The 57,671-nt window shown below is 35.0% G+C and carries 56 protein-coding genes and 1 other RNA gene (2 of these 57 only partly in view); 33 read left to right on the top strand and 24 right to left on the bottom strand.

Going from position 1 to position 57,671, the window contains the following annotated elements:
- Together H7U22_RS08285 and H7U22_RS08280 are read right to left on the bottom strand one after the other, a co-directional pair.
- Window positions 1-1,319, bottom strand: the 5' portion of a protein-coding gene (locus H7U22_RS08285) for an FAD-binding oxidoreductase (protein WP_187070878.1). The gene continues 91 nt to the left of window position 1, outside the view; 1,319 of the gene's 1,410 nt are visible here — the first part of the coding sequence; it begins with the start codon at window positions 1,317-1,319; its stop codon lies off the left edge, out of view.
- Between the two features lie 2 nt (window positions 1,320-1,321).
- On the bottom strand, window positions 1,322-1,690 hold the full coding sequence (locus H7U22_RS08280; RefSeq protein WP_187070877.1) for a dihydroneopterin aldolase: 369 nt from the start codon (window positions 1,688-1,690) through the stop codon (window positions 1,322-1,324).
- Window positions 1,691-1,802: 112 nt separating this feature from the next.
- On the opposite strand from H7U22_RS08280, the gene H7U22_RS08275 reads away from it, so the two are divergent.
- From H7U22_RS08275 to H7U22_RS08260, 4 genes are all read left to right on the top strand, one after another.
- Window positions 1,803-2,993, top strand: coding sequence for an acyl-CoA dehydrogenase family protein (locus H7U22_RS08275; protein WP_187070876.1), 1,191 nt, complete (start codon window positions 1,803-1,805; stop codon window positions 2,991-2,993).
- Between the two features lie 195 nt (window positions 2,994-3,188).
- Complete coding sequence (locus tag H7U22_RS08270) at window positions 3,189-3,584, top strand: GxxExxY protein (RefSeq protein ID WP_187070875.1); 396 nt, start codon at window positions 3,189-3,191, stop codon at window positions 3,582-3,584.
- A gap of 143 nt (window positions 3,585-3,727) precedes the next feature.
- A complete protein-coding gene (locus tag H7U22_RS08265) occupies window positions 3,728-4,105 on the top strand; it encodes an SRPBCC domain-containing protein (RefSeq protein ID WP_187070874.1) in 378 nt (125 codons plus the stop codon).
- 47 nt (window positions 4,106-4,152) lie between these two features.
- Window positions 4,153-4,365: a hypothetical protein gene (locus H7U22_RS08260; protein ID WP_187070873.1), complete on the top strand. Its 213-nt coding sequence runs from the start codon at window positions 4,153-4,155 to the stop codon at window positions 4,363-4,365.
- Window positions 4,366-4,451: 86 nt separating this feature from the next.
- Here H7U22_RS08260 and lysA read toward each other — a convergent pair whose 3' ends face one another.
- A complete protein-coding gene (gene lysA / locus H7U22_RS08255) occupies window positions 4,452-5,621 on the bottom strand; it encodes a diaminopimelate decarboxylase (protein ID WP_187070872.1) in 1,170 nt (389 codons plus the stop codon).
- 223 nt (window positions 5,622-5,844) lie between these two features.
- On the opposite strand from lysA, the gene H7U22_RS08250 reads away from it, so the two are divergent.
- The gene (locus tag H7U22_RS08250; protein WP_187070871.1) at window positions 5,845-6,009 is read left to right on the top strand and encodes a hypothetical protein; all 165 of its coding nucleotides are present in this window, start codon (window positions 5,845-5,847) and stop codon (window positions 6,007-6,009) included.
- Here the strand turns inward: H7U22_RS08250 and H7U22_RS08245 are convergent, their stop codons facing one another.
- From H7U22_RS08245 to H7U22_RS08235, 3 genes are read right to left on the bottom strand one after another with little or no spacing between them, the layout of a single operon-like run.
- On the bottom strand, window positions 6,010-6,243 hold the full coding sequence (locus tag H7U22_RS08245; RefSeq protein WP_187070870.1) for a type II toxin-antitoxin system HicA family toxin: 234 nt from the start codon (window positions 6,241-6,243) through the stop codon (window positions 6,010-6,012).
- Window positions 6,244-6,249: 6 nt separating this feature from the next.
- The gene (locus H7U22_RS08240; protein ID WP_187070869.1) at window positions 6,250-6,456 is read right to left on the bottom strand and encodes a 2-oxoisovalerate dehydrogenase; all 207 of its coding nucleotides are present in this window, start codon (window positions 6,454-6,456) and stop codon (window positions 6,250-6,252) included.
- A gap of 18 nt (window positions 6,457-6,474) precedes the next feature.
- Window positions 6,475-7,788, bottom strand: coding sequence for an aspartate kinase (locus tag H7U22_RS08235; protein WP_187070868.1), 1,314 nt, complete (start codon window positions 7,786-7,788; stop codon window positions 6,475-6,477).
- A 281-nt stretch (window positions 7,789-8,069) separates the two neighbouring features.
- Between H7U22_RS08235 and H7U22_RS08230 the strand changes: the two genes are divergently transcribed.
- The 10 genes from H7U22_RS08230 to H7U22_RS08185 all read left to right on the top strand — a co-directional run bounded on the left by H7U22_RS08230 (window position 8,070) and on the right by H7U22_RS08185 (window position 17,431).
- Window positions 8,070-9,806 carry a phospho-sugar mutase gene (locus tag H7U22_RS08230; RefSeq protein WP_187070867.1) on the top strand — a complete coding sequence of 579 codons (1,737 nt, stop codon included), beginning with the start codon at window positions 8,070-8,072 and terminating at the stop codon, window positions 9,804-9,806.
- Window positions 9,807-10,053: 247 nt separating this feature from the next.
- Entirely contained in the window at window positions 10,054-10,425 is a 372-nt protein-coding gene (locus H7U22_RS08225) for a hypothetical protein (RefSeq protein WP_187070866.1), read from the top strand.
- A gap of 205 nt (window positions 10,426-10,630) precedes the next feature.
- Window positions 10,631-11,401, top strand: coding sequence for an MbnP family protein (locus tag H7U22_RS08220; protein ID WP_187070865.1), 771 nt, complete (start codon window positions 10,631-10,633; stop codon window positions 11,399-11,401).
- A gap of 1 nt (window position 11,402) precedes the next feature.
- Window positions 11,403-12,440, top strand: a complete 1,038-nt coding sequence (locus tag H7U22_RS08215; protein WP_248284702.1) for a cytochrome-c peroxidase — start codon at window positions 11,403-11,405, stop codon at window positions 12,438-12,440.
- 25 nt (window positions 12,441-12,465) lie between these two features.
- A complete protein-coding gene (locus tag H7U22_RS08210) occupies window positions 12,466-13,380 on the top strand; it encodes a transporter (protein WP_187070864.1) in 915 nt (304 codons plus the stop codon).
- A 12-nt stretch (window positions 13,381-13,392) separates the two neighbouring features.
- Window positions 13,393-13,848: a hypothetical protein gene (locus H7U22_RS08205; protein ID WP_187070863.1), complete on the top strand. Its 456-nt coding sequence runs from the start codon at window positions 13,393-13,395 to the stop codon at window positions 13,846-13,848.
- 241 nt (window positions 13,849-14,089) lie between these two features.
- Entirely contained in the window at window positions 14,090-14,740 is a 651-nt protein-coding gene (locus H7U22_RS08200; protein ID WP_187070862.1) for an SCO family protein, read from the top strand.
- Window positions 14,741-14,824: 84 nt separating this feature from the next.
- Window positions 14,825-15,247: a c-type cytochrome gene (locus tag H7U22_RS08195; RefSeq protein ID WP_187070861.1), complete on the top strand. Its 423-nt coding sequence runs from the start codon at window positions 14,825-14,827 to the stop codon at window positions 15,245-15,247.
- A gap of 59 nt (window positions 15,248-15,306) precedes the next feature.
- Window positions 15,307-15,703, top strand: an RNA gene (rnpB, locus tag H7U22_RS08190) — RNase P RNA component class A.
- A 324-nt stretch (window positions 15,704-16,027) separates the two neighbouring features.
- Window positions 16,028-17,431 carry a sigma-54-dependent transcriptional regulator gene (locus H7U22_RS08185; protein WP_187070860.1) on the top strand — a complete coding sequence of 468 codons (1,404 nt, stop codon included), beginning with the start codon at window positions 16,028-16,030 and terminating at the stop codon, window positions 17,429-17,431.
- Between the two features lie 147 nt (window positions 17,432-17,578).
- Here H7U22_RS08185 and H7U22_RS08180 read toward each other — a convergent pair whose 3' ends face one another.
- The 7 genes from H7U22_RS08180 to H7U22_RS08150 all read right to left on the bottom strand — a co-directional run bounded on the left by H7U22_RS08180 (window position 17,579) and on the right by H7U22_RS08150 (window position 25,634).
- Window positions 17,579-19,369 (bottom strand): chloride channel protein, encoded by a 1,791-nt coding sequence (locus H7U22_RS08180; RefSeq protein WP_187070859.1) that lies wholly within the window; start codon window positions 19,367-19,369, stop codon window positions 17,579-17,581.
- Window positions 19,370-19,444: 75 nt separating this feature from the next.
- Window positions 19,445-20,167: an RluA family pseudouridine synthase gene (locus H7U22_RS08175; RefSeq protein WP_187070858.1), complete on the bottom strand. Its 723-nt coding sequence runs from the start codon at window positions 20,165-20,167 to the stop codon at window positions 19,445-19,447.
- Window positions 20,168-20,299: 132 nt separating this feature from the next.
- The gene (locus H7U22_RS08170) at window positions 20,300-20,731 is read right to left on the bottom strand and encodes a phage tail protein (RefSeq protein ID WP_187070857.1); all 432 of its coding nucleotides are present in this window, start codon (window positions 20,729-20,731) and stop codon (window positions 20,300-20,302) included.
- A gap of 118 nt (window positions 20,732-20,849) precedes the next feature.
- Window positions 20,850-21,539, bottom strand: a complete 690-nt coding sequence (locus H7U22_RS08165; protein ID WP_187070856.1) for a response regulator transcription factor — start codon at window positions 21,537-21,539, stop codon at window positions 20,850-20,852.
- Between the two features lie 104 nt (window positions 21,540-21,643).
- Window positions 21,644-22,756, bottom strand: a complete 1,113-nt coding sequence (locus H7U22_RS08160; protein ID WP_187070855.1) for a TlpA family protein disulfide reductase — start codon at window positions 22,754-22,756, stop codon at window positions 21,644-21,646.
- Between the two features lie 27 nt (window positions 22,757-22,783).
- Window positions 22,784-24,247: an Asp-tRNA(Asn)/Glu-tRNA(Gln) amidotransferase subunit GatB gene (gene gatB, locus H7U22_RS08155; protein WP_187070854.1), complete on the bottom strand. Its 1,464-nt coding sequence runs from the start codon at window positions 24,245-24,247 to the stop codon at window positions 22,784-22,786.
- A gap of 199 nt (window positions 24,248-24,446) precedes the next feature.
- A complete protein-coding gene (locus tag H7U22_RS08150) occupies window positions 24,447-25,634 on the bottom strand; it encodes an ATP-binding protein (RefSeq protein WP_187070853.1) in 1,188 nt (395 codons plus the stop codon).
- Between the two features lie 161 nt (window positions 25,635-25,795).
- Between H7U22_RS08150 and H7U22_RS08145 the strand changes: the two genes are divergently transcribed.
- From H7U22_RS08145 to H7U22_RS08135, 3 genes are all read left to right on the top strand, one after another.
- The gene (locus H7U22_RS08145) at window positions 25,796-26,407 is read left to right on the top strand and encodes a hypothetical protein (protein ID WP_187070852.1); all 612 of its coding nucleotides are present in this window, start codon (window positions 25,796-25,798) and stop codon (window positions 26,405-26,407) included.
- Between the two features lie 111 nt (window positions 26,408-26,518).
- Window positions 26,519-27,031 carry a hypothetical protein gene (locus tag H7U22_RS08140; RefSeq protein ID WP_187070851.1) on the top strand — a complete coding sequence of 171 codons (513 nt, stop codon included), beginning with the start codon at window positions 26,519-26,521 and terminating at the stop codon, window positions 27,029-27,031.
- A 121-nt stretch (window positions 27,032-27,152) separates the two neighbouring features.
- On the top strand, window positions 27,153-27,656 hold the full coding sequence (locus H7U22_RS08135) for a hypothetical protein (RefSeq protein ID WP_187070850.1): 504 nt from the start codon (window positions 27,153-27,155) through the stop codon (window positions 27,654-27,656).
- 412 nt (window positions 27,657-28,068) lie between these two features.
- Here H7U22_RS08135 and alaS read toward each other — a convergent pair whose 3' ends face one another.
- Window positions 28,069-30,726 carry an alanine--tRNA ligase gene (gene alaS, locus H7U22_RS08130; RefSeq protein ID WP_187070849.1) on the bottom strand — a complete coding sequence of 886 codons (2,658 nt, stop codon included), beginning with the start codon at window positions 30,724-30,726 and terminating at the stop codon, window positions 28,069-28,071.
- A 115-nt stretch (window positions 30,727-30,841) separates the two neighbouring features.
- Between alaS and H7U22_RS08125 the strand changes: the two genes are divergently transcribed.
- Window positions 30,842-31,177: a MerR family transcriptional regulator gene (locus H7U22_RS08125; protein WP_109928129.1), complete on the top strand. Its 336-nt coding sequence runs from the start codon at window positions 30,842-30,844 to the stop codon at window positions 31,175-31,177.
- 3 nt (window positions 31,178-31,180) lie between these two features.
- On the opposite strand, the gene H7U22_RS08120 is transcribed toward H7U22_RS08125, so the two are convergent.
- The 3 genes from H7U22_RS08120 to H7U22_RS08110 all read right to left on the bottom strand — a co-directional run bounded on the left by H7U22_RS08120 (window position 31,181) and on the right by H7U22_RS08110 (window position 32,343).
- Window positions 31,181-31,570: a type II toxin-antitoxin system VapC family toxin gene (locus tag H7U22_RS08120; protein ID WP_187070848.1), complete on the bottom strand. Its 390-nt coding sequence runs from the start codon at window positions 31,568-31,570 to the stop codon at window positions 31,181-31,183.
- Window positions 31,555-31,782, bottom strand: a complete 228-nt coding sequence (locus H7U22_RS08115; RefSeq protein ID WP_187070847.1) for a hypothetical protein — start codon at window positions 31,780-31,782, stop codon at window positions 31,555-31,557. Before H7U22_RS08115 ends, H7U22_RS08120 begins: the two co-directional genes overlap by 16 nt.
- 345 nt (window positions 31,783-32,127) lie before the next feature.
- The gene (locus H7U22_RS08110; protein ID WP_187070846.1) at window positions 32,128-32,343 is read right to left on the bottom strand and encodes a hypothetical protein; all 216 of its coding nucleotides are present in this window, start codon (window positions 32,341-32,343) and stop codon (window positions 32,128-32,130) included.
- Between the two features lie 123 nt (window positions 32,344-32,466).
- Between H7U22_RS08110 and H7U22_RS08105 the strand changes: the two genes are divergently transcribed.
- The 7 genes from H7U22_RS08105 (at window position 32,467) to H7U22_RS08080 (ending at window position 41,162) form a co-directional block, all read left to right on the top strand.
- The gene (locus H7U22_RS08105; RefSeq protein ID WP_187070845.1) at window positions 32,467-33,267 is read left to right on the top strand and encodes a PorV/PorQ family protein; all 801 of its coding nucleotides are present in this window, start codon (window positions 32,467-32,469) and stop codon (window positions 33,265-33,267) included.
- Window positions 33,257-34,177: a helix-hairpin-helix domain-containing protein gene (locus tag H7U22_RS23045; protein WP_248284701.1), complete on the top strand. Its 921-nt coding sequence runs from the start codon at window positions 33,257-33,259 to the stop codon at window positions 34,175-34,177. The genes H7U22_RS08105 and H7U22_RS23045 overlap by 11 nt, the downstream gene beginning before the upstream one ends.
- 60 nt (window positions 34,178-34,237) lie before the next feature.
- On the top strand, window positions 34,238-35,287 hold the full coding sequence (locus H7U22_RS23040; RefSeq protein ID WP_248284700.1) for a hypothetical protein: 1,050 nt from the start codon (window positions 34,238-34,240) through the stop codon (window positions 35,285-35,287).
- A 3-nt stretch (window positions 35,288-35,290) separates the two neighbouring features.
- The gene (locus H7U22_RS08095; protein ID WP_187070844.1) at window positions 35,291-37,378 is read left to right on the top strand and encodes a ComEC/Rec2 family competence protein; all 2,088 of its coding nucleotides are present in this window, start codon (window positions 35,291-35,293) and stop codon (window positions 37,376-37,378) included.
- Window position 37,379: 1 nt separating this feature from the next.
- Entirely contained in the window at window positions 37,380-38,156 is a 777-nt protein-coding gene (locus H7U22_RS08090; protein WP_187070843.1) for an enoyl-CoA hydratase/isomerase family protein, read from the top strand.
- Between the two features lie 24 nt (window positions 38,157-38,180).
- The gene (locus H7U22_RS08085) at window positions 38,181-38,861 is read left to right on the top strand and encodes a DUF4412 domain-containing protein (protein WP_187070842.1); all 681 of its coding nucleotides are present in this window, start codon (window positions 38,181-38,183) and stop codon (window positions 38,859-38,861) included.
- A gap of 135 nt (window positions 38,862-38,996) precedes the next feature.
- Window positions 38,997-41,162 carry a S9 family peptidase gene (locus tag H7U22_RS08080; RefSeq protein WP_187070841.1) on the top strand — a complete coding sequence of 722 codons (2,166 nt, stop codon included), beginning with the start codon at window positions 38,997-38,999 and terminating at the stop codon, window positions 41,160-41,162.
- Between the two features lie 36 nt (window positions 41,163-41,198).
- Here H7U22_RS08080 and H7U22_RS08075 read toward each other — a convergent pair whose 3' ends face one another.
- Entirely contained in the window at window positions 41,199-41,888 is a 690-nt protein-coding gene (locus tag H7U22_RS08075; protein ID WP_317172958.1) for a DUF3307 domain-containing protein, read from the bottom strand.
- 19 nt (window positions 41,889-41,907) lie between these two features.
- Window positions 41,908-42,519 carry a SatD family protein gene (locus tag H7U22_RS08070; protein ID WP_187070840.1) on the bottom strand — a complete coding sequence of 204 codons (612 nt, stop codon included), beginning with the start codon at window positions 42,517-42,519 and terminating at the stop codon, window positions 41,908-41,910.
- A 182-nt stretch (window positions 42,520-42,701) separates the two neighbouring features.
- On the opposite strand from H7U22_RS08070, the gene H7U22_RS08065 reads away from it, so the two are divergent.
- The 4 genes from H7U22_RS08065 (at window position 42,702) to pdeM (ending at window position 48,909) form a co-directional block, all read left to right on the top strand.
- Window positions 42,702-43,757 (top strand): ligase-associated DNA damage response exonuclease, encoded by a 1,056-nt coding sequence (locus tag H7U22_RS08065; RefSeq protein ID WP_187070839.1) that lies wholly within the window; start codon window positions 42,702-42,704, stop codon window positions 43,755-43,757.
- Window positions 43,754-45,352 (top strand): ATP-dependent DNA ligase, encoded by a 1,599-nt coding sequence (locus H7U22_RS08060; RefSeq protein ID WP_187070838.1) that lies wholly within the window; start codon window positions 43,754-43,756, stop codon window positions 45,350-45,352. Before H7U22_RS08065 ends, H7U22_RS08060 begins: the two co-directional genes overlap by 4 nt.
- 340 nt (window positions 45,353-45,692) lie before the next feature.
- Window positions 45,693-48,170, top strand: a complete 2,478-nt coding sequence (locus H7U22_RS08055; protein WP_187070837.1) for a ligase-associated DNA damage response DEXH box helicase — start codon at window positions 45,693-45,695, stop codon at window positions 48,168-48,170.
- Window positions 48,171-48,270: 100 nt separating this feature from the next.
- Window positions 48,271-48,909 (top strand): ligase-associated DNA damage response endonuclease PdeM, encoded by a 639-nt coding sequence (gene pdeM / locus H7U22_RS08050; RefSeq protein ID WP_187070836.1) that lies wholly within the window; start codon window positions 48,271-48,273, stop codon window positions 48,907-48,909.
- Here pdeM and trxA read toward each other — a convergent pair whose 3' ends face one another.
- The 5 genes from trxA to H7U22_RS08025 all read right to left on the bottom strand — a co-directional run bounded on the left by trxA (window position 48,910) and on the right by H7U22_RS08025 (window position 55,383).
- Window positions 48,910-49,206: a thioredoxin gene (gene trxA / locus H7U22_RS08045; RefSeq protein WP_187070835.1), complete on the bottom strand. Its 297-nt coding sequence runs from the start codon at window positions 49,204-49,206 to the stop codon at window positions 48,910-48,912.
- 188 nt (window positions 49,207-49,394) lie between these two features.
- A complete protein-coding gene (locus H7U22_RS08040) occupies window positions 49,395-50,009 on the bottom strand; it encodes a hypothetical protein (RefSeq protein ID WP_187070834.1) in 615 nt (204 codons plus the stop codon).
- 58 nt (window positions 50,010-50,067) lie between these two features.
- Entirely contained in the window at window positions 50,068-51,417 is a 1,350-nt protein-coding gene (locus H7U22_RS08035) for a dihydrolipoamide acetyltransferase family protein (RefSeq protein WP_187070833.1), read from the bottom strand.
- Window positions 51,418-51,476: 59 nt separating this feature from the next.
- Entirely contained in the window at window positions 51,477-52,718 is a 1,242-nt protein-coding gene (locus H7U22_RS08030; RefSeq protein WP_187070832.1) for a competence/damage-inducible protein A, read from the bottom strand.
- Between the two features lie 4 nt (window positions 52,719-52,722).
- Window positions 52,723-55,383 carry a putative LPS assembly protein LptD gene (locus H7U22_RS08025; protein ID WP_187070831.1) on the bottom strand — a complete coding sequence of 887 codons (2,661 nt, stop codon included), beginning with the start codon at window positions 55,381-55,383 and terminating at the stop codon, window positions 52,723-52,725.
- A gap of 74 nt (window positions 55,384-55,457) precedes the next feature.
- Between H7U22_RS08025 and H7U22_RS08020 the strand changes: the two genes are divergently transcribed.
- The 3 genes from H7U22_RS08020 to H7U22_RS08010 form a co-directional block, all read left to right on the top strand.
- Window positions 55,458-56,321 (top strand): N-acetylmuramoyl-L-alanine amidase family protein, encoded by an 864-nt coding sequence (locus H7U22_RS08020; RefSeq protein WP_187070999.1) that lies wholly within the window; start codon window positions 55,458-55,460, stop codon window positions 56,319-56,321.
- A gap of 9 nt (window positions 56,322-56,330) precedes the next feature.
- Entirely contained in the window at window positions 56,331-57,110 is a 780-nt protein-coding gene (locus H7U22_RS08015) for an N-acetylmuramoyl-L-alanine amidase family protein (protein WP_187070830.1), read from the top strand.
- A gap of 180 nt (window positions 57,111-57,290) precedes the next feature.
- Window positions 57,291-57,671, top strand: partial view of an MlaD family protein gene (locus H7U22_RS08010; RefSeq protein ID WP_187070829.1) — the 5' end (the start) only. The gene runs 573 nt beyond the window's last position; only the first 381 of its 954 coding nucleotides appear in the window; the start codon lies at window positions 57,291-57,293; its stop codon lies off the right edge, out of view.

Genomic DNA, 57,671 nt, shown 5'->3' with positions numbered 1-57,671 from the left:
TCAGAATATTTAATTGGCATAAATTCCTTTTGAACAAGACCAATTCCGTGCTCTCCAGATAGTGTTCCGCCCAAAGCAGTTGTTAATTCGAAAATTTCGGTGATGCCAAACTTGAGCTTGTTTTTCCAATCTTCATCACTCATTCCGGCTTTGATGATATTTACATGCAAATTTCCATCGCCAGCATGGCCGTAACAAACACTCTCAAAACCGTATTTGCTCCCTATTTCTTTTATCCCATTGATTAACTTCGGCAAAGCTGCACGTGGAACCACCGTATCTTCTTCTTTATAAACTGAGTTAGATTTTACAGATTCAGCCATAGTTCTACGCATTCGCCACAATTCTTCTTTTTGCTGGGCAGTATCCGCAAACAAAACTTCTGTGCAATTATGTTCTTCTAGAACGACGTTAGTTTTCTCGCAGTTCTTAAATATATCATCCAAATCATCACCATCAAACTCGATCATTAACAACGCCTTTACATCATCCTTTAAATCAAATTTGATATCATCGAATTTAATTACCCACTCCACTCCTTTCCTTTCCATAAATTCTAGTGCAGATGGAGTTACACCCGCCCTAAAAATTGCAGAAACAGCAGCGCAGGCATCTTCATTTGTACTAAAAGAACCCATCATTAAAACAGACTGAGTTGGTTTTGGCAAAAGTTTAGTTATAATTTTAGTTACAACCGCTAGTGTTCCTTCAGAACCAATCATAAGTTGCGTTAAATTGTATCCAGAAGCATATTTTAATGTATTTGCACCAGTCCAAATTACATCGCCATTAGGCAAAACAACTTCAAGATTTAAGATATATTCGCGGATTGTTCCATATTTTACAACTCGAGGTCCGCCTGAACCATGCGCCACATTTCCACCTATAAAGCAAGAGCCTTTACTACTGGGATCTACCGGATATAAAAGTCCTTTTTCCGCAACGGCATTTATAAAAACTTCTGTAATTACGCCCGGTTCTACGGTTGCTTGCAGGTTTTCAGTATCAATATTTATAATGGATTTGAATTTCTCCATCGATAAAGAAACACCTCCAAAGATTGGTAAGGCTGCTCCACTCAATCCAGTTCCACCACCACGAGGAGTTACAGGAACATTATGTTCATTACAAATTTTAAGCAATGCTGATACTTCTTCGGTAGTCGTCGGTTTTACGACTACTTCTGGCTGAAAGTGAAGATCTTCAGTTTCATCATGACTGTAGTTTTCCAAACTTTCAGAATCGGTAAAAACCTTTTCTTCGCCTATGGCATTTTTTATTTCTCGTAATATTTCTGGATTTAATTTAGTGAAATTCATTTCTAATCTGCTGATGTATAGGTTAGTTTAACAAAGGAATAGCCAATTTGACCGGGCATTGGCGGGTTTAATTTTTTAATACTTACGTTAATGGTCTCCACAAAAGGATAAAGGACAATCACTTTAGAAATAATATTATTTAAAACGGTCTCTAACAGCTTTTGAGTGTTTTTCATTTCAGATAAAATAATGGTATTTAAATCCTCATAATTAACCGTCTGACTGAGTTCATCATCGAATCCCTTAGGACTAAACTCTGTTTCCAAATCGATAACAAAATGATTTCCAATTAATTGCTCCTCGGAATAATAACCATGTAGCGCAAAACATTTAACATCTCTTAAAGCTACAGTTTGTTTTAATTGGCTCATTTATTTATTTATCTAACGCAAAATTAATTTTTCTTATCGAATATAATACCCATTGCCGTAAATTGTTACCTTTGAAATGAACGCGATTTCTAAACCAGATAATTGATTACAAATGAGCAAATCAGTAAGAAGAGACTTGTACGAAGCACCAGACTACTATTTATTAGATGAATTATTAACCGATGAACACAAATTAATTCGCGCAACCGCTAGAGAATGGGTGAAGAAAGAAGTGAGTCCGATAATTGAAGATTATGCCCAAAAGGCAGAATTTCCTAAGCATTTAATAAAAGGCTTAGCAGATATTGGTGCATTCGGTCCAACTATTCCCGTAGAATATGGTGGAGCAGGTTTGGATTATACCGCTTACGGCATCATAATGCAAGAAATAGAGCGTGGCGATTCTGGAATTCGTTCAACAGCTTCCGTTCAGGGATCATTGGTGATGTATCCTATTTACGCTTACGGTACCGAAGAACAACGAAGAAAATATTTACCAAAATTAGCTAGTGGAGAAATGATGGGCTGTTTCGGATTAACGGAACCCGATCATGGATCTAATCCCGGCGGGATGGTTACCAATATTAAAGATGCTGGAAGCCACTACATTCTAAACGGCGCAAAAATGTGGATCAGCAATGCACCTTTTGCTGATATTGCAGTGGTGTGGGCGAAAGATGAATCTGGAAAAATTAGAGGAATGGTTGTAGAACGTGGAATGGAAGGTTTTTCTACTCCCGAAACACATAACAAATGGAGTTTAAGAGCTTCTGCAACTGGGGAGTTGGTTTTTGATAATGTAAAAGTTCCTAAAGAAAATATATTTCCAGAAATACGTGGTTTAAAAGGTCCGTTGGGATGTTTAAATCAAGCTCGTTATGGTATTGCTTGGGGTGCCTTAGGTGCTGCGATGGATTGTTATGATACCGCTCTTCGTTACTCAAAAGAAAGGGTTCAATTCGGGAAACCAATTGGAGGATTTCAATTGCAGCAGAAAAAACTTGCTGAAATGGTAACGGAAATTACAAAAGGTCAGCTTTTGGTTTGGAGATTAGGAGTACTTAAAAGCGAAGGAAGAGCCTCTGCGGAACAAATCTCTATGGCAAAAAGAAATAGTGTCGAAATTGCTTTAGATATTGCTAGAAATGCCCGCCAAATGCTTGGTGGAATGGGAATTACTGGAGAATATTCGATTATGCGCCACATGATGAATCTAGAATCTGTTGTAACTTATGAAGGTACTCACGATATTCATCTATTGATTACGGGAATGGATGTGACAGGGTTAAATGCGTTTAAGTAAGGAGCAAGATTTAAGGTGATTTTAGGATTTACATGATAAGGCGCATATTAATAAGTTCAAAACAATAAAATTATAATTCAATTAATTAAAATTACAAGGTTTTTTATGTTTGGGTTTTTCTGAAACTACCATCTTGAAAATCTTTTAATCCTGTTCCCCTGTTGTTATAGTTTTCATTCCATTAATTTTAGTAAAATGGATATTGAAGATTTGACTTATCGAATAAATGGATGTGCAATGAAAGTGCACAATGTTTTGGGAAACGGATTTCAAGAAGTAATTTATCAAAGATGCTTGGCAATTGAGTTAGAAAAAGCTGGAATAAGATTTAAAAGAGAAGTTGAGCAGGAAATCTTTTACGATGGTTTAATTGTTGGGAAAAGACGTGCTGATTTTGTCGTTGAAAATATCCTTACTGTAGAACTTAAAGCTTGTATTAATTTAGAGAACAATCATTTAGCTCAAGCTAAAAATTATGTGGTAGCTTATAATTTTAATATTGGATTATTGATTAATTTTGGAGCAACAAGTCTTCAATTTAAAAAAATATACAATCCTAAAATAAACAAATATAGAGCAGGATTAAAATGATTTAAGGATTAGCATGATAATGCGTAATAAATCGTAAATAAAAATTAACTAGAACTTATATTAAAACAAAAGCCTAAGATTGGATTTTATTTTCTTGAACCGTTATCTTGAAAATCCTTAAATCCTAAAAATCATGATACAGAATGGATTATAAAAAATATACGTACATACCCGCTCCGCCCGAGGAAGTTTATTTAGCGCTTACAAAAGAAACCAGCTTAAAACTTTGGACAGGTGCCGAGGTTGAATTTGAAGAAAAACCAGATACTGAATTTTCGCTTTGGGATGGTGACATTGCTGGAAAGAATATCGAGTTCGAATTTGGTAAAAAAATAGTTCAGCAATGGTACTTTGGTGAGGAAAATGAACCTTCGATTGTTACGATTAAACTTCACGAAGATAAAAGCGGAACTTCATTAGAGTTTAGGCAAACCAATATTCCCGAAGAAGACTATAAAGATTTTACCGAGGGAATTGACGAATATTTTCTTGGTGGGCTTGTTGATTTCTTTGACGAGTAAAACATTAATCTTTTCTTACTGTTTAAATTTTAATTAACATTTAAATCATGAACAAAACTGTAGGACTCGTACTTATAATCGTTGGAATAGCCATGTTAATCTGGACAGGTTTCTCCTATACAAAAAGAGAAAAAGTTGTAGATGCTGGCCCAATACAAATATCTGCGGATAAAGAAAAATCCGTTAACTGGCCACCTTATGCCGGAGGAATAATATTAGTTGCAGGCGTAATTGTTTTCGTAACTTCTAAGAAAAAATAGCTAAAAACGTCAATTGCGAGGCAAAAAGCGATTTCATTAGCAAAAAGATTAGATTGCTTCGTGCCTCGAAATGACGATCATAATGTTTATATCTCGTTGCTATAAATAAATCTTATAGCATCTCTTAAATTATACTTAGATGCCATAACTTCTCCGTAAGCGCCAGCACTACGAATGGCGAATATGTCGCCTCTAAAAGATTCTGGCTGTTCTACTTCCTTGCCAAAACAATCTGTACTTTCGCAAATTGGTCCAACGATATCATATTTAACGATTTCTGTTTTACGATCTACGATTTTAGATTGAGTTAGATTTTCTATTTTATGATAAGCTTGATAAAGCGCAGGACGCATTAATTCTGTCATTCCAGCATCTAAAACGACAAAATTTTTCTTTTTCCCATTCTTGATGTATAAAGCTCTGGTAATTAATGATGCTGATTGACCAACTAAAGCCCTTCCCAATTCGAAATGAACTTCTTGATTCGGCTTAACTTCTAAAAATTCATTAAAAATTTTAAAGTAAGATTCGAAGTCAGGTATTTGATGATCTGGGTTATAATAATCGATACCTAAACCACCACCAACATTTAAAACCTGAATAGCAAAACCTTTATCCTCAAACCATTTAGAAAATTCATTTACGCGAACGCACAAATTTTTATAAACATCTAAATTGGTTATTTGAGAACCAATATGGAAGTGAATTCCGATAAATTTGAGATTTGGAGATGCTTTCAACATTTCGGCACATTCAGATAAATCCCAAGAATTAACCCCGAACTTGTTCTCGTCTAAGCCCGTTGTAATGTTATGGTGTGTATGTGCATCAACATTTGGATTTATGCGAATGGCTACTTGAGCAACTTTTCCCTTTTTAGCTGCAAGTTCATTCAAAACTTCCAATTCTTGAACGGACTCTACATTAAAGCAGAAAATATCTAAATCCAAAGCCTCGTTTATTTCTTTATCGGATTTACCAACTCCGGCAAAAACAATTTTCTGGTGATCAAACCCAACTTCTACAGCTCTTCTAACTTCGCCAGAACTTACGCAATCTGCACCAAAACCTATTTCTTTAATCTGATTAAGAAGAACTTGGTTAAAGTTTGCCTTTAAAGCATAGTGAATGTGAAACTGAAATGGTGCAGCTGCTTTTGCACAAGTTTGCAAGGTTTTTTGCAACAAATCGGTATCGTAGTAGTAAAAAGGGGTTTCTATATTGTTAAACTTTGATATATCTTTATCGGCGAACATGTTCAAATTCCTTATTATAATTTTAATTTTATTCTTTGGGCTAATTTATTTGGGTAATTACCTCGATTTAAAGCATGGAAGAATTACCCGCAAGCAATACAATGGAAAAATTCGATTCTTTATCGTTTTACTTCTAATTGTACTGTTTCTTTTTTTTATTCGAAAATGAAACCGTCATGATTTTAATTTTGATAATTTCATAACCTTCTAATTTTATATTCCTATGAAAATTGCAGCTGCCATATTTATCATTATTATCATTTCCGCAGGATTATTTAATTCTTACAAGAAACACAAAAATGAATTGTTACCATCAAGCTTTTTGGCTATTCATTTCCTAATCGGATTGCTGGTTATTATTGGCGCCTTTTATCTTCTATTCGAATAGCTACTTTAAAATTTCAGTTTTTGGGATTTTTAAAAAATCGCTAACATCATTAACTATTGATAATAATGTTCCTAATTTTAAAGGATTGTGGTTCGGAATGGTAACATGATGTGTTACTTCTCCAATAGTAACTGATAACCGAATGTGACTTCCTTTTTGCCTTGTAATTTCATACCCAAATTTCTTTAAAAGCTTAATTAAATCTGTGGCAGATAAATCACGAGGCGTTTTCATTAAAAGTTAAACGGTTAAAAGTTCTTCCTTAACAGAATGAATGCGGATCATTTTTGGCATTTTATCTTCATCGAAATGACAAAGTACAGCTTCTTTAATATTGACTTTTAAATCATCCATATTTTCGGCTTCTGTAAAAATTGATTCGCCTAGAGCTTTGGCAACATAACCGCCCTCTAAACTTTCCTCCACTAAAAAAAACACCTCATTCATAATGCTAATTTAAGCTATTTATTCGAATAATCTATTGTGCAGACTTCGCAAAGCCTCAGTTTTATATTCACTTAAAATCAGTAGAGAAACATTATAATTACTTCCTCCATAAGAAATCATACGAATTGGAATGTGTTTTAATCCCTCTAAAACCCGACTCGCAAAACCATGTTTTTCTGACCCGAAATCGCCAACTACACAAACAATACTGTGATCTGTATCTACTTCAACGGTTCCAAAACTTTCTAGCTCTTCGATAATTTTTGGCAAATGAGCCGTTTCATCAATTGTTAAAGACACAGCAACTTCCGAAGTTGTAATCATATCAATTGGCGTTTTGTAGCGTTCAAAAACCTCAAATACCCGACGTAAGAAACCATAAGCCAAAAGCATTCTACTCGATTGAATCCGGATTGCGGTAATTCCATCTTTCGCAGCAATCGATTTTATCTTACCTTTTTCGCTATCATGCGTAATTAAAGTCCCAGCAGCGCTTGGCTCCATTGTATTTAACAAACGAACAGGAATTTTATACTTCTGCGCAGGAAAAACTGACTGTGGGTGTAAAATCTTTGCTCCAAAATAAGCCAACTCAGCTGCTTCATCAAATGATAGTTGAGCAATTGGCTTAGTTCCTTTTACAATCCGTGGGTCATTATTGTGCATTCCGTCAATATCCGTCCATATTTGAACTTCTTCGGCCATAATTGCAGCACCCAGTAAAGAGGCTGTATAATCACTTCCGCCACGGCGTAAATTATCGACTTCGCCAAAACTATTGCGACAAATAAATCCTTGGGTAATAAAAAGTTTATTGCCTTTATGCTCTGCCAAAATTGGCATTAAATGTTTTGTCGTAAATGGAATATCCGGTTCGTTATCCTCATCCGTTTTCATAAAATCTAAAGCAGGGAGCAAAACAGATTCTACACCAATAGATTTTAAGTAAATATGATAAAGAGTTGTAGATAATAATTCACCCTGAGCCAAAACAACTTTTTCTTCAATCGTTGTAAAAATATCATTGGTTAAAACCGCTAAAAAGCTGAAATGATAATCAATAACTTCATTTCCCATTTCCTGAAAATCAGAAGCAGGCAAAAGTTCAACAACAAAGTCCTTATATTTTTGATATAGATTTTCAATCGCAACGCTCCCCTTCTTCTTATCTCCAGCTAAAAAATAATTTGAAATTTCTACCAAGCTATTTGTTGTACCAGACACTGCTGATAAAACGACAATCTGCTCTTCATTTGGATTAATGATATCCAACAACTTCGTCATACGCTCGGGACTACCGACTGAAGTACCCCCAAATTTTAATATTTTCATTTAGTTCTTTATTGGTTTTTATTGGCAATGAAGTTCGAAAGGATTCCCTCTAGAACAATTATATTTTTTTATCAAAGAAAAAATTATAATAGCTTCATTTTATACTGGAATATGTAATTTTCTTTATTATTGTATCGGGGCGTGAAATTAAACAAAACCATGTTAAAAGCAACACCCTCAACAAAATAAAATTTGGATGAAGTTAAATTAAATCGATTTCAACCAAACATCAGTACGTTAAATTTGTTCAACACCAGATATTAAATTAAAAATAAAGCTCAATGCAAGCAATTGATCAATCAACTCAAGCCACAATTAATCAGTGGTTAAATGGAAACTACGATAAAAATACGAAGGCAGAAATTAAAGCCCTTGTAGATAAAGATGCAACTACAGAACTAACCGATGCTTTTTACAAGAGCCTAGAGTTTGGAACTGGGGGGTTGCGTGGCATAATGGGCGCTGGCTCTAACCGTGTAAACAAATATACAATTGGAACAGCTACACAAGGTTTAGCAAACTATTTGAACAATAAATATCCAGGTGAAAAAATTAGCGTGGCCATTGCTCATGACAGCAGAAACAATTCTGATTTCTTTGCAAAAACGACTGCAGATGTATTCTCGGCAAATGGAATTCATGTTTATTTCTTTTCGGCATTAAGACCAACTCCAGAGCTTTCTTTCGCAGTGCGCCATTTTGGTTGTAAAAGTGGTGTAATGCTAACAGCATCCCATAACCCAAAAGAATACAACGGTTACAAGGCTTATGGTGCAGATGGCGGTCAATTTACTTCTCCTGATGATAAATTGGTTATCGACGAGGTAAATAAAATAACAAGCATTGATGAGGTAAAATTTGATCGCGTTGAGGAAAATATTGAGTTAATTGGTGAAGATGTAGATAAGCTTTATCTAGACGGAATTACTGCGCTTTCACTTTCTCCTAATGCAATTAAAAGACAGCATGATTTAAAAATTGTGTACTCTCCTATCCATGGAACTGGAATTACATTGGTTCCTAAAGCTTTGGAGCAATTCGGTTTTACCAATGTTACTTTAGTTGAAGAACAAAGCACGCCTGATGGAAATTTTCCAACGGTAGTTTATCCAAATCCGGAAGAAAAAGAGGCGTTAACCTTGGCTATGAATAAGGCTAAAGAAATTGATGCTGATTTAGTTTTGGCAACAGATCCTGATGCTGACCGGGTAGGTATTGCAGTTAAAGATAACGATGGCGAATGGGTTTTGCTTAATGGTAATCAAACAGGGAGTTTATTAATCAATTATATTTTAACGGCTTGGCAAGAGAATGGAAAACTGACAGGCAATGAATTTGTTGTTTCAACCATTGTAACCACGAGCTTAATTAAAGCCATTTGCGATGCTAAAAACGTAGAATATTTCAATACGCTTACAGGCTTCAAATGGATCGGTCAGATTATTACACAACTTCAAGGTAAAAAAACATTTATTGCAGGAGGTGAAGAAAGTTATGGTTACTTAATCGGTGATTTAGTTCGCGATAAGGATGCGGTAGTTTCTGCTGCATTTATTGCTGAAATGACAGCTTACTATAAAGATAAGGGCAATAGTTTATACGATGCTTTATTAGATACATACGTTGAATACGGGTTATATAAAGAAGACTTAGTTTCGCTTACTAAAAAGGGGAAAACTGGAGCGGAAGAGATTAAAGCAATGATGGAAAAATTCAGAAATAATCCACCTGCATCATTAGGAGGCTCTAAAGTTGCTGTTTTGAAAGATTATGAGTTGAGTAAAGAAACAGATTTAACAACAGGTACGGTAACCAAATTGGATTATCCAGCTTCTGATGTTTTACAGTTTATTACGGAAGATGGAAGCATAGTTTCTGCTCGCCCAAGTGGTACTGAACCTAAAATTAAATTCTACTGTAGCGTTAATGCCCCTTTAGCAGATCGTAAAGATTTCAAAGCTGTTAACGAAAAATTAGGAGATAAAATTAAGGCAGTAATGGCTGATTTGCAGGCTTAGCAGAAGATTAAATAATTTATTAATCCAGATGCACAAAATTGCATCTGGATTTTTTGTATCCGTCAGTTGAAACTGACGGCAACGAAAAGCATTTTGCCCAATATTTCTATTGGCAATTGAAAGATTCGGCATTAGAATTTCTATTATGCCTTGTATTCATTGCCGTTGATTTCAATCAACGGTTTTAAAAAATGGCTTTATTTTCTTTGTCACTCCCAATTTCTTTAATACTTTTGCACTTCAATAAATGTTCAAAAGAATCCTAATATATTTCTTAATTAGTTGTACCATTTCTAATGGCGCAATGCAGTTGGTGGCTTATACTGGTTACCAAATGAATAAGGAATATATTACGAGTGTATTCTGTATTAATAAAGCACATCCAGAACTACATTGTGATGGTCAATGTTTCCTGGCTCGTAAATTGAAAGATTTAGAGAGCAAAAACAAACAGGCACAAGAGAACATTAAAAGAGTTGCAGAGGCTGAACCTAAATTTCAGACCATTGCAATCAATCAAAACATCCCCTACTTCATTATCAAATCAGAAAATGGTTATCTAGAAAAACCAGTTAAAGATCTTTCTGCTTCAATTTTTCATCCACCGAAAACGGTTTAAGTAATTTTTATTAAGTTTTTTATAGGATACTCTGCAATTACAAGATTTTGGCTATTTGTCATTCTGAGCACAGCGAAGAATCTTACACCTAAAAAAACACCTTTTTGTTACTGATAAGCTGATCATTTCCAACTATGTCTTGGAGATTCTTCATTACATTCAGAATAACATCAAATTAATTTTTATTCAATTCAATTTTCAAAAGATGAAATTATCACAATACTTATTGGCATTTTTATGCCCTATCATATTCTTAACATCATGCAAAAAAAACGATGATGAAATTACTGCCGATACAAAATCGACCTTTACAATGGAGTTCGAAAACCAAGTAAATGGCAATCCATTAGTTTTAAATACAAATACTTACAAAAATGCTAAAGGAGAAGATTTTAAAATAAACATCTTCAAGTACTATGTGAGCAATATCAAACTGAGCAAAGCAGATGGAACTGTATTCTTAATTCCAGAAAGTTATTTTTTAATAGATGCTTCAAAATCAGATTCTGAAGAAATAACGCTAAAAGATATTCCAACGGGAGATTATACCAAAGTTGAATATACAATTGGTGTAGATTATGCCCGTAATTTTGCTGGTGCTCAAACTGAAGCTCTAGACCCTACAAACGGCATGTTTTGGACTTGGAACAGCGGATATATCTTTGTAAAATTTGAAGGAACTTCGCCACAATCTACAGCAACAAACAATGCGCTCACATTTCATATTGGGGGTGTTTTGGATCCAAACAACACCATTAGAACTTTCTCAACGGATATAAATGTTGCAAATCCATTAAGAATAAGAACAGATAAAAAACCTGATATGCACTTTATTGTAAATGCAGGTGCATTATTTACTGGAAAAACGGACATTAGTTTTTCGACTTTGAACTTTACCATGGGAGGCGCCAATTCTGTAATCGTAGCGAACAACTATGCTAATGGTTTATTCCGTTTAGATCATATCCACAACTAAAATGTTGAGGAAATTAATTGTCTTTGCAATGCTTTTTTTAAGCATTGCATTGATGTATGCTTGCAGTAAGAATGAAGATAAGATTGTCCCCGAAGAATTGAAAATTACTTTCTCGGTTCCATCTAATTTTCCATCGCCAGCGTACAACTTCGAGGATAATAAATTAACTAATGCAGGTTTTACTTTAGGCAAGAAGCTATTTTATGAGGCTCGTTTATCTGCTGATAAAAGTGTTTCTTGCGGAAGCTGTCATCAGCAGTTCGCAGGTTTTACGCAACTCGATCATCGCGTTAGTCATGGCGTAAACAATTGCCAGGGAAAGAGAAATACGCCACCCCTTTTTAACTTAGCTTGGCAAAAGGCATTTTTTTGGGATGGTGGAGTAAAAAACATCGAAACTTCCCCATTAAATGCCATTACCGATGCCTGCGAAATGGGAACGGATATTGAAACGATTGTTGCCTTTTTAAAAAATACGGCACCATATCCAAATCTTTTTAATGAAGCTTTCGGATCATCAGAAATTAACACCCAGCGAGTACTCAAGTCCATTACTCAATTCACAGCGGTATTGGTTTCTGGCAATTCTAAATATGATAAAGTGATGCGCAAAGAAAGCGGAGCAACTTTTTCATCTGTTGAGCTGGCTGGCTACAACCTATTCAAAGAAAAGTGCAGTTCTTGCCATACAGAACCATTTTTTACAGATTTTTCTTATCGAAATAATGGGTTGGATCTAGTAAGTGCAGATGAAGGCAGATCGCATATAACCGGAGTAAGTACCGATTTTGGGAAGTTTCGGGTTCCAACACTACGCAACATCGAATATACAAGTCCTTATATGCACGATGGCCGTTTTTACAGTTTAGATGAAGTTTTGGAACATTACAATTCAAGTGTTAAAGCTGCTCCAAATCTAGATGTTCGACTAAAAAACGGAATTAAATTAAATGATGCAGAGCGTGAACAAATTAAAGCATTTTTAAAAACACTAACAGACAATGAGTTTATCAAAAATACATTATACAGTGAAGCGTAAGCTGATAATTTTAGTTTTCGTATTTATGAGTACGCAAGCGTTAGCCTGCGACATTTGTGGTTGCTTTATGGGCATAACCCCATATCTAAACAGAAACAGCATCAGTTTACTTTATAGATATCGATCTTTTAATGGTTATAATGGCCAGCCTCATTCATTATTTCCAAACGGAGGAAGCTTCTTTATTCCAGCAAAAAGCCAAAATTCGCCCATTACAAATCATAATGAAAATCCAGAAGATTACGAGCTTTACAGATCGTTAGAAATCCGTGGTAAGTATTTTATAACCAGCCGACTGGAAGTCAACGCTATCCTTCCGTATGTTTCTAACAGCGAGCGATATAATGGATATACATCATCAATTTCTGGGGTTGGAGATGTAAATTTTTACGCAGGATATCATCTAGTTCAGAAAGGGGAAAGCAATTTTAAGCAACAACTTATTGCCGGCGCTGGAATTAAATTGCCTACTGGAAAAAATGATTTTAAAAACAATGAGGGCATTCGCTATTCTTCGTTAATGCAAGCAGGAACAGGAAGTACCGATGGATTTGTTTATCTAAACTACTTAGTTGGACTTGGGAAGTTCGGTGCTAGCCTTAATACTTCTTACAAAGTAAACGGAAAAAACAGCGAAGAGGAAGGTATTGCAAACAGTACAACTAGTTTTTTAAATATTTTCTACACGCAGAGAATTGGTAAAGAAGTGCAAGTTATGCCATCTGCACAGTTTTTCTATGAATATTCTGGCGGAGAGAAATACAAGGGTGTAAAAACTGGCGAGCATGTTATGAATAATTTAATGGGAGGCCTGGGTGCAGATGTTTTTTATAAGAACATTGCACTAAATGCAGGAATCCAAAAAAACATTTGGGAGGGTGAAACCGACCACCCAATGAGTGCAGGAAAGGTTTACTTCGGGATTACTTACAATTTTTAAAATTAAATAGAGATGAAAAAAATTATAACATTAGCATTCTGCTCAATCGTTTTTCTTTTTAGCGCATGCAAAACAGAACCTGATTCGAAAGCTGTAAAAAAAGAAGTGCTCAATATCCACGACAAATTAATGATGGATGGAGAAAAAGTAGTAAAGAATAAAATGAAGTTGGATTCAGTTTTGAAATCTGATCAGATAAAATCTACAGAAGATTCTTTGAAAGTAGCTGATTTAATTAACAGGCTTAACAAAGCTGATGAAGATATGATGGATTGGATGCACTTCTTTAAAGATGATTTTAAAGGCAAAAATGAACAGGAAGATTTAGATTATTATAAATCGCAAATGGTAAAAGTTAGATTGGTTGAAGATGGTTACATCAAGGTTACTAGAGCTTCAGATTCAGTTTTGAAAGTTTATAAAGTTACTCCGGGGGGAAAAATGGAGATGGGGCATCATAAGCATTAAAGCCTCTCCCAATTAAAGTTTATGGTTTGGCTAATTTGCAGTCGCCCTCTCCAGAAGAGAGGGTTTTGGTGGGCAGTATTTTAAACCCTCTGCTTCCAAACCACTGAATCTTTGTTTCCATCTCTCCTGATAGCTAGCGGGATGGAGAGGGACTTGCAGAAAAACAAAAATTACTGCAAACTTTCACAGTGTGAGGCTTTAACAAAACAGAGGTTGTATATTTACATTTTAATAAAACATCATGAATAAAATTATTTCTTCGATAGCAATCTGTTTGCTATTCATTACCATACTTTCATCTTGTCAGCAAGATAAAAAACTTCCGTTTTACGGCGAGCGCCATGCAGAAACAGTTAAAGATGCAAATGGTGCTGAAAAAATAGATACGATCTATCAAACCATTCCAAACTGGTCTTTTTTAAACCAAGACAGCGTTGTTACCACCAATAAAGCAACCGATGGTAAGGTTTATATTGCTGATTTTTTCTTCACTTCTTGTACTACAATTTGCCCAACTATGCACCGCAATTTAATAACGGTTTATAACGAATTTAAAACAAACCCTAATGTGATGTTTGTATCGCATACCATCGATTTTAAATACGATAGACCGTATGTTTTAAAAAAATATGCTCAAAAATTAGGTGTTGATGGTCCCAAGTGGCAATTTCTTTACGGTAGTAAGGACAGCGTTTATACTTTGGCCGAGAAAAATTATTTAGTTGCGGTTGGCGAAGATAGTACGGCTAAAGATGGTTATATCCACCAAGGTTATCTGGTTCTAATTGATAAAGACAGAAGAATTCGTGGTGCTTACGATGGTACTAAAGAAGACCAAGTAGAACAACTGAAAAAGGATATTCCAGTTTTATTGGCTGAATATAAAAAGTAGTTTTTCACCAAAATTATAATGCTTTGACAACTTTAATAGCACGTTAGCCATTAAAGTTGTCAAAACTAATCTAATAAGAAATCCATGCGCAAATACATCATTAATTCTATATTTCTGTGTTCAATAGTTGCCATAATTGTTTCCTGTCAAAACCAAGAAACAATCGATCTTCAAAATTACATGTCGAACGGTAAAGATATTTACATAGCTAAATGTCAAAACTGCCATGGCTTAAATGGAGAAGGATTAGGCCAGTTAGCTCCACCCCTAACAGATTCAGTATTTTTGAAGGCGAACAAAAATCGTTTAGCCTGTATTATCAAAAACGGCGCAAATGAATCACTTATAATTCATGGCAAAGAATATAAAGAAAAAATGCCCGCATTTCCAGAACTAACTGATATCGATGTAGCACAGGTAATGGTTTATGCTACCAATTCATTTGGAAATAATCAAGGTTTTGTTCCCTATAAAAAAGTTTCACTACAACTGCAAAACTGTAAATAGCTGTAAAAATCTTTGGGTTTTTGATGGCTTTTTAGTTAAAAACAAGCATCTTTGCGCAAAATGCAGGTTGTTCTATCGCTGTTTCGAGTAAAATCGAGAGAGAGGAAAGTCCGGGCAACGCAGGGCATCTCGCTTTCTAACGGAAAGGGATTCAAGAATGAAAACTTGAATTACGGCTTAGTGCAACAGAAAATATACCGCTCTGATTTGATCTGAGTAAGGGTGAAAACGTGCGGTAAGAGCGCACGAGCATTATAGGCGACTGTAAGTGTTTGTAAACCCCGAGAGTTGAAAGACCAAATAGGCTAACGTCCCGATAGCTATCGGGATAAAGGGCTGCCCGTCCGATGTTAGTGGGTAGGTCGTTAGAGATAAACGGCAACGTTTATAGTGGATTAATGATAGAAATCTCGAGTAATCGAGAAACAGAACCCGGCTTATAGACCTGCATTTTTTTTTATTTTTCAGAAAAGCAAAAACAATTATTCTTAGGCTGGTTCAGTCCTGCCGTACGCTTTATCTTTTGTTTTCAGCTTTGACAACTTTCTTTCCTCAGCATTATAAAGTTGTCAAAGCTTTACAAAAGTATATCGCTCCCGTCAGGTTTACAAAATTAAAATCAGTAGCTCTGCACCCAATATCCAACCCTAAGTGCTATTTCATATCTCTTAAAACCTTTTACAATATTTACCGTTTATAGCGTAAATCATTGTATAAAAAACTATACATTAATTAAAAAATAATATATTCGCATCTAGAATAGAATAATAAAAATCCCGAATGGCTAAACTACTAATAATTGATGATGAGCGGGCGATAAGAAGTACCTTACGCGAAATTCTTGAGTATGAAAATTACGATGTAGAAGATATTGATAATGGCATTGATGGCCTCGAAATGATTAAGAAAGGCAATTTCGACCTTGTGCTTTGTGATATCAAGATGAATAAGATGGATGGCATGGAAGTGCTCGAACAAGCTCAAGTTATCAAACCAGATTTGCCTTTCATCATGATTTCTGGTCACGGAACAGTTGAAACCGCAATCGAAGCCAGCAAAAAAGGAGCTTTTGATTTCATTTCAAAACCACCAGATTTAAATCGTCTTTTAATTACGGTTCGCAATGGTTTAGATCGTGGTAATTTAGTTACTGAAACGAAGGTTTTAAAGCGTAAAGCAAGTAAAACCCGCGAAATTCTTGGTGCTTCGGATAGCATATCTAAAATTAAAGAAACGATTGAGCGTGTTGCCCCTACTGAGGCCCGTGTTTTAATAACGGGTGCAAACGGTAGTGGTAAAGAATTGGTAGCCCGTTGGCTACACGAAAAATCTAATCGTGCAGATAGTCCATTAATTGAGGTAAACTGCGCTGCAATTCCTTCAGAATTAATTGAAAGCGAGCTTTTTGGCCATGAAAAAGGTTCATTTACTTCAGCAGTAAAACAACGCATTGGTAAATTTGAATTGGCCAACGGAGGAACATTATTTCTCGATGAGATTGGCGACATGAGTCTTTCAGCTCAGGCAAAAGTTCTTCGTGCTTTACAAGAACATAAAATAACCCGTGTTGGTGGCGAAAAAGAAATAGAAGTTAACGTTCGTGTTTTAGCGGCAACAAATAAAGATTTATTAAAAGAAATTGAAGATGGTAATTTCCGTATGGATTTGTACCACCGATTAAATGTAATCAATATCCACGTTCCGCATTTAACAGAGCGGATTGACGATATTCCCGTAATTGCTCAAAATTTTCTTGAACGCATTTGCGATGATTATGGAATGCCAATAAAGAAGATTAATGATAGTGGAATGGCTGCATTACAAGCCTTACCGTGGACAGGTAACGTTCGTGAACTGCACAATATGATTGAGCGTTTAATTATTTTGAGTGATAAAGTAATCACAGAAAATGATGTTCGTGCCTTTGCAAATCCTGGTGGTGGAACAAATATTGGAGCTGCAACAAGTGCTCAAATCGCAGGCGCAGCAGGTTCTAACTTAGCTTCAAGCTTTGATAGTTTTAATAATTTCCAAGATTATAAAGATCACGCAGAACGAGAATTTATTAAGTTTAAACTCGAAAAAAACAACTGGAATGTTTCAAAAACTGCTGATGAGATTGACATACAAAGAAGTCATTTATACAGTAAAATTGAGAAATTTGGTTTAAAGAGATCGGAGTAAATAAGATTCAAAGTTTAAAAGAAAAAGGAATATTGAGCGTACTCGATATTCCTTTTTTTGTCGTTAAGCATCTTGTCACCTTGAGCTTGTAGCAACGCCATTTGTTAAAGGTTCTTCGAAAAGCTTAGAATGGAAGTGTTGAAATGGTTACCCCATATAATCATTTTGCCTCATCAATAAAGCTCTGTATTTATTAAAGATAGCTGTTTTAGATACAAAACCAATGTATCGATTGGCTTCATCTACCACAGGTAGTATCCACACATTATCTTGCTCCATTTTCTGCAAAACGGATTTTAAGTCGTCGTTTTCCTTAATCAATTCTGGTGCAGATTGAAGCAGATGAGAAGCTGTGATAGAATCTTTGTCCTTATTATTAATCATTTCGTTGAAGAGTTCCTCGACATAAATAATTCCTTTAAAATCGCCAAACTCATCTGTAACAGCACAGATGTTTTTATGCGATTGCAAAATTTCATTCATCTTTACAGATAATAAATCTTGCATATTTAACTGCGGATAATTTTTCTCAATCAGATATTTTAATTTCATCTGGTTTAAAACTGTTGTGTCTTTATCTTCATGTGATAAAAGCTCTCCTTTATCAGCAAGCGCTTTGGTATAAATAGAATGTTTTTGAGAGCTGCGGTTAACGGCATACGAAATTGCAGTTGTAATCATCAACGGAACCATCAAAATATATCCGCCAGTAATTTCTGCAATTAAAAAAATACCCGTTAAAGGCGCATGCATAATCGCACCCAAAGCAGCGGCCATACCTGCAACTATAAAATTAGAAACACTTAATTCTGCTATGCCCGTAAGATTTATCACGTAGGCAAAAATGAAACCAATTAAACCGCCCATAATTAAACTTGGGGCAAACGTTCCTCCATTACCGCCAGCACCCAAAGTAACCAATGTGGCAATTGATTTCATAAAAATGGTTACAACCGTAAATAGAATAACCAATGCAGGAATATTATTATATTCTGAAAAAATACTGTTGTTAATTACTGCTAAATAATCGCCTTTTAGTAAACTTTTTATGGTAATATATCCTTCCCCATAAAGCGTCGGGAATAAAAAAACCATCGCTCCAAGAATTAAACCACCGATAACAACTTTAGTATATGGACTTTTAACTTTGTAAAAAAAACCTTTAACTGCGTAATTAGCTTTTGTAAAGTAGATGGAAAACAAACCAATTAACAGCGCTAGAATAACGTAGTAGAATAGTGCATTTACTTTCCAACCTTCGGTTACAAGAAAGAACAGTTGCTGTGTGTAAAATAACCTGGCTACAACAGCTGCGGTGGCTGCGGAAAGTAATAGCGGAATAAATGCTGGGATCGTAAATTCTGGTAATAAGATTTCGATAGCAAAAACAATCCCTGCAACTGGGCTATTAAACGCTCCGGCTATTCCTGCTGCTGCACCACAGGCAACCAGCATGGTGATCTCTCTATAAGATAAACCCAAAAAACGACCGAGGTTAGATCCAATTGCTGATCCACTGGTTACAATTGGGGCTTCCAAACCCGTTGATCCACCAAAACCTACGGTAATAGCAGCTGTTATAATCTGCGAATAAATATTATGGGGTTCTACCCTGCTTGATTTTTTTGAAATTGCATAAAGCAACGGTGTTAAACCAGTTTCAAATTTACTTTTCCTAATAAAATATTTAATGTAAAGGACAGTAAGAAAAATCCCAATCATCGGAAAAATGAAGTACAAATAATATTTATACTTCCAGTGCCAATCTGATTGTAAAAATTCTTCTATGTGATGTGTTAAGCTTTTTAAAGCTGCAGCTGCTAAACCAGCCAGTACACCAACAATTATGGCGAGGATAACTAGGAAATTACGGTTTGATATTTTAGATTTTCTGTATTGGTTAACGGTATCAAGGTAATTTACAAAACGGATATACATTCTATTGGAGTTTAATAGAGAGCGAATGTTCCAAATGTAACAAAACTGATTTAGTGAGCCAATTTTATTGTTTAGTTAAGCATCAAATTTATCCAGCAACTTAATTAAGGTCGCAAAATCTTTTGGATAAGGTGCATCAATTACGATATCCTGATCGTTTAAACCTTTAAAAACCAAATGCCTGGCGTGTAATGCAAACCGTTTCATAATCGGCTGCTCTTCTTCGCCTTTGGTTAATTTATACCCACGTTTAATGGAGGATAAGAAAACTTCCTTACCACGATACATTTCATCACCAACAATTGCGGCTCTTTGAGTGGCCAAGTGGATGCGGATTTGGTGCATTCTACCAGTAATTGGCTTACACTCTACCAAAGTATAATGCTTGTAATATTTTAAGGAATCAAAAATGGTTTCGGCTCTTTTTCCTTCTGCTCTATCTATAGTTACGTTTTTATTGCCGTCATTTAAAATAGGTAAATCAATTAGCAACTTATCGAAAATTACATGGCCATCTACAACAGCATGATAGGTTTTGTCTACTTCTCGTCTTTCAAATTGCATAGATGCATGGCGATAAGCCTCAGGATTTTTGGCGATAATTAAAGCCCCAGAAGTTTCCTTATCTAACCTATGACAAACCTGCGCATCATCGCTATATTGTTTAGCTAGTCGCAATACATTGGTTTCTCCCGAACCTCCACGCTCATCAAGAGAGGCTAAGAATGGCGGTTTGTTAATAACAATAAAATCGTTGTCTTCGAAAAGAATAAGGTCTTTAAAATTTGGGTACTTCAAACTGTGCAAGTATTAATGAGGCGCAAAAATACGATTTTATTTAATTGGTTTAGAAATTAACCATAGATAAAAGGTTAACGGTTTATTAGAAATTGGATTAGCTATTACAGAAAATCCAATTCAGATATGATGTTATTGAGCGATTACCGTTAAGCCCTCATGGGTTAATTCGAGTGTTTCAAGGGCAATTTCACTATCATTCGAAATTAAAATAGGGCCAATGTACTTAACAGGAAATGCGCTTTTTACCTGCCATGTAAAAATAGGACTATGGCTTTCATCCAATAAATTAATGGTTAAATCTCGTCGTTCAATATTGCCAACAGATTTGGTATTTATCCAATTGAAAAAATCATTATCTCCTTTAATAATTCCGCGTTTAAGGGTGATGTTTGAAAATTTACGAATCCCTGGAATTTTTCTTCCACTATCAGCAGCGCTTGAGCCATCTCTAACAGAAACTGCTTCAATTTCAATATCTAGTCCAGACACCTCTGCAAAACCTATTCTGCTTCCACCCCAATCTACTGAGAAATGATAACGATTTATTGAATTTCCTGCCATAATTTATTTATTTAATTATCTGGAATACAATATAATAACTAATATCAAGAAAACAAAAAAGCCACATACTTTCTGAATGATCAGTGAGTACATGGCTTAATATATTTTTTAAATAGCTTTAAGAAAGTTCAAACTTATATCCAACTCCTTTAACGGTCGATACATAAGTTTCGCCTAATTTTTCACGAAGTTTACGGATGTGAACATCAATCGTTCTATTGGTTACAACTACAGAATCTTCCCAAATATTCTTAAGGATGGACTCTCGTGTATAAACTTTACCGGGCTTTGAAGCCAAAAGATAAAGCAACTCAAATTCTTTCTTTGCTAAAACAACTTTGTTCCCGCTTTGAAAAACTAAATAAGCTTCTCTATCAATTACTAAATCACCTATTTCTAATTTATTTTCTGATATTTCTTCTGTGCCAGAATTCCGTCGTAAAATCGCATTGATTCTACTAACCAAAGCACGAGGTTTAATTGGCTTTGCGATGTAATCATCAGCACCAACATTAAAACCTGCAATTTCTGAATACTCCTCGCTCCTGGCAGTCAAGAAAACCATAAAGGTGTTTTTGAATTCTGGAATGGCTCTCATTAAGCGACAAGCTTCTATCCCATCCATTTTAGGCATCATGATATCTAAAATAATCAAATCAGGATGAACCTTTTTTGCAACAGTAATACCTTCTTGTCCGTTTGAGGCTAAGAAAACCTGATATCCTTCTTTCTTTAAATTGTATTCAATCAATTCCAGAATATCTGGTTCATCATCAACAATTAATATTTTCTGACCGGGATTGTTCATAAATTAAATATTTGTTACGAAAGTAGTGTCTATGATGCAATATACAGTTAAGCCTAAGTTAAGAAATTGTTAACGACTTAAATTACTTTAACATTGAGTTTCTTTTAACGTAACGTTTTCGCTAAAAAAGCATCCAGTTCTTCGCCACGAAGGTTTTTGGCTGCAATTTTTCCAGTTGGGTCAATTAAGAAAGATGTTGGTATTGCCTGAACTTGGTATTTTCTAACGGTACCACCATTAAAATCCTTGAGCTCACTCACATGAGTCCATGCAAGACCATCAGCTTTTACTGCTCCCAACCACGCTGCCTTGTCTGTATCTAAAGAAATTCCCAAAATATCGAAGTTTCTATCTTTATATTTATTGTAAACTTTAACCACATTTGGATTTTCCTGGCGACAAGGCTGGCACCAAGATGCCCAGAAATCAAGCAGTACATATTTACCTTTATAGTCTGATAAATTTACCGCTTTTCCTTCTGCAGTGTTAATTGTGAATGCTGGTGCAGGTTGGCCAACTTGAACCGCTTTTAACATCGCCATCTGTTTAACAAATGTATCTACAGTAGCATTTCCTTTAATTTCTTCCTTAATCTCATCACTAAATTTAACCAATTCTGCTTCATACTCTTGCGGACTTAAAGTATTCATCGCATAGAAACTCGCTAGTGTTCCCTTATTATCAGCTGCAAACTTTAAAATTGAAGCATTTAGTTGTTTAATGTAAGATTCGTATTGAGGCTTTAGTTGCTCCAAAATGGCGCTTCTGTCTTGAGGTTGTTTAGCTACTTTGGCTTCAAGCTCTGCTTGTAACCTTTCTGCTTGTTTGGCGAAGTTATTTCTAATTCCGTTTAGCTCCGATAATTTATCAACCTCATGTGCTCCAGAAATTTTATAGGCCAATGTTTTATCGGCTAAATCTGCTTCTAATTTAATTTCATCCCCGTTTTGGGCGATAAGCATAAATTCATGGTTGCCTACAGAAACTCGAAAGAAATCTACAGATGGCGTTTTACGAATAAATTTAAACTCTCCTTTTTCAGAAAGATTTGTAGAATCTATCGCAATCATTGTACTACCCTGCATTCCAAATAAAAATACTTTCTTTTCTGTACCTGGGTTTTGAAATGTCCCATCTATTACAAAGCTATCTTTGGGTTTACACGCAACAAACGCAACTGCGATGAGCATGATTAGGCTTAATTGTTTTAATTTCATTATGGTATTTTTACGGATATGGTGTTTCTATTTTAGTTTTTCGAGGATTAATTCATTTAATTTTTTAGCATCTGCTTTGCCTTTTGCCAACTTCATAACATCGCCAACAAACAAACCTAAAACGCCCTTTTTGCCTTTCTTGTATGCATCTACTTGTTGAGGATATTTACTTAATACTTCATCAATAAATCCACCCAATTCATCTCCGTTTTCGGAAATCAAAAGGTTTAAGGATTGTGCTAAACTCACAACATTGGAGTTTTCATTTTCTTCAACAGCTGGCAACAATTGCTGAATGGCAATTTGCTGGGTAATCTTTTTATCATCAACCAAATTTACGGCTTCGGCCAATTGTTCCGCTTTAACTTTATAGTTGGCTATAGAAATTCCTCGGTCATTCAACATTGCTCTAATTGGCCCAATTAACCAATTTATTAAGCTTTTTTTATTTTTTACGGTTGATAAGGCTTGATTAAAGTAACTTAACAGATCAATATCCTCGGCAAAAAGTGCAGCATCAGCTTTGCTTATTCCAAACTCAGAAATCATCTGTTTAGAAATTTCATTTGGTAAAGCGGGCATTGCAGATTTAATCTCAGCCAACCAATCATCAGAAATTACTACGGGTTGCAAATCTGGATCCGCAAAATAGCGATAATCATTTGCCTCTTCTTTAGTTCGCATTGGCGATGTTGTTCCTTTATCAGCATCAAAGTTTAAGGTACTCTGAATAATTTTTCCGCCATTAGAAATTACCTCAACTTGACGGCCGAATTCAAAATCCATTGCTCTACGTACGTTACGCATAGAGTTTAGGTTTTTTACTTCGCAACGGGTTCCATATTCCGTTGCACCATATTCGCGAATAGAAATATTTGCATCGCAACGCAAACTTCCCTCCTCCATGTTGCCATCACTCACATTTAAATGGCGAACCAACTTTCTAATTTCACTTAGCAAAGCCGAAGCCTCTTCAGCACTACGAATATCTGGTTCGGTAACAATTTCGATTAAAGGAACACCGGCACGATTTAAATCAACCAAAGAATAATTTTCATCCTGATCATGAATACTTTTTCCTGCATCTTCTTCTAAGTGGATTCTGTTAATTCCGATTTTCTTTGTCGAACCATCCGAAAGCTCAACTTCCAAAAAACCATTAACACAAATGGGTTGGCTATCTTGGGTAATTTGATAACCTTTAGGCAAATCTGCATAGAAATAATTCTTTCTGTCGAAATGGTTGGTTTGATTTATTGTACAATTTAAAGCCAAGCCAATTCTAATTGCTTTTGCTATAACTTCTTTATTCAGTTTAGGCAAAGCACCAGGCAATGCTAATGATACTGTAGAAATGTTTTGATTAGGCAAAGCTCCGAAAGAAGCACTATCAGCAGAAAATATTTTGGTATTGGTATTTAACTGAACGTGAATTTCTAGTCCTGAAACGAGTTCGTAGTTAGTTTGTGGGCTTGTTTCTTGTAAAGACATTTATTTTTTATTAACCACAGATGAACACAGATAAACACAGATTTAGGCTTATCTATTATTAAATTTTATGGAGCAAATATAGTTATTAACTAAACTTAATTTGCTACAAAATTAGCACGAATTTTTATCCCAGGAAAAACAAAAATCAAATATGATGATTAGTTTAATCCTTATAAATCTGCTGTTATTTTAATGTTTTTTAAAAAAGACTAACTGGAGAAATTTTTAAAAATTCTTGCCATGGTATGCCACCTGCACCAACCATAAGCACTTTATCTGGTTTATACATTTTGCTGAATGCGGCCATGCCTGAAGTTCCTGTTACCAAACCTGTGCTTTTAACTTCTAAGCCGATTACCTTGCCTCGCTTTTCTAAAACAAAATCTACTTCATCATTTCTATGTCGCCAATAAAATACTTTATAACCCTCCACAAGAGAAGAATTTAATAAATGTGCACCAATTGATGATTCGACCATTCTGCCCCATTCGGCAGGTTGTTTCTTTATCTCTTCAAAATATTCGTTTCGTTGAGCGCTAACTAAGGCGTTGTTGTGAACCTGAAATTTTGGGCTCGATGAACGTTTGCGAATCACATCTGCAGCAAATTTTTCAATCCCACCCAATAATCCAGCCGTATCTAATAGCTGCAAATAATGAGATAATGTCGTGGTATTTCCTGCATCAGATAGCTGACCTAAAATCTTTGTAAAAGAGAGAATTTGACCAGAATATAAACAACCTAATTCAAATAATCTTTTCATTAAGGCAGGCTTATCCACTCGGGTGAGCATCAATATATCTTTTGAAATACTAGTTTCTATTAATGCATTTGAAACATAATTTTTCCAACGTTCTTCGTCATCAATTAATCCTGCCGAACCAGGATAACCACCAAACCAAACATATTGCTCTGCTGTGAAACCAAAAGCTTTTTCCATCTCGGTAAAACTCCAATGCCCTAAATAAGTTAATTCGAAACGACCAGCTAATGATTCCGTTAATCCTTGCTGGATGAGTAGTCTTGATGAGCCCAATAAAATCACTTTAATATTGATTCCATTTCTCATGTCCTCATCCCATAATCGTTTTACAATTTCACTCCAATTATCTATTTTTTGGATTTCATCAATTACTAAAAGATATTCATTAACACCTAATTCCTTTATTGTTTGGCGTGAATTATTCCAGATTAGCTCAATCCATGTTTTATCTGATGCAGGAACAGCATCTGCAGATTCAAACAAATAGGGCACAGTAATTTTCTGAACCAATTGATTAATTAAGGTAGTTTTCCCTATCTGTCTTGGCCCAACAAGCACTTGAATAAATCTTTTTGGTTCGTTCAGCACCTTTATAACCCTTTGTAATTCAATACGTTCAAACATAATTTACAATTTACTCAATACAATGAGTAAAATTACTCAATGTAATTCGTAATAAGAAATTTAGTTAAAGAATGTTAAAACAGATTATCATAATTAAACTAGTGAGCAAACTCACCGTCTATTAACCAAACACAAAAAGAAACCCTTAATTTAAAAACGTTATGAAAAAGTTAGTATTATTTGCTGCAGTTCTGATGGTTTCATTATTCAGCATAAACAATGCGAAAGCACAGGTTAGTTTAAACATAAATATTGGTTCGCAACCAGTTTGGGGGCCAACAGGTTACGATCATGTAGATTATTACTATTTCCCTGATATTGATGCTTATTATTATGTCCCATCTGGCCAATATATTATTTCCAATGGCGGTCGTTGGGTTTGGGTAAATAGTTTGCCCGCTCAATATGGTAATTTCGATTTATACAGATCATATAAAGTGGTGATCAATAAACCAAGGCCATATTTACAGAACAATTATTATGTAACTAATTACAGCAGATACAAAAACTACGGTGGTCGTCAAACAGTGATTAGAGATAGTCGTGATACAAAATATTATGTAGTAAAAGGACATCCTAATTACAACTCAAATAACAGACCAGCTCAAGTTGTTCGCCCACAAAACAATGTCCGCCCGAGTCGTCCGCAAGTAGTTAACAGACCTGCTCAACAAGTAAGGCCAACTCAAAATAACGGTCGACCAGCAGGGAATAAAGGCGGAAACAATCGTCCGGATAGAAATGATCCAAAACGTGGAAACGACAGACATTAATTATATTATTTAGTTGTGCCAAGGGAATTTCGAAAGAGGTTCCCTTTTTTGTTTTTTAGTTTTTGGCATGGGCTTTGGCATTAAATACCAAACACACTTATATAATCAATTATGAAAAAATTATTTCTAATCGCTGCAGCACTGATGGTTTCATTTCTCAGCATTTCAGTAAAAGCACAATTAAATGTGAATGTAAATATTGGTTCGCAACCACTTTGGGGTCCTACAGGTTACGATCACGTAGATTATTATTACCTCCCAGATGTAGAAAGTTATTATTATGTACCGAAGAAACAATTTGTTTACTTAAATGGAAATGATTGGGTTTTTGCGAATAATTTACCTTCAAGATATGGCAACTATGATTTATACAACGGATACAAAGTTGTAATTAACTCCCCAAAACCTTACTTAAATTTCAAGAATGATAAAGTAAAGTATGGGAAATTTAAAGGCAATAAAGGTCAATTAGTTATTAGAGATAGTCGAGATAGCAAATATTATGTTGTTAAAGGCCATCCACACGGAATGCCTCCAGGACAAGCAAAAAAAATCTATGGAAAAGGGAATAATGGGAACGGAAATGGCCATAAGGGAAAAGGTAATGGCAAAGGAAAACATTAATATATAAGATGTAATGCACAAGGGAATTTCGAAAGGGGTTCCCTTTTTTTATATCTCTGTTACAATAGAAATTTTGGCACAGCGTTTGAATATTTAATTGTACACACAAATACATTAGATTATGAAAAAGTTATTAATCATCTCCGCGATTGTAGGTATCGTGGCTTTAACATCTAATCAATCAAACGCTCAAATTAGTTTAAACGTTAACATAGGTGCTCAACCCAATTGGGTGCCAGCTGGTTACCAAGATGTTAATTATTATTATCTTCCAGAAGTTCAATCTTACTACTATGTACCGCAAAGGCAATTTGTTTATCTAAGCGGAAATCGTTGGACAAGATCTAGATACCTGCCTGCAAGATACAGAGGCTACGATCTACATAGAGGTAGAAAAGTAGTTGTTTATGGGAATAGTCCATACAGAAGTTACAATACGCATAGAGTTAAATACTCCAATCATTCCAATTATTACCGATCATCTTATGGAGGTGGAAACCGAGTTAGATATAGTGCACCGAGAAATAATTACAGACCACAACGCGTTGATTATAGACGTCATGACAGCAGAGTAAATTCGAGTTTATTCTCTAGAGGACACAGAGAAAAACACGGCAGACATTAAAATATAAAAGAGGCTTTCGGGCCTCTTTTTTTATGTGCTGTTACTTGAATTTATTTCAGATTTTTTTTATTTGGAAAGCAATTGCAGAAGTTCTTTTGTTTGGTTCCATCCCGCTTTTCGTTGCAATCTTTAAAAAAAACTTCTGTCATTCTGAGGAACGAAGAATCTGTTTCATCGGCTGTAGATACTTCGTGCCTCAGTATGACAGCATATTCAAGGTTGCTACATTTTTTAAAGTATTTACACTTCAATCGCGTTTAATCAACAAAAACAGTAATTTTATTTACAGAAACCAAAATTCAATCCGTCATTTCGATTGGAGCGCAGCGAAACAGAGAAATCTTTGAACGTTGACTATTTACAAAGATTTCTCCTCTACTGTCGAAATGACGACTTGTTGAATAATGTCTTATTAAGCTATAAATCCCTCAGCCTTTTCTAAAACAGCTGCTAAACCAGCAGAATTTTTACCACCAGCAGTTGCGTAAAACGGCTGACCACCGCCACCGCCTTGAATTTCTTTTCCCAATTCTCGAACAATATTTGATGCATTCATTCCCTTCTTCACTAAATCATCAGAAAGCATTACCGTAATTCCGGGTTTACTATCAATTTCTGTAGTAAAAACCAGAAACAAATTATCTATCATATCTTTTAATGAGAAGGCAAGATTTTTAACTGCGTCGGCACTTTGCAAATCAATATGTTTTGCAATTAAGTTAATACCATTTATTCCACGAACGTGATGAACAATTTCATGTTTCAAAATATTAACACGTTCTATTGTAGATTTTTCAATCTCTTTTTTCAGTTTTGCATTTTCATCAAGCAAAGCTTGAACAGACGCTGACAAATCTTTCGAACCGTTAAGTAAAGTTTTTAAAGTTCCTAGTTCTTTCCTTTGATCTAAGAAATATTGTTCAGCTTTATCTGCAGTAATCGCTTCAATCCTACGAACGCCTGCAGCAACAGCACTTTCAGAAATAATTTTGAAAGAACCAATTTGCCCGGTAGCTTTTACGTGTGTTCCGCCACAAAGTTCTTTAGAGAAATGGTCGTCAAAAGTGATCATTCGGACAAAATCTCCATACTTTTCACCGAATAGTGCCGTAACGCCACTTTCAATCGCATCTTGATATGGAACATTTCTCTGTTCTTTTAATTTAATATTCTGTCTTATTTTCTGATTTACAATTACCTCAATTTGAGCCAGTTCTTCATCGGTTACTTTAGCGAAGTGAGAAAAATCAAATCGTAAATAGTCAGCATTTACCAGCGAGCCTTTTTGATTTACATGTTTACCCAAAATTTGTTTCAAAGCAGCATGCAATAAGTGTGTAGCCGAATGATTGTCTTCAGTTAAAACACGCTTATCTTCATCAACAACAGCCCAAAACTTGCCCTCCAAATTATCAGGAAGAATATCTGCGAAATGAACAGTTAAACCATTCTCTTTTTTCGTATCGGTAATATCAACCCAAAACTGGCGACTATGGTCTTCTAAACGACCAGTATCTCCAACCTGACCACCACTTTCTGCATAAAAAGGCGTGTGACGTAATACGATTTGATATTGCTCTTTTCCTTTTGCTTTAACTTTACGGTATTTTAAAATCTCCGTTTCAATTTCTAAATCATCGTAACCTACAAATTCACTTTGGTCATCAGCGTTTACTGTAATCCAATCGCTTGTATCAATGGCGGTAGCAGCACGAGAACGATTTTTCTGTTCAGCTAAAGCTTTGTTGAAGCCGTCAACATTTACAGTCCAACCAATTTCACTAGCCATTAATTCAGTCAAATCTAAAGGAAAGCCGAATGTATCTGAAAGTGTAAATACAAAACTTCCTTCAATCTCTTTTTCTTTCGGCAAAGTGTAACCTTGATTATGTTCATCAAAAGTATTTCGTGAATTTATATATTCATTAAAACGTATTATTCCATTACCTAAAGTTCTCAAAAAAGAAACTTCTTCTTCCAAAACTACTTTCTGAACAAAATCCTGCTGAGAAATTAATTCATCAAATACACCTTTAAATTGTTCGGCCAATAAAGGAACCAATTGATTTAAAAACGGCTCTTTAAAGTTTAAGAATGTATAAGCGTAACGTACAGCACGACGTAAAATCCTGCGGATAACGTAACCAGCTTTATTATTTGAGGGCAATTGACCATCGGCAATTACAAAAGATATAGCACGAATATGGTCGGCCATAACACGCATTGCAATGTCGGTTTTCTCATCAGCACCATATTTAATTCCAGATTTTTCAGCAATAAACTGAATCATCGGTTGAAAAACATCTGTATCGTAATTAGAAGTTTTTTCTTGTAAAACACGCACTAAACGCTCGAAACCCATTCCTGTATCAACGTGCTTTTCTGGCAAGCTTTGCAACGAACCATCTTTTAAACGGTTGAACTGCATAAACACATTATTCCAGATTTCGATAACCTGCGGATGGTCAGCATTTACCAAAGTTGCGCCATCAACCGAAGCTTTTTCTTCATCGGTACGGCAATCTACATGGATTTCAGAACAAGGACCGCAAGGACCAGTATCACCCATTTCCCAGAAATTATCTTTTTTATTTCCTGGTAAAATATGGCTTTCATCAACATATTGTTTCCAAAGGTCGTAAGCCTCTTGGTCTTTTTCCAAGCCCTCTTTTTCATCACCCTCAAAATAGGTAACGTATATTTTTTCTTTCGGAATTTTATAAACTTCGGTCAATAATTCCCAGCTCCAATCGATAGCATCTTTCTTAAAATAATCGCCAAAGCTCCAATTTCCCAACATTTCGAACATGGTATGGTGGTAAGTATCGATCCCCACTTCTTCCAAATCGTTATGCTTTCCAGAAACGCGTAAACAGCGTTGAGTATCGGCAACACGAGGATATTTTATAGGCGCCTCTCCTAAAAACAAGTCTTTAAATTGGTTCATGCCAGCATTGGTAAACATTAACGTTGGGTCATTTTTTACCACAATTGGTGCCGATGAAACAATATGATGTTGTTTCTCTTTAAAAAATTCTAGGAATGCCTGTCTTATCTCTTGTGCTGTCATTAGTATATTATTGGAGGAACAAAATTAAAATTTTATTGCGTTAATAAGGAAAAATCGAGCTACATTTGAATACTTTAATTAATCGTTGTAAAACCCTAATAATCAAGCACAAGTTATGCCGTATAAAGAAAGAGACATTAATAAAATGTATTATACCATGGGCGAAGTGACTGAAATGTTTAATGTAAACGCGTCGCAAATCCGTTTTTACGAAAAGGAATTCGACATTCTTCAACCTAAGAAAAACAAGAAAGGTAACCGATTATTCACTCCCGAAGACATTGAAAACTTAAAGATTATCTTCAATTTGGTTGATGAAAAAGGTTTCACTTTGAAAGGTGCTAAAGATTACTTAAAGAATAATAAATCAGGTGTTAAAGAGAATCAAAAGATTATAGATTCGTTAGAAAAACTAAAAGGATTTTTAGTGAATTTAGCGCAAGAGTTGTAATGATTAAGCTATAATTTCTAAGTTTATAATTCTTTCAAAGTGTTTGATGTTCAAAGTAGCTAATGATAAGTTGTTTGAAACTGCTGTTGCCGCAATAAATAAATCCGCTATTGCCAATTGTTGACTTTTCTTTTTTAATTCTTTATTGATTTCTACTGATGTCTTTGCAGCTCTTTCATCAAAAGGCAAAACATCTATTCTTCTTAATATTTCATTCCAAAAAGAAAGCTGAGCCTCTGTAGCTCCAGAGTATATCTCATAATAAGTTATTGCTGAAATCACGAAGTCATAACCCTCGTCAAATAAAGTAATCCATTTTGAGTTTATTTTATCTGATTTTCTAAAGTAATCAATAAGTATTGACGTATCAACCAGAATTATTTCTCCCGCCATTCATTAATTGATTTTCTTGTTTCTATTAAAATTTCTAATTGTTTATCAGAAAATGTTGGACCACTTAGCAAAAGTTTTTTATAGTCTTCCCGGTCTTTTTCTTTAACCAATTTTTCGTCTACCTCTTGCTTAAGTTTTAGCCATTGCTTTTCGGGCATATTTTTAATTAACTTAACTAATTGTTCAAAGCCGATGTCAACTTGTAATTCCATAGTTCAATTTTTACTAAATCAAATTTAATCATTTAATTGTTCACAAGTAATCTTTTGATTGCACTTTAATTTTTAATTAATACACTTCATCGTGATTACCAATATCTACTAATACGGCTTTCATGGGTTTATCTTTTGTGAAGAAGAAAACAACTCTTAAATCATATTCAACAGAGAAACTCCAAGAACCTTTAAGTTTACCCGAGAGTTTATGAGTTTTCTATTTAGAACTAAAAGGGTCTTCAATAAATAGATTTAACTTATCCCAAAACACTACCTCTACGGATTTGTTCTGGATACGTTTTTTAAATGCTTTTTTAAAGGAATCACTAAAAGTAACTTCCACTAAAGCATTTTCTTAAGCTGATTGATATTAGACGAAAATTTTAACTCAGCTGATTTATATTCTTTCTTCGCTGCTTTTAAGTTTGCCTCAATTTCATCTCTTCTAGAATCTGCAATATTGTGTTCAAGTAATTCTTTCAATTCCAACCTGTCTTCTAATGGTAAATTATACATTGTATCTACCAAAGTATCGAAGTTAATATTTGATTTATCCATAATTCAAATTTAATCAATAATTACCTCAACAACAATTTTTTTGTTTTAGATTAAATTTTCTCTACATTAGAACAACCAACAACAATCACCCTATTTTTTATTTACTGGTTTTAACGCCCTCAAATGAAGATATGGAATGTATTGTTAATCTCCCTCACACCTTTTTATTTATTCGCCCAAAACAATTTGGGTCCGCGGTTAACTGCCATGGGCAACAATGGCGCAGCTGTTACCGATGTTTGGGCGTTGCAGGCAAATCCGTCAGGAATAACCTCGCTTGAGAGACCAACAGTTTCATTAAATTACATCAAACATCTTTTCAGCACTGAGATTAGTACGCAGGCCTTAGCGGCTGTTATACCGTTTAAAAACAATTTTGTTGGTGCCAGTTTTCAGCGATATGGCTTTGCAGAATACAACGAAAGCAAAATCGGTTTTGCCTATGCGAAGAAGTTTAGTGAGAAATTATCCATCGCTCTAAATGGAAATTATCATCAACTAAAAATTGCGAATTATGGCTCATCAACTGGCTTTTCTGTGGATGTTGGCGCCCTTTATCAATTCAATAAAGAATTTACTTTCGGGGCTTTTGTAAGCAATCCATCAAAACAAAAATTTAGCAGTTCGGAAGTATTAATAGAAATTCCGAGTTCTTTTAATGTTGGTGTAAGTTATTTAGCGTCTGATAAAGTTTTAATTGCTACATCAGTAAGTAAAACGCTCAATCATTCTATTGATGTTAGTTTAGGTATTGATTATAAAATGATGGATTTACTGAGTTTACGAGGTGGTTTAAGCGCTAAACCTTTTAAACAATATGCAGGTTTCGGCTTGAATTACAAGAAATTTCTATTGGATATGGCAACAACTTACGATGCCAATCTAGGTTACGCACCTCAAATTGCTCTAGGTTATGCGTTTTAGAATGTTAACCATGCTCCTGGTGATGATCACTTTCATTGCAAATGCGCAAATAGCCGAGCAAGAAGTTAATGTACGAGATATTTTAGAAAGTGTCGCCGAAAATCTTCCTGATGATTACGACATGACGGAGCTTATTGAAGTTTTAAGTCGGTTGAAGAAGCATCCTATTAACTTGAATAAGACTTCGTCAGAAGAATTGAAAACTTTAGTGTTTTTATCGCCACTGCAAATCAGCAATTTCTTCGCTTACATCAAAGAAAATGGAAATTTTGTTGATGTTTTGGAACTTCAAACCATTGATGCCTTTGATGTTAAAACAGTTGAAAGCTTAATTCCATTTGTAACCTTAAATGCCACAACAGAATATGAAAAACTCTCCTTTCATAACTTAATAAATCTAGGCGAAAACGATGTGGTAATGCGTTACGCTCAAACTTTGCAAAAGCAAAAGGGTTTTACTGATTTACCCGGAAACCGATATTTAGGCACACCAGAAAGATTTCAAACACGTTATCGATTTCATTATGGAACAATCGTTTCTGCAGCCATAACTTTTGATAAAGATGCTGGCGAAAAGTTTATTGGAAAACCATTCGATTTCTTTTCTGGAAACATAGCACTTTACAAACTAGGAAAAATTAAAAAGGTTGTAATTGGAGATTATACTTTGCAATTTGGGCAAGGAATAACTTTATGGTCTGGATTTTCTTTCGGTAAAGGGCCAGATGTAACCAGCGTTGCCAAGAAAGATTTGGGTTTAAAACCTTACACTTCGGCAAATGAATATTCGTTTTTAAGAGGCGCATCTGCCACGATAAATCTTCATAAAAATTTCGATCTCACTCCTTTCGTTTCTTTTAGAAATTTAGATGCGAGCCAGGATTTTGATCTTGATGGAAATTTAGTTTAAGCGACCATTAATCAAACGGGCTTGCATAGAACGCCCTCAGAAATAGAAAACAAAAGCTCGTTGAGTCAAAGAGTTTTTGGAGCAGTAGTTCAATATAATAAAAATGAACTAAGCATTGGAGGCATTGCTTATCAGAGTAAATATGGAAATAGTTTTATTACGCAATCTGCCATTTACGATCGATTCAGTTTCACCGGAAATTCCTTAACAAATGTTGGGCTTTACTACAACTACACTTATAAAAATATTTATTTCTTTGGTGAGGGCGGAAAAAGTCTAAACAGTGGCCTAGCTTATGTAAATGGTGCTTTAATCAGTTTATCATCCACAGTTTCGGCAGCGATAACTTACAGAGATTATGATAAAAATTATCATAACTTTTTTAATCAGGCTTTGGCAGAAGCAAGTGAAGCCGTAAATGAAAAAGGACTTTATGCAGGATTAAACATCATCCCAAACAAACGGTGGTCGTTTTCAATTTATGGAGATTACTTTCAATTTCCCTGGTTAAAATACCGTGTAGATGCGCCCTCAAAAGGTTATGAAATTTTAAGTCAGGCGATTTACACACCGAGTAAAACATTTAAAATAGTAGCCAGATTTAAAACAGAAAACAAACAGCAAAATACTGATTTAGAGGTTCCGATAAATTACTTGGATGATGTAAAGAAAGAAGGTTATCGGGTTGAGGTAAGTTGGCAATTAAATAAAAAATGGAGCTTCCAGAACAGAGCGGAAGTTTCTCAATACAGAAAAGGAGAAGCTAATCGCGAGTTTGGGTATTTGGTTTATCAAGACGTAGATTATTCTCCCATGTTTTCTAAAATTACAGGGAATTTAAGAATTGCTTATTTTAATACACCGAGTTACAACAGTAGAATTTATGCTTATGAGGATGATGTTTTATACAGTTTTGCGTTTGGGATGTATAGCGGAAAAGGATTTCGAACTTACTTAAACTTGAAGTATAACCTTGCCAAGAAATTAAATATCTGGGCCAGATACGCCATGTTTATTTACAAAGATGTAGAAACAGTTGGTTCATATTTAGATGAAATTCAAGGCAATAAAAAGTCAGAAATTAAAATTCAATTGAGGTATCAATTTTAAATTATGTTTAAAACTGAATACATCTTCGCTCGGATTTTACTTCCAATGATTATTGGAATTGCAGCATTCTATTTCTTCGCAAATCAACAAAGTTTATTCTGGTTGAAGATTATAATATCTTTAATTTTTATTTCCATTTTGGCAATTAATTTCGCTTACAAGAAGCTAAATGCACATCGATTTAAGGGAATTACTGGCATTCTCATATTTGTGTTTTTCTTTATGTTGGGCGGTTTACTTTGCACCCTCAATAATGAAAAGCTGAGAGAAAATTATTTTACTAAAAGGAGTTATTCCTATTTAAAAATTTGGGTAAATGATGAACCTGAACAAACCAATGATATCCTTCGATTTAAAGCCAGAGTAGTTTCTGGTTACGAAAATTCGAAACAAATTAAACTAAGTGGCCAATTACTTTTGGCCCTAAAGTTAGACAGCCTTAATCCTGTTAAATTAAAATATGGCGACGAACTAATCATTTCTGCAAAGTATTTGGAAGTCGAACCACCTTTTAATCCAGCAGAATTCAACTTTAAAAATTGGTTGGCTGGGCAAAATGTCTACGAGCAAACGTTCATCAATCAAAATCATCTCCTTAAAACTGAAAGAAATATTGGAAACCCGATTATTAAATATGCTTTAGATTTAAGAGAGAAACAGGTAGCAAAATATCGAAAAATGATTAAAGATGATGAAGCTTTTGCGGTTGCATCAACATTAATTTTAGGTTTTCGGGCAGATTTAAGTAAAGAAACTTTAGCAGCTTATTCTAAAACGGGAACAATCCACGCACTATCCGTATCAGGTAGTCATGTAGCCATAATTTTCTTGGTATTGGATTTCTTTCTAATCTTCCTGAATAAAAAACGAATCCTAAAAATTTTCAAATTCTTTTTGATTTGTGGTCTAATTTGGATTTACGCTCTCATTACTGGATTATCGCCATCAGTTGCAAGGTCGGCGATTATGATCACAATTTTTATTGCATCTAAAACTTTTGCTCGAAATAAAAATAGCTATAACATATTGGCTTTTGCAGCCTTTTGCCAGCTCATTTATGATCCTTTTCTAATTTGGGATGTGGGTTTTGAACTCTCTTACATCTCAGTATTTGGCTTAATTTATCTTCAACCTAAGATTTATAAATGGATCTACATTAAAAACAAATGGCTTGATAAAATTTGGCAACTTATTGCACTTTCCTTATCTGCTCAATTGGTAACTTTTCCGCTCTGTATTTATTATTTCCATCAATTTCCCGTTTACTTTTTGCTCGGAAATCTATTCATCTCTATTCCTTTAATTATTATTATGATTTTAGGAATTTCCATTCTAGTTCCATTCATAGATCTTCTTTCTCCAATATTTGAATGGATTATTGTATCAACCAATATGGTGCTAAAATGGATAGCCGATTTACCCTACTCTACCTTTTCTGCAGTTTGGATTAACTTGCCAGAATTACTATTGATGTGCCTTGCGTTGAGCATTTTCGTTTATTCTTTGGCAAAATTTAACAAGAAGCTTTTATACACATCACTCTTAATTTTTATTGCCTATCAATCGATGGTACTTTATGACAATATTATCGCCAGCTCACAGAAAAAAATTATCTTTTTTAGTCTCAGAAAAAATTATTCAGCAGCTTTTATTAAAGGACGTGATGCGATCTTATTAACAGATTTAGATCCACAAAATAAGAATTACGATTTTTTTGTTAAGCCCGCTTTGGATGAATTTCAGATTCAAAATATAAAATTTATTAATTTAAAACAGGATACAGCTTTAAACACTTTTATAAAAAAAGATCGTCAGATTATATTCGGAAATTATAAAATTCTATGGATTGATGAATCTCTCAATTATAAAAACATAAAACTATCAGGCGGATTTTCGAGTTTATGGTTGCACAACAACACCAAATTTAAACTCAATACCATTCCAAGTGAAGCACATTACAAATCGTTTATAATAGATGCAACTAATAAGGATTACAAAATTGAAGAGTTTAAAACATTTGCGGAAAATAATAAAATAGGTGCCCATATTTTAAAGAAAAATAAAGCATATTTGATCGACTTAAGTCAATAGAATGGATAAAATGGTTTTATATCAGGTTGCGGATAGGATCGCCACCATAACAATTAATCGACCGGAAAAACGGAATGCACTAAACCCTCAAATTATTTCTGAACTTACGGAGGCTTTTATCGATGCTTCTGAAGATGATTTAGTAAAAGTGATTATATTAAAAGCAAATGGCGATGCTTTTAGCGCTGGTGCCGATTTGGAGTACCTTCAACAACTTCAAAATAATAGTTTTGAAGAAAACGTAGCTGACTCAAACAACCTTAAAAAGCTTTTTACAACCATTTATTATTTACCAAAAGTGGTTATAGCACAGGTTGAAGGTCATGCAATTGCAGGTGGATGTGGCTTAGCCAATGTTTGCGACATAATATTTGCCACGCCTGAAAGCAGTTTTGGATATACAGAGGTTAAAATTGGCTTTGTGCCAGCAATTGTTTCCTGCTTTTTGGTGCGCAAAGTAAGCGAAACTGTAGCTAAAGAAATATTACTAACAGGAAAAATTTTCAAAGCAGCACAAGCTTTGGAATATAAATTGATAAATTTTGTAACAAATTCATCAGAAATTCATCAGAAAGTAAAAGAATTTGCTTTAAGTTTGTGTAACGAAAGTTCTGGTAATTCATTAAGTATTACTAAACAATTAATTACGCAGACCACAAATTCATCTTTAGAAAAAAGTTTAGAAACTGCTGTTCAAATCAATGCTCGAGTTAGAGAGAGTGATGATTTTAAAAAAGGAATTGCATCTTTTCTAAATAAAGAAAAAATTAACTGGTAAAACAATAAAACTAAAAATAACAACATGTTCAAATCAATCAAAACGAGCGTTGTAGCGCTTATCTTAGTTAGCGCTGCGATTATTGCACACGCACAGAAAAAACTCACAGAAGGAACGCTTACTTATGGTTTAGAATATAAACTAACTGATGAGCAAAAAGCTGCAATGGGCGGCCAAGAACCACCTGCAGAGGTTAAAGTTAAATTTAACAATGGTTTAACTAAAATTGAAATGGAGCAAGGCCCAGCATTAATCAGCATCATTTCTGATAATAATGAGAAAACTGGTTTAATCTTAGTTGATGTGCCTATCGCTCAAAAACAATTTGCGGTTAAACAAACCAAAGCTGATGTAGAAACTGCTTTAGCTGGTATGGGTAAATACACAGATTTTAAAGCAACTGGCGAAAAACAAACAATTGCTGGTTATAATGCAGAAAAATATACTTATAAAGATGATAAGGGTGGTGCTCACGAATTATGGGCTACTAAAGATTTAGATTTACCAAATGTCGGTGCTCAATCTTATTTCCCAGGTTTAGGTGCTTTTCCGGTAAAATATACAATTACTCAAAGAGGCATCGAAACTACAAACACTCTAAAATCAATTTCAGATGCTAAAGTTGGTGCAATTTCAATCGCTGTTCCAACAGGTTACGAAGAAACTACCATGCAGGCTTTAATGTCTATGGGTGGTGGCGAATAATTAATTAATCACCTTTTCTAAGGCTTTTTAACTGCCGGCTTTTTATTAAATTAGCCGAAAGTTAAAAAGCTTTTTTTATGACCGAAAATTCAACAAGTCAGCATATCATCATACAATTCTAAAAATAAATATTTAATGAAAAACATATTACTCAAACTATCAATTATCTGCTTAGCGATCTGCAGCTTGATTGATGCAAAAGCCCAAACTATAAACTGGGCGAAAGATGGCAATTCTTACTATCAAATATCAAGCGGTGAAATTGTTTCAGTTTCTCTTCCTAAAAACGAAAGAAAGGTTGTTATATCTAGAGCATTATTAACTCCTTCAGGAACTGATAATTCTATCGCTGTTAGAAGTTTTCAATTATCAGCAGATGGAAATAAGGCTTTAATTTATACCAATAGCAAAAAGGTTTGGCGCTATGATACTCGTGGCGATTATTGGTTAGCTGATCTTACCACGAATAAGTTAACCCAAATTGGCAAAGATAAACCAGCATCATCATTAATGTTTGCAAAAATTTCTCCAGATGGAAGTAAGGTTGCATACGTGAGCAAGCACAATTTATACGTAGAAAATGTTGATGGTACTGGATCAAAAGCTTTAACTACAGATGGAACAGACCGTTTGATTAACGGTACTTTCGATTGGGTTTACGAAGAGGAATTTGATTGTAGAGATGGCTTTAGATGGAGCCCAGACAGCAAAACGATTGCTTATTGGCAAATTGATGCAACGAAGATTAAGAACTTTTTAATGATCAATAATACAGATTCGATTTATCCATATACCATTCCGGTAGAGTATCCAAAAGTTGGCGAAAATCCTTCTGTTTGTAAAGTTGGTGTTGTTGATGTAGCATCGGCAAAAACAAATTGGTTAAACGTTCCCGGCGATAATATACAGCACTATATTCCTCGGATGCAGTGGATTCCAAACAGCAATGAAATTATTTTACAACAACTTAATCGTGAACAGAATGAAAATAAAATATTTGTTTGTGATGCTGTAACCGGCAATGCCAAAGTACTTTATTCGGAAAAAGCTAAAGCATGGATTGATGCTGAAGATGAGTGGAAATGGTTAGCTGACAATAAAGAATTTACCATTTTATCTGAAAAAGACGGATGGAATCACCTTTATAGAATTAGTAGAGATGGAAAAAAGGAAACTTTGGTAACCAAAGGAAATTATGATGTAATTGATATTAAGTTAATTGATGAAAAAAATAACTTGGTTTATTTTATGGCGTCACCAACAAATGCTACTCAAAAATACTTATATAAAACCAAGTTAGATGGAAAAGGCAAATTGGAAATGGTAACACCTTCTATCCTGCCGGGCACGCATAGTTATGAGATTTCTCCTAACGCAGCTTTCGCTCGCCACACTTACAACAGTTCGGTAGTTAGGCCGATTACAGAGTGGATGAACTTTACAACAGGAAATCCTTTTACAATGGATGGAAGCATTACCACTCAACTATCTAAACAGGAAGCGCCTAAAAATAAAGTAGAATTTTTTAAGGTTACTACTGAAGATGGTATTGAAATGGATGGTTGGATGAAAAAACCAGATAATTTTAATCCAGATAAAAAATACCCTGTTGTGTTTTATGTTTATGGCGAACCTGCATCTCAAACTGCTGCTGATACTTATGGAGCTGGACGTAATTTTTTATATGCTGGCGATATGGCTAAAGATGGATACATTTATATTTCGATGGATAATAGAGGTGCTCCTGTTCCAAAAGGAAGCACTTGGCGCAAAAGCATTTATAAAAATATTGGTGTAATCAATATTCGTGATCAAGCAATGGCGGCTAAAAAGTTATTGGCAACCAATGCTTTTATGGATAAAGATCGCGTTGCAGTTTGGGGCTGGAGTGGCGGCGGTTCTTCTACTCTTAACTTAATGTTTCAATACCCAGAGATTTATAAAACAGGTATTGCCATTGCAGCGGTAGGAAATCAGTTAACGTATGATAATATCTATCAGGAACGCTACATGGGAACTCCTTTCCCAAGTAAAGAAGCTTATATTAAAGGTTCTCCTGTTACTTATGCTAAAAATTTAAAAGGTAATTTACTTTACATCCACGGAACTGGTGATGATAACGTTCATTATCAAAATGCAGAAATGCTGATTAATGAGCTGATCAAAAACAAAAAGGTTTTTCAATTGATGAGTTATCCAAATCGTACGCACAGCATTTCAGAAGGCGAAGGTACTAGTGAACACTTATCTTTAACTTACACTAAGTTTTTGAAAGACAATTGTCCTCCGGGAGCAAAATAAAAATCTATTTAAAAAGCAATCTTCGGGTTGCTTTTTTTATGATATGTATTGCAGGATTAACATGGCTGTAGCGATTGCAATACCAAAACTTAACAACGTTCCGATAAGTACGTATTCGGTTAATTTGATATCGTGTGCTTCTTTTAAATCGCCGAATCTGAAAATAGATTTTGCGGCCAACAAAAAACCAACAGCCTCAAAATGATTGGTTAGTACAAACAGAAAAATAAGTACCCGTTCCAATATTCCAATGTATTTTCCGGCATTTTGTAAAGATTGCGGACTTTCTGGTTGATTTGCTGGAATCCATTTGGCTATAATTACCCTCATCACTATTGAGGTTGGCATCGATAAAAATAATGCTCCAGAAATAACAATCCAAGTATTGGTATTATTTAAAAAGCTGATGTCGAGATTTCCTTTATAAAATAAATGCCAGATTAAAACTATGGATGTAAAGTGTAAAATCTGATCTACAAAAAACAAGATTCTAGCATTCTTCTTGGTTTGAAATAAAGCCTTGCAAGCATCAATAATTAAATGAATTACGCCTATTGATAAGGCCACTTTCCATACATTAAAGCTTAGAAATACAACAAATATTAAAACCACGTGAACCACTACATGAAGATACAACTTGCCCGATTTTAACTTGTTTCTTTCTTTGTCTTTTACCCAAGAATTTGGCTGTAGAAGAAATCTCCAATTAAATGGACCAGTATTAATTTGATTAAATAAATGTCCATTATTTCGAAATCTTTTGGTTTAATTTTTTACGATAAAGCTTATCCATTTCCATTATTTCAGAATAATGTGCTCTTTTTAAAGCCTCACTTACAGATGATTGTGTTCTTCCAGATAATATAGCGAGTTCACTTTGCACAATATTTTCATTTTCTAAAGCAAGCTTTACCATTTCTGCAGCCACAACTCCCCAGCTATCCATTATGATTATTGCAAGCTTAATTAATACATTGATTTCTTCATCAAATTCTTGAAAATCGGTTTTGATGGCCAAATTAACTTTTGCCTGTTTTAAGCTATCAAATGCGACTCCAGAATTAATAAAGGCATCTCCGCTTGATTCGGAAAGCTTTTTACGCTTATTTTTAACTTCACCAATACCAATTCCCATTCTTACGTCAGCAGGTTTATTAACCCTAACGCAAGCCTTTAAATAAGCAGCTACTTTAATGGCATTTTCTGGTTCTATTTCAACTTGAAAACTATCTCCTCGATAGATCTCCCATTTATTATTAACTACAGAAACTACTTTTAAAGCCGTTTTTAAGCTCAGTAGCCAACTATCTTTTATTTTTCTTGAGCCTATTATATCGCCTGTAATAATACAAATCATAACACTAATATATCTTTAAAAAATCTATTTTCCAAAATTATCGGGTAATTAGCCGATAATCTCATTTATCGGGTAATTACCCGATATTTCAAATTATCGGGTATTTAGCCGATATTATCTTTTATCGGCCAATTACCCGATAAAGGTTAAAAACTAATAAAGAAATTTATTGTTAATCAATCATGGCATTAATTACATTTACAAAAAGAGGCATTTATTGCAAGCAGGGCGATTTTTATGTAGATCCTTGGTGGCCTGTAGATTATGCCGTTACCACTCATGGCCACAGCGATCATGTTCGGTTTGGCAATAAATATTACCTCTGCCATACGCTAACCAAACCTATTATCAAAAGAAGAATTAGTGAGGATTTAAATGTAGAAACCTTAAATTATGGCGAAAGTATCGTTAGAAATGGAGTTAATATTTCTTTTTTTCCAGCGGGCCATATTATTGGATCGGCACAGGTACGTTTAGAATATAAAGGAGAAGTTTGTGTTATTTCTGGCGATTACAAAATCGAGGATGATGGAATTAGCGATGTTTTTGAACCTGTTAAATGCCATAGTTTTGTTTCAGAAAGTACATTTGGTCTTCCAGTTTATAAATGGCAAAAACAGGATGTTGTTTTCAATAACATAAAAAATTGGGTAAATGATAATGTTCATCAACAAAAAACCAGTGTATTAATTGCTTACAGCTTGGGTAAAGCACAACGCTTAATTAAAAACCTGGCAGGTGATGTTCCTATTTATGTTCATAACAGCATTGCCAACTTAAACGAGGTAATTATCAAAGCTGGGGTAAACCTTCCAGAAACCATTAGAATTACGCCCGAAACAACTAAAGATCAACTCCAGAAAGGGATCGTAATTGTGCCACCCGCAATGAGAGATAGCCGTTGGATTAAAACTTTAAGTCATCCGGTTACTGGAATTTGTTCGGGATGGATGCAGGTTCGGGCGCACCGCCGTTGGCAAAGTGCAGATGCCGGCTTTGCCCTAAGCGATCATGCAGACTGGCCAGGATTAATGGAAGCTATAACAGCAACTGGGGCTGAAAAAGTTTATGTAACACACGGCTTTACCGCTGCTTTTAGTCGGTTTTTAAATGATAGCGGGATTGAATCTTCCGAAGTTACGACCAAATTCGGGCAGGAAGATGATGAAGAAAATAAAGTTGATTTGGAAGATATTCAAAATCAAAATTCTGAAATCAAAAATCAAAAAGCCGAATGAAACGTTTTGCTCAACTTATCCAACAGCTCGAACTGAGCAATAAAACGAACGACAAAATCGCTGCTTTGGTTAATTATTTTAATCAGGCAGATAACAAAGATAAAGTATGGGTTATCGCCTTGTTTACTGGCAAAAAACCCAAACGGCCAATTAAATCGGCTTTGCTAAAATATTGGGCAATAGAAATTACCGAAACGCCAGAATGGTTGTTCTCTGAAAGCTATTCTAATGTGGGCGATTTAAGCGAAACAATAGCTTTGCTCCTACCGCCTGCTGAAAATACTTCTGATTACCAGCTCCACAAATGGATAGAGGATTTGCACGATTTGGAGGGCAAAGACGATGAAACCAAAAAGGCTTTTATATTAAATGCTTGGAATACTTTAGAAAACCAAGAACGTTTTATTTTTAATAAATTAATTTCAGGAAATTTCAGAATTGGTGTATCCAATAAAATGTTGGTTAATGCTTTAGCTAAGCAAAGTAGTTTGGATAGTGCGCAGATTATGCACAGCATTATGGGCAAATGGGATCCCTACGAAATTACCTTTACGGAGCTGATTAACGGAATCCATGTAAATACCGATAATTCTTGGCCCTATCCTTTTTGTTTAGCTTATGCGCTCGAAAACGAGCCTTCTACTCTAGGCGACATTAAAGAATGGCAAGCTGAATGGAAATGGGATGGAATTCGTGGACAAATTGTGAAACGAAATGGGGAACTGTTTATTTGGTCGCGGGGTGAAGAATTGGTTACAGAACAATTCCCAGAATTACATTTCTTGATTGATGTTTTACCCGATGGGGTAGTTTTAGATGGAGAAATTTTGGCTGTACAAGATAAAAATGTACTTTCATTTAGCACTTTGCAACAACGTTTAAACCGAAAAACCATTAACAAAAAACAACTGGAAGATGCGCCGATCGGTTTTTTTGTTTACGATATTCTGGAATATGAAACGAATGATTTCCGTGAGCAACCTTTAAGCGAGCGGAGAAAGATTTTGGAACAGGTTATTGGAAATTTAGACGAAAGTCCGGTAGTTTTATCGCCGGTGGTTAATTGCAACTCTTGGGAAGAACTGGCCGAACTTAGGCAAACTTCAAGATCGATAAATAGTGAAGGGATAATGCTTAAAAAGCTAAGTTCTCATTATCATAGCGGTCGTAAACGTGGCGATTGGTGGAAATGGAAAGTAAACCCTTATACCGTTGATGCAGTGATGATTTATGCACAAAAAGGTAGTGGAAGAAGAGCAAATTTCTTTACCGATTATACCTTTGCCGTTCGGGATGGCGAAAATCTGGTAACCATTGCCAAGGCCTATTCTGGCTTAACGGATAAAGAAATTAAGGAAGTAAATTCTTTTGTTACCAAAAATGCCATAGAAAAATTTGGACCTGTTCGTACTGTAAAGCCCGAATTGGTTTTCGAAATTGCTTTTGAGGGAATCGCAGAGAGTAAGCGCCATAAAGCAGGTCTGGCACTTCGTTTCCCTCGTATTTTGCGCTGGCGAAAAGATAAAAAAGCTGATGAAATTAATACATTGGAAGATTTGAGGCAGTTGCTCGCATCAACCTTTATAAATGATTAGAAAAGCAGGTTTCTGTGTTGATCGGAACCGAAAGTCTGGCTATTCGCTTTACTCACCCGATGTTTAAATCGGGTTTCGTGCTCGCTCCTGTCAGGTTTATTTTACTTAGGTTTACCTTGCTATTTAAACCCGACAGACGCGGAAATACTTTTTATGAGCAGCAACCTTGAATAAGCTGTCATACTGAGGCACGAAGTATCTGCAGCCGATGAAACAGATTCTTCGTTCCTCAGAATGACAGAATTTGTTTAAAAAGATTGTAGCAAATGGTGGGACTGATGCAACCGAAGAACTACTGAAATTGCTTTTCAAATTTAAAATATAGAAATTACAACTATACATGGACCAAACAAAAACCAAAGGCTACAAAAAAATTAAGCAATGGCTTAAAGCCAATGGTCGCAAACCTTTTAAATTTCAAGAAGATGCTTGGCAAAATTACCTAAATGGCTACAGCGGTTTAGTTAATGCCCCAACCGGTTTCGGAAAAACCTTTTCTCTATTCCTAGCAGTTGCTATTGAAGCATTGAACGCGTCTGCAGTCAGCAACAAAAAAGCAAAAGATCGTTTACAATTAATCTGGATTACCCCACTCCGCTCCTTAGCGAAAGATATTGCAAGAGCAATGAGAGAAACTTTATTAGAGCTCGAATTGGATTGGCACGTTGGTGTTCGTAATGGAGATACCTCACAGGCAGAAAAAGTCCAGCAGAAGAAATCAATGCCCGAAATTTTGTTAATTACGCCAGAAAGCTTACACTTATTACTTGCACAAAAAGGCTCATCAACTTTGTTTAAAAACTTAAAATGTATTGTTGCTGATGAATGGCATGAACTTTTAGGGAGTAAACGAGGTGTACTTGTCGAATTGGCTGTATCGAGAATTAAAGGATTACAGAAATTAGAGAAGGAACAATTTTTAAGGGTTTGGGGAATTTCGGCAACCATTGGAAATATAGAGGAAGCTTTAGATGTTCTCGAACCAGATGAAACGGCTAAAAGAATAATTATTAAGGCAGATCTAGAAAAGAAAATCATCATTAAATCTATCCTTCCTGATGATATTGAAACTCTACCTTGGGCTGGGCATTTGGGGCTGAAGTTAGCCTATAAACTGCTTCCAATAATTGAAAAAAGTAAAACGACTTTAATCTTCATCAATACCCGCGGTCAATCGGAAATGTGGTATCAACATTTGCTAAATATAGAACCCGAATTAGCGGGAAGAATTGCGATTCACCATGGTTCTATAGATTTTGAATTGAGAAATTGGATTGAAGATGCATTACATACTGGGCAATTGAAAGCAGTTATCGCTACCTCATCTCTAGATTTGGGCGTAGATTTTAAACCTGTAGATACTGTTGTACAAGTCGGTTCACCAAAAGGTGTAGCTAGGTTTCTGCAACGTGCTGGTCGATCAGGACATTCGCCACATGAAACTTCTAAAATATATTTTTTACCTACTCATGCTTTGGAATTAGTTGAAGCAGCTGCAATAAAAGAAGCTGCTAAAACGAATAATATTGAGAGCCGTGAACCATTTATTATGGTTTTTGATACATTGGTTCAATACCTTGTTACTTTAGCTATTGGAGATGGTTTTGACGATAAAATAATTTATGAAGAAATTAAAAACACGCATGCTTTTAAACTAATCTTACCCGAAGAATGGACATGGGTAATGCAATTTATTACTTCTGGTGGTGATAGTTTAAGTGCTTACACAGAGTTTAAAAAGGTAATTAAAGATGAGGATGGACTTTGGAAAGTAAAAAGCAGGCAGTTGGCGATGCGCCATAGGTTGCATATTGGCACTATTGTAAGCGATGCAATGCTGAAGGTTAAATTCCTTTCTGGCGGTTATATCGGAATGGTAGAAGAATATTTTGTAACCCGTTTAAAAGCTGGAGATAATTTCCGCTTAGCTGGTCGGGTTTTGGAGTTTGTGCATGTAAAAGACATGACTGTTATTGTACGCGTAAGTAAACAGAAAAATGCCATTTCTCCAAGTTGGAACGGTGGAAGGTTGCCTCTTTCATCAAATTTAGGTTCTGTTTTACGTAAAAAATATAATGAGGCATTGGACAAAACACATCAAGATGAAGAATTGGACGTTGTTTACCCACTATTTCTTTTGCAAGAAAAACGCTCTCATGTACCGAGAAATGATGAATTACTAATAGAATTAATTAATAATAAGGAAGGTTTTCACCTTTTTGCTTATCCATTTGAGGGCCGTTTAGTACATGAGGTTTTAGCTGCTTTGGTAGCTTATCGATTGAGCAAGCTGTTGCCCATCAGCTTTTCCATCGCCATGAATGATTATGGTTTTGAACTGCTAAGTGATATTGAAATTCCGATGGATGAATCTATTGCTTATGAAGTTTTCTCGCCAAAAAACCTAACCGAAGACATAACTTTGAGTATTAATTCGACCGAAATGGCTCGAAGAAAATTCCGTGATATTGCCTGCATCTCTGGTTTGGTATTTCAAGGTTATCCGGGTAAATATGTAGCCAATAAACATTTGCAGTCATCTGCAGGTTTATTTTTTAATGTTTTTAGTGATTACGACAAACATAATTTACTTTTGCGCCAAGCTTACGATGAAGTGTTCTATCAGCAATTGGAAGAACCAAGATTGGCTGCCGCTTTGGAAAGAATTCAAAATGGAGCAATTATAATTACCAATCCGAAAAGTTTTACACCACTATCTTTCCCCATTAAGGTAGATAGTTTGCGTGAAAACATGAGTTCGGAAGAATTGGAACAGAGAATTGCGAGAATGAAAGCGGAATCGGAGAAGATTAAGTAACAATTTTAACCATATAAGAAATTTATAAAAATATAAGTTTAGGGCAATACGCATTCAAAAACTTATATTTTTTATGTGGTTTTTTTATAGATAAGAATTAATGATCATTACAAGCCACGGAGAAGAACTGATTTTAGATAAAGAAAGGGCTTTATACTTATCCAAACACAAACTTTTAGCCATTAGCGATTTGCATTTGGGCAAATCTGCACATTTTCGTCAGGCGGGTTTACAAGTTCCATCAACAATTGCCGAGGGTGATTTACATAGATTAACCTTGCTTATCGAGAAGTACAATCCAAACACTTTATTGATTAATGGAGATATGTTTCATCATGGTTTAAATACTGATATTGATGAATTTGCCTCTTGGAGAAAAAACTATAAGGAGTTAAATTTCTTATTGGTAAAAGGCAATCATGATAGATTAGCCCATGCAGATTATACTGCAATGGATATTGAAATTCATGAGCCTAGCTTCTGTTTAGGGCCATTTTGCTTTATTCATGATGCACCACAATGTACAGAAGAAGAATTATATCCAATTAGTGGGCACATTCATCCAGGAGTTTCTATTGTAGGCAAAGCAAAACAAAGACTAAAATTTCCGTGCTTTTATTTTGGAACTGAATACGCCGTTTTACCAGCTTTCAGCTTGTTTACTGGTCTTTATAATATCTACCCAAAAAGTAACGAACGCATTTTTGCGGTAACTCCAAAAAATGTTGTAGAGGTATAACTAAGAATGTGAATCGATAACTTGCTTTAATTGAGAAGCTTGTAAAACACCGCTTTGTCTCCAAACTTGTTTTCCTTGCTTAAATAACAATAAAGTTGGTACACTTTGAACACTATATGAAGAAGCAACTGCTTGATTTTTATCGATATCGATTTTAATTATTGAAACCGAATCACCAACCTGAGATTTTAATTGTTCTAAAATAGGTTTCATCATTTTACATGGGCCACACCATTCAGCAAAAAAGTCGACCAAAACTGGCTTATCGCCATTGATTAAATCTGAAAACTTCGACATGATTTTTTATTTATTTAAGAACAATAGTAAGTTGTTTTGGTTTTGTAACAACTGCAAATTCACAAGACGGGATTACAAATCCCGACTAACTTAGAAGTAAAGTAAATATATGTTAGTTGAGATTTGTAATCTCGACTGCCCGAACTACGGATTTCAATCCGTTTCTAAATGGCTAAAATTAATAGAAATTATGCACTAACTGGCAATTCTGCATTCAGTGCACCTACCCAATTTTCAAATAAAGCCTTTTCTATTTTAATTACTTCAGCAGCATGATTTTCCCAATCATCAGAAAAACTAACCAGTTGGTTCATCATTTCTTCTAAATGACCTTCTTCTTCTAAAATAATAGATTTAACATTTACCTTACTTTTCGCTTCGTCTAAAATAGTTTGATAAATTGGATAAAGCTCATCAGCACGAACTTCAATTGCATACGTTACAAAAAGATAGGCAGCAAATTTTAAATTGTAACCTATTAAGTTAAATTGTGCTTTTAAATATCGACAAACCGCAATATCTAAAGCGTGTAAATAGTATTTAGTGTTGTTAGGAGAAAGCAATTCTGCATTTGTGTAAGTTTTACAAAGCGCCTCATCAATTTTAGAAATCTGTTTTTTTAAATAGTATGCATGACGATGTTCTTCAGCAGCGTGTTTAAGAATAATTAGGTTAACATTTTCTTTATGCTCGGATGCAGAAATCTTTTTTGCTCCAGCATTTTCCATGTAAGATAATGTATTTAACCACTTGGCATGCAAGGTATTATCACTAACTATAGATTTTAAAATCGAATCTAACATTTTCTATTGTTCAATTGATGAATTGTTAATTGTTGGCTTTACTAAATAAAACCGATGATTAAATCTCTCTATTAAAATCCCAATTTTCTAAATAATCTGCAACCCTACGTACAAACATCCCTCCTAACGAACCATCTACAACTCTATGATCGTAAGATAAAGAAAGAAACATCATGTGGCGAATGGCAATTACATCACCATGTTCGGTTTCTAAAACAGCAGGCTTCTTTTTAATTGCACCAACGGCTAAAATTGCAACTTGTGGTTGATTTATAATTGGAGTTCCCATTACATTGCCAAATGAACCCACGTTGGTTAAAGTAAAAGTACCGCCTTGAGTTTCATCAGGTTTTAACTTAGAGATTCTTGCTCTGTTGGCCAAATCGTTTACAGCTTTAGTTAAACCAACCAAATTTAATTGATCAGCATTTCTAATTACCGGAACAATCAGGTTTCCACTTGGTAAAGCAGCTGCCATTCCGATATTAATATCTCGTTTTTTAATAATTTGTGTTCCGTTGACCGAAACGTTAATCATTGGAAAATCTTTAATTGCCTTGGCTACAGCTTCGACAAATATTGGCGTAAAAGTTATCTTTTCGTTTTCACGTTTTTCGAAACTATTTTTCACTTTATTACGCCACAAAACCATATTGGTAACATCAGCTTCAACAAAAGAAGTAACGTGTGGAGAAGTCGTTTTACTCATCACCATATGATCGGCAATAAGTTTACGCATTCTATCCATTTCAATTATTTCATCGCCACCGCTAACACTCGTAGTTGATGTTTTATTCGGCGATGAAGCTTGAGCCGGAGGAGTAGGTTTATTTTGTAAATCTTGGCTAGGCGGTATTGGTGGAGTAATTATAACCGTTTTAAAAGAAGCGTTCCCTTCATTTTTAAGTCCGATATAATTTAATAAATCATCTTTATTTAGTCGACCATCAGCACCAGACCCTTTAATTGAATCGAGTTCCTGAATGGAAATATTTTCTTGTGAGGCGATACTTTTAACCAATGGAGAATAAAAACGATCGGATGAAACGTTAGGTGTAGATTCAACTTTTGTTTCATTAGGCAATTGTTCTATTCCAGGAATTGGTTCTGGTTTTTCTTCTACAACTGTAGCAGCAATAGGTTCTTCAGTTTTGATGTCGTTTCCGCCTGCCGTCTCAATAATCGCGATCACATCGCCAACCTGAGCAACTTCATCTGCTGCAAAAAGCTGTTTTATCAACTTACCAGCAACGGGAGATGGAACTTCAGAATCTACTTTATCAGTAGCAATTTCCAAAATGGTATCATCTAAATCAATAGAATCACCAGGTTGTTTTACCCATTTAATTACGGTTGCTTCTGCAACACTTTCACCCATTTTTGGTAACAATAATTCGTATTGAGCCATATTAAATTACAGTATATTATATTGGTAGTGCAGCAAAAATACAGTTTTTATTCTTTCCGCTATGCTTCTTTAAGTAGATTTAATAGCATTGTTAACGCAGAAGCAGCAGAGCGTTCTATGTTCTGAATACGTTTGTTGCTGAAATTAAACACTTTAGCTACAGTTTTATTTTTACTTGAAATTGCAATCCAAACTGTACCAACAGGCTTATCTTCCGTACCACCATCTGGTCCTGCAATTCCACTCACTGCGATAGAATAATCGGTTTTAAAATTTTTAACAGCACCTTCTGCCATTTCAGTAACAGTTTGTTCACTTACAGCTCCATAAGTAGTTAAAGTACTTTCCTTTACGCCTAAAATAGATTCTTTTAACTCGTAAGCATAAGCTACAGCACCACCCCAATAAACAGATGAACAACCAGGGTGCTGGGTAATTAAGTGGGCAATATATCCACCCGTGCAACTTTCTGCGGTTGAAAGGGTTAAACCCTTTTCTTTCATAATATTGAGAATCGCCTTTTCCAAAGGAATATCTTCATCAATAACAACAAACTTTTTAATCTTTTCAATAATCTGCTGTGCAAAAATTTCCACTTCTTGTTTCAATTTAGCTTCATTGTCGCCTTTGGCTGATAAACGTAAGCGCACCTGCCCCAACTTAGGAAGATATGCCAATTTAATATGTGAAGGCAAACTATCTTCTATATCTTCTATTTCTTTTGCAAGAAATGATTCACCAATATTAGCGGTTAAAATGGTCTTGTGTACAATTGAAGGAAGTTTAAAACGACTGGTAATCCGTGGAAGAATTTCGTCATCCATTAAATACATCATTTCATAAGGTACGCCAGGCATAGAGACAAAAATCTTCTCCTGTTGCTCAAACCACATACATGGTGCTGTTCCATTTTTGTTTACAATAACTTCACAACCATCAGGTACATCAGCTTGTTGAATATTAATATCCAATAGTGGGCGTTTATATTTTTCGAAGATTTGACGAACCATCTCTAAAGCTCCTTCATCTCTTCTATAGCCCATATTAAAATATTTGGCTAACGTTTTCTTGGTAATATCATCCTTTGTTGGGCCTAATCCTCCAGTTATTAAAATAAGATCAGCTCGTTTTTCTGCTTCACCTAAAGCTTCGATAATGTGCTGTTCATCATCAGAAACTGAAGTAATCTGCTTAACTGAAACGCCTATAGAATTGAGTTGTTTGGCCATCCAGGCTGAATTCGTATCAACGATTTGGCCGATGAGAATCTCATCACCAATGGTTATAATTTCGGCTAACATGTTGTTATTGATATGTGTTGTAAAAACCTTGACGCTTGCTCAATTTTAAATCTTGCAAAATAGATGCCTTAACTTTGATGGTTACCGAATAACTTCTATAAGCACCGTATGGAACCCAATTGATACTCATATCCCAACAATGTAAATCTCGATAAATACCGATATTCATGGGCGTTAAGCCATTATTTTCAAAATCGTAACCAGAATTGAAGGTTACTTTCCATTTTGGTGTAAGGTTAACATCGCCATTAAAGTTTAATGTATTACTTACTCTACTAATTCCAAGGTCGTTTGTGTACTGAAAACTATAAGAGAATGAAAAATTCCAGGGAATATTAAAATCGACAAAAGCATTTGGATCGCGACTGATTGCAGCCAATTGTTCTGATTGGATATCTGTTAACCCTTTCTTTTTCGAAGCAGCATCTAATTTATCATTTGCTTCATTTTTTTTCTTCAAAGCTTCGGGATTTAAGCTGTAGTCGAATGAAAATCCAATTGAAGTTAAACGAGGTAATCTTCCTCCCCTTTTCCAAGTAAAGGTATTGCTTCTAATATATGTTCTAACTCCTGATGCTGTATCCAGTTGAGAATCTAATGCATAAGGATCTAATGTTCCATTGTAGTTGATACCAAGTTTATCGGTAAATTGAGAACGACCACTAAAACCAAGTGTAGAAAGTTTATTTCGCGGTGCTAAGAAATTGTAAGATCCACTAATACTTAAACCTTGGATAATAGGAATTTTCCGTTCTCCTGTACCTGTGGTATCCTTGCTTGATTTTACCTTTAATTCTACCGTGTTATCCAAACCAAAACCAATTGATGCCGATTTACCCGAGAAAGAGCCTGGGAAAGCACTATTTTCAAATATTGAATATTTTAAATCTTGTCCATAGCTATCTAAAATTTTCTGTCCATTTTGATTAATGGCTGGTAGATATGGTCCGCTACCTGCTTGAGTAAAATCTGGAGAATAACTAAAAGAAACGTTCGGAGTCATTACGTGCCTTAAAGCTTTAATATTACCTAAGTTTTTGAATTCCTTTTTACCATAAATCTTGGTAGACATACTTGTGGACAGGTTATAACTCCCTGCTCTTTTAAAACCGCTAATGGTATCTGTTCTATAGGTATAGGTTCCATCCGCAAAGGAAGTATATCTATTTCTGGTTGTTTGGAAATTCCATACTTCGTTGTATGTTCCACCTAAACTAAAGTTTAAATATTTTAAGGCAGTAAAAGACATACTCACAGGGATAGTATGCGAGAAACCGGATTTTAATCTTTTTAAGCCATCATTTTGAAACAATAAACTATCTTTTGTACTGATGCTATTATTTCCTTGCAAACCGTAGCCTACAGTAATTTTTTGATACCATTTTTGTTCACCAGTTCTTGTTTTAGAATCAAATGGACTAAAAGTTGGAACATTAAAAGTTGCTTGGGGTAAACGAACCGAAATATCTTTTGTGCTCAATGTTTGATCACTTCCTAAGCTCAATGAATAGTTCATTCCGTTAGGATAAGCCTTTGCGTAACTAATACTACTACTCATGGTATTATTAGCAATTGCACGTTGATCATAACTGGCATTTGCAGCCGTAGCCGTATAGTATGTACTCGAACCTAAGTTTACACTTGCACTAAAAGTAGTACCAGGCTTAGCGTTTGCACTTTGGCTGTGCGACCAAGTTAAGTGGAATACCTTTGCAGGATTACTAAAAGCTTCGGTACCTTCTAAACCATTCTTAGTACTAGAATAATTGAAGTTTATGTTTCCGCTGTATTTGTAACGTTTGATGTAATTACTCAACAAACTTGTTTCATAAGAGCCATTGGTATAGATAGTTCCCAATAATTTGGCATCCCAATAATCATTTAAACCTAAATAGTAACCAGCATTTTGCAAGAAGAATCCACGAGTTGCATCTTCACCCGGTGTTGGTAAAATTAAACCCGATGTACGCTTATTTGGCTTTGGAAAAAAGGCAAAAGGTAAAGCGAAAGGTGTAGGAATATCTTCAATAACCATATAAACTGGCCCAGTTACAATTTGCTTTTCAGTAACTACACCTTTTGATATCATTAAACCAAAGTGAGGATGTGGCAGATTACAGGTACTATACATTACATTTTTGACGTGTAACTCATCATCAATTTGTTTTTTACTTTGTCCGCCAGAAAAGAATCCGCCCTCCTGCTCGGAGAAAACACCATAAACCTTCGCTCTTGTGGTTTCCGAATTATAGTAAAGTGAATCTGCATAAGCCGTGCCTTCGCTGCCCGATTTAAAAATTGGTTTTCCGATATAACGATTTGTTTTTGGATCTCTAACACCGCTTGCAAAAATGGTGTTGTTTTTTTTATCGTACTTAATATAAGCAGCATCTAGCTCAAAGTCTCCGTATACAACTCTAGCATTGCCATATAAATAAACAATGCTTTTGTCCTTATTCAATCGAACAGAATCTTGAGCTTTATATTCGACTTTTTGATCGAGGCTACTGTTGTTTTTGCCGATTTTTTTGGTTGTATCCTTTTTTGAAGTGTCTTGCTGAATGATTTGTTGCAATGAAAAATGCGAAAATGCGTTAGCTTTACCAACACCAAGTGTTAATAAAATGACAGAAATTAGTAAAATAGAGCTCTTAAGAAGTTTCAAATTCGTATTTGAATGTTATTTTTGCACAAATGTTTAATCAAAAACGTTCAAAATTAGTGAAAAATATACCATTGATGTATCTTAAAACCATTTTAACATTTATTATTTGTTTTGTGTTAGTCAATACAATTGATAATCAAGCCTTTGCGCAAGAATATAAAATTAAAACAATTGTAATTGATGCAGGCCACGGCGGTAAAGACGGTGCCACTCATGGTGTTTATTCCAAAGAAAAAGATGTTGCCTTAAAAACGGCGCTTAACTTAGGAAAAGCATTACAAGACAGTATCAAAGACATTAAAATAATTTATACCAGACAAACAGATGTTTTCATTCCATTGTATGAACGTATAAACATTGCAAATAATGCTAAAGCAGATTTATTTATTTCGATCCACTTAAATGATATGCCTGTTCGTGTATCAAGAGTGGTAGATTATTACAAAAAAGTTAGAGGGAAGAAAGTTCCAGTATATCGTACTACAACTTCTAAAAGCACTTCAACACGTGGTACGGAAACTTTTGTTTCTGGTACGGGGCGTTTGGGAGAACAGGATGAGGTAATTAAGCGTGAAAATGCATCCATGTTTTTGGAGGATAACTATCAAAAAAATTATGAGGGCTTTATAGCGAATACACCTGAGAACGATATTATGCTTTCTCTAATGAAACAGACCAATAGAGAAAGAAGTTTAAAGTTTGCTTCCATGCTTCAGCAGGAATATGTTAATGCAGGAAGAACTAATCGAGGTGTACAGGAAAAAAGCTTGGCCGTTTTGGCTAGAGCAGCAATGCCAGCCGTACTAACAGAAATTGGTTTTGTGAGTAATCCTGAAGACGAAGACTATATGAACTCTGTAGAAGGACAAAATGAAATTGTTAATGGGATTATTAAAGCAATTAAAAATTACAAGCGAATAGCAGAAACATCCTTTTAAACATCCCTAATGAAAATTAAATACCTGCTTGCCGTTTTATTTCTATCTATATTATGCTCTGCAACCCATTCCCTTGCTCAAGGATATAAGATTAAAACAATAGTAATAGATGCCGGCCATGGCGGCAGAAAAACAGGTGCATCAGGAAGTTTTTCAACAGAAAAAAATATTTCTTTGAAAGTTGCGCTTAAATTAGGTGCAAAACTGAAAGAAGAATTGCCAGATATTAAGATAATTTATACAAGAACAAAGGATGTTGATGTAGATTTATACAGGAGAGCAGAAATTGCTAATGGAGCTAATGCTGATTTATTTATTTCCATTCACTGCAATTCTATGCCGCCTGGGAATAAAGGAATTAAAGGTGTTGAAACTTTGGTTGCAGGATCAAACCGTTTAAAAGAACAGGATGCCGCAATTCGTGAAAACGCAGATATTAAGCTGGAAAAGAACTACAAAAGCAAATACGATGGTTATGATCCATCAAATCCGAGTACATTTATTCTTTTATCGTTATTAAAAAACACGTTTCGGGATAAAAGCATTAAATTTGCAAAATTAATACAGAATAGCTACGTAGAAAGAGACAAAAGATTTAGTCGTGGGGTTAAAGAACAAGGGGTTCTAGTTTTACAAAGATGTGGAATGCCTGCCGTTTTAACTGAAGTTGGCTTTATATCGAATAAGGAAGAGGAAAAATACATTAACTCAGAAAAAGGACAGGATGAAATTGTTGAAGCAATATTCGCGGCAATAAAGGCATACAAAAAAAATATAGAAGTTAAATAGTTGGCATTATAAATGATAACCGATTTAACTTATAAACGAGAAAACATTTAAACCAAACAAAACAATTGATGTAACTTTTTGTAATTACAATTACATATTTAAACATCAGCAATAACAAAAACGCTCTGGCAAGCAATAAAGAACTAAATTTACTGCTTGAGCCATTAAATAGAAACACTCATGAAAATTAAGAACGAAACTAAAGTAGGGATATTAGCCGCATTAGCCATTGCTTTACTCATTATTGGATATAACTTTTTAAAGGGTAATTCAATTTTTTCTAGCGAAACAAACTTACTAGCAAGATACACAAGGGTTGATGGTTTAACGGTTTCAAAACCAATTCTTATTAATGGTTACCAAATTGGCCGAGTTGCTAAATTGCAGCTAGAGCCGGGTGGAACTATTTTAGCTACATTAAGTATTAATAGCAAATACGAAATCCCTGAAAACAGTATTGCACGTTTAGAAGGTACAGATCTTTTGGGTAGCAAAGCCATCGTAATGTCGTTAGGTAATTCAAAAAAAATGGCAGAGGATGGTTACTTGTTAAATGCAAAT

The organism is Pedobacter fastidiosus (assembly GCF_014306625.1).
GTDB classification, from domain to species: domain Bacteria; phylum Bacteroidota; class Bacteroidia; order Sphingobacteriales; family Sphingobacteriaceae; genus Pedobacter; species Pedobacter fastidiosus.
Note: the sequence above shows the minus strand (reverse complement) of the source record. Positions and strands in the feature narration are given on the sequence as shown.

What these genes read in the sequence shown, in the direction of transcription:
- H7U22_RS08280 (WP_187070877.1), bottom strand. Translation starts at nt 1,690, where the DNA reads ATGAGCCAATTAAAACAAACTGTAGCTTTAAGAGATGTTAAATGTTTT.
- H7U22_RS08275 (WP_187070876.1), top strand. Translation starts at nt 1,803, where the DNA reads ATGAGCAAATCAGTAAGAAGAGACTTGTACGAAGCACCAGACTACTAT.
- H7U22_RS08270 (WP_187070875.1), top strand. Translation starts at nt 3,189, where the DNA reads ATGGATATTGAAGATTTGACTTATCGAATAAATGGATGTGCAATGAAA.
- H7U22_RS08265 (WP_187070874.1), top strand. Translation starts at nt 3,728, where the DNA reads ATGGATTATAAAAAATATACGTACATACCCGCTCCGCCCGAGGAAGTT.
- H7U22_RS08260 (WP_187070873.1), top strand. Translation starts at nt 4,153, where the DNA reads ATGAACAAAACTGTAGGACTCGTACTTATAATCGTTGGAATAGCCATG.
- lysA (WP_187070872.1), bottom strand. Translation starts at nt 5,621, where the DNA reads ATGTTCGCCGATAAAGATATATCAAAGTTTAACAATATAGAAACCCCT.
- H7U22_RS08250 (WP_187070871.1), top strand. Translation starts at nt 5,845, where the DNA reads ATGAAAATTGCAGCTGCCATATTTATCATTATTATCATTTCCGCAGGA.
- H7U22_RS08245 (WP_187070870.1), bottom strand. Translation starts at nt 6,243, where the DNA reads ATGAAAACGCCTCGTGATTTATCTGCCACAGATTTAATTAAGCTTTTA.
- H7U22_RS08240 (WP_187070869.1), bottom strand. Translation starts at nt 6,456, where the DNA reads ATGAATGAGGTGTTTTTTTTAGTGGAGGAAAGTTTAGAGGGCGGTTAT.
- H7U22_RS08235 (WP_187070868.1), bottom strand. Translation starts at nt 7,788, where the DNA reads ATGAAAATATTAAAATTTGGGGGTACTTCAGTCGGTAGTCCCGAGCGT.
- H7U22_RS08230 (WP_187070867.1), top strand. Translation starts at nt 8,070, where the DNA reads ATGCAAGCAATTGATCAATCAACTCAAGCCACAATTAATCAGTGGTTA.
- H7U22_RS08225 (WP_187070866.1), top strand. Translation starts at nt 10,054, where the DNA reads ATGTTCAAAAGAATCCTAATATATTTCTTAATTAGTTGTACCATTTCT.
- H7U22_RS08220 (WP_187070865.1), top strand. Translation starts at nt 10,631, where the DNA reads ATGAAATTATCACAATACTTATTGGCATTTTTATGCCCTATCATATTC.
- H7U22_RS08215 (WP_248284702.1), top strand. Translation starts at nt 11,403, where the DNA reads ATGTTGAGGAAATTAATTGTCTTTGCAATGCTTTTTTTAAGCATTGCA.
- H7U22_RS08210 (WP_187070864.1), top strand. Translation starts at nt 12,466, where the DNA reads ATGAGTACGCAAGCGTTAGCCTGCGACATTTGTGGTTGCTTTATGGGC.
- H7U22_RS08205 (WP_187070863.1), top strand. Translation starts at nt 13,393, where the DNA reads ATGAAAAAAATTATAACATTAGCATTCTGCTCAATCGTTTTTCTTTTT.
- H7U22_RS08200 (WP_187070862.1), top strand. Translation starts at nt 14,090, where the DNA reads ATGAATAAAATTATTTCTTCGATAGCAATCTGTTTGCTATTCATTACC.
- H7U22_RS08195 (WP_187070861.1), top strand. Translation starts at nt 14,825, where the DNA reads ATGCGCAAATACATCATTAATTCTATATTTCTGTGTTCAATAGTTGCC.
- H7U22_RS08185 (WP_187070860.1), top strand. Translation starts at nt 16,028, where the DNA reads ATGGCTAAACTACTAATAATTGATGATGAGCGGGCGATAAGAAGTACC.
- H7U22_RS08180 (WP_187070859.1), bottom strand. Translation starts at nt 19,369, where the DNA reads ATGTATATCCGTTTTGTAAATTACCTTGATACCGTTAACCAATACAGA.
- H7U22_RS08170 (WP_187070857.1), bottom strand. Translation starts at nt 20,731, where the DNA reads ATGGCAGGAAATTCAATAAATCGTTATCATTTCTCAGTAGATTGGGGT.
- H7U22_RS08165 (WP_187070856.1), bottom strand. Translation starts at nt 21,539, where the DNA reads ATGAACAATCCCGGTCAGAAAATATTAATTGTTGATGATGAACCAGAT.
- H7U22_RS08160 (WP_187070855.1), bottom strand. Translation starts at nt 22,756, where the DNA reads ATGAAATTAAAACAATTAAGCCTAATCATGCTCATCGCAGTTGCGTTT.
- gatB (WP_187070854.1), bottom strand. Translation starts at nt 24,247, where the DNA reads ATGTCTTTACAAGAAACAAGCCCACAAACTAACTACGAACTCGTTTCA.
- H7U22_RS08150 (WP_187070853.1), bottom strand. Translation starts at nt 25,634, where the DNA reads ATGTTTGAACGTATTGAATTACAAAGGGTTATAAAGGTGCTGAACGAA.
- H7U22_RS08145 (WP_187070852.1), top strand. Translation starts at nt 25,796, where the DNA reads ATGAAAAAGTTAGTATTATTTGCTGCAGTTCTGATGGTTTCATTATTC.
- H7U22_RS08140 (WP_187070851.1), top strand. Translation starts at nt 26,519, where the DNA reads ATGAAAAAATTATTTCTAATCGCTGCAGCACTGATGGTTTCATTTCTC.
- H7U22_RS08135 (WP_187070850.1), top strand. Translation starts at nt 27,153, where the DNA reads ATGAAAAAGTTATTAATCATCTCCGCGATTGTAGGTATCGTGGCTTTA.
- alaS (WP_187070849.1), bottom strand. Translation starts at nt 30,726, where the DNA reads ATGACAGCACAAGAGATAAGACAGGCATTCCTAGAATTTTTTAAAGAG.
- H7U22_RS08125 (WP_109928129.1), top strand. Translation starts at nt 30,842, where the DNA reads ATGCCGTATAAAGAAAGAGACATTAATAAAATGTATTATACCATGGGC.
- H7U22_RS08120 (WP_187070848.1), bottom strand. Translation starts at nt 31,570, where the DNA reads ATGGCGGGAGAAATAATTCTGGTTGATACGTCAATACTTATTGATTAC.
- H7U22_RS08115 (WP_187070847.1), bottom strand. Translation starts at nt 31,782, where the DNA reads ATGGAATTACAAGTTGACATCGGCTTTGAACAATTAGTTAAGTTAATT.
- H7U22_RS08110 (WP_187070846.1), bottom strand. Translation starts at nt 32,343, where the DNA reads ATGGATAAATCAAATATTAACTTCGATACTTTGGTAGATACAATGTAT.
- H7U22_RS08105 (WP_187070845.1), top strand. Translation starts at nt 32,467, where the DNA reads ATGAAGATATGGAATGTATTGTTAATCTCCCTCACACCTTTTTATTTA.
- H7U22_RS23045 (WP_248284701.1), top strand. Translation starts at nt 33,257, where the DNA reads ATGCGTTTTAGAATGTTAACCATGCTCCTGGTGATGATCACTTTCATT.
- H7U22_RS08095 (WP_187070844.1), top strand. Translation starts at nt 35,291, where the DNA reads ATGTTTAAAACTGAATACATCTTCGCTCGGATTTTACTTCCAATGATT.
- H7U22_RS08090 (WP_187070843.1), top strand. Translation starts at nt 37,380, where the DNA reads ATGGATAAAATGGTTTTATATCAGGTTGCGGATAGGATCGCCACCATA.
- H7U22_RS08085 (WP_187070842.1), top strand. Translation starts at nt 38,181, where the DNA reads ATGTTCAAATCAATCAAAACGAGCGTTGTAGCGCTTATCTTAGTTAGC.
- H7U22_RS08080 (WP_187070841.1), top strand. Translation starts at nt 38,997, where the DNA reads ATGAAAAACATATTACTCAAACTATCAATTATCTGCTTAGCGATCTGC.
- H7U22_RS08070 (WP_187070840.1), bottom strand. Translation starts at nt 42,519, where the DNA reads ATGATTTGTATTATTACAGGCGATATAATAGGCTCAAGAAAAATAAAA.
- H7U22_RS08065 (WP_187070839.1), top strand. Translation starts at nt 42,702, where the DNA reads ATGGCATTAATTACATTTACAAAAAGAGGCATTTATTGCAAGCAGGGC.
- H7U22_RS08060 (WP_187070838.1), top strand. Translation starts at nt 43,754, where the DNA reads ATGAAACGTTTTGCTCAACTTATCCAACAGCTCGAACTGAGCAATAAA.
- H7U22_RS08055 (WP_187070837.1), top strand. Translation starts at nt 45,693, where the DNA reads ATGGACCAAACAAAAACCAAAGGCTACAAAAAAATTAAGCAATGGCTT.
- pdeM (WP_187070836.1), top strand. Translation starts at nt 48,271, where the DNA reads ATGATCATTACAAGCCACGGAGAAGAACTGATTTTAGATAAAGAAAGG.
- trxA (WP_187070835.1), bottom strand. Translation starts at nt 49,206, where the DNA reads ATGTCGAAGTTTTCAGATTTAATCAATGGCGATAAGCCAGTTTTGGTC.
- H7U22_RS08040 (WP_187070834.1), bottom strand. Translation starts at nt 50,009, where the DNA reads ATGTTAGATTCGATTTTAAAATCTATAGTTAGTGATAATACCTTGCAT.
- H7U22_RS08035 (WP_187070833.1), bottom strand. Translation starts at nt 51,417, where the DNA reads ATGGCTCAATACGAATTATTGTTACCAAAAATGGGTGAAAGTGTTGCA.
- H7U22_RS08030 (WP_187070832.1), bottom strand. Translation starts at nt 52,718, where the DNA reads ATGTTAGCCGAAATTATAACCATTGGTGATGAGATTCTCATCGGCCAA.
- H7U22_RS08020 (WP_187070999.1), top strand. Translation starts at nt 55,458, where the DNA reads ATGTATCTTAAAACCATTTTAACATTTATTATTTGTTTTGTGTTAGTC.
- H7U22_RS08015 (WP_187070830.1), top strand. Translation starts at nt 56,331, where the DNA reads ATGAAAATTAAATACCTGCTTGCCGTTTTATTTCTATCTATATTATGC.